Source organism: Paraburkholderia bryophila (assembly GCF_013409255.1).
In the GTDB taxonomy this organism is placed as follows: Bacteria; Pseudomonadota; Gammaproteobacteria; order Burkholderiales; family Burkholderiaceae; genus Paraburkholderia.
Genome location: NZ_JACCAS010000001.1, coordinates 4,308,632 through 4,365,201 on the forward strand (window position 1 = coordinate 4,308,632; position 56,570 = coordinate 4,365,201).

The following is a 56,570-nucleotide window of genomic DNA, read 5'->3' on the forward strand; positions in this document are numbered from 1 at the left end:
TCAGCATCTGATCTCAAACATGTCACCCAGAGGTTCATCATGAGCACGTCACAAAAAGTCGTCGTCGTCACCGGCGCATCCCAAGGCATTGGCGCGGAAATCGTCAAGGCGTTCCGCAAGCTGGATTACCGGGTCGTCGCTACCGCGCGCTCGGTCAGCCCGTCGGACGATCCCAATGTGCTGACCGTCGCCGGCGATATCGCCGATCCGGCCACCGCGCAGCGCGTAATCGCCGCAGCGGTCGAGCGCTTTGGCCGCGTCGACACGCTGGTCAACAACGCCGGCATCTTCATCGCCAAGCCGTTCACGCAGTATTCCGCGGAAGACTATGCGGCCGCCATCGGCGTCAACGTGTCCGGTTTCTTCCACATCACGCAACTGGCGATCGCCGAGATGGAAAAGCACGCGAGCGGCCACGTGGTTACGATCACCACCAGTCTGGTCGACCATGCGATCGACGGCGTGCCGTCGGTGCTGGCGTCGCTGACCAAAGGCGGCCTGAACGCGGCGACCAAGTCGCTCGCCATCGAGTACGCGAAACGGGGTATCCGCGCCAACGCGGTCTCGCCGGGCATCATCAAATCACCGATGCACGCCGAGCAAACGCACGCGGCGCTCGGCGCATTGCATCCGATGGGCCACATGGGTGAAATGAGCGATATCGTGAACGCTGTGCTGTATCTGGACGCCGCGCCGTTCGTGACGGGCGAAATCCTGCACGTGGACGGCGGCCAAAGCGCCGGCCACTGATTGACCCCAGAGGCGCCGCGAGTGGCGCCCTTCGACTCAACCAAAGCAACGCATCACTACGGAGCACGACATGCCCATCGTCACGATCCAGGTGACCCGCGAGGGGTCCAAACCCGGCAACGATTCCGTCACCGCCGACGAAAAAGCCCGGCTCATCGCGGGTGTCAGCCAGGTGCTGCTCGACGTGCTGAACAAGCCGCTCGACTCGACCTTTGTCGTCATTGAAGAGGTGAACCTGGAGAACTGGGGGTGGGGCGGCATGCCGGTCGACGCGTTCCGCAAACAGCGGGCATTGAAGCCGGATTGAACGCCGCAAAGCGCGCGTTGCGTCGAGTGACGCGCGCTGCTTCGAATCGGTTTGCCCGATAGTCCTGATATTCTGTGTGGATCCTTGTTGCGCACCGCAGGCGGCCCCGGTTGTCCGCGATACGCAACCTTCAGCGTTCAGCGTTTAGCGCTCAGCTTGCGGCCGTCCCGGACGCATCCGCTGGGCGACAAAGCCGCCACCGAAGCTCGTCGAGAATCCATGCAGCGTCAATTTGAAGATGTCCTTCTGGGCAGTATCGAACTGTTCTGTCTCGCGGCCGAACTGGAGAGCTTTACGGTGGCCGCGACCGCCGCGGGCGTGACGCCGGCGGCGGTGAGCCGCACGGTTGCGCGTCTGGAGGCGCGTCTCGGTGTGCGGCTGTTCGTGCGCACCACGCGGCAAATCCGGCTCACGGATGCGGGCCGGCGCTACTTCGAACAGTGCCGTCAGGCGCTTGGTCAACTGGCCGACGCCGAGCGCGAAGCCACCGGCCAGCAAACCGCGCCGAGCGGCGTGCTGCGGATCAGCATGCCGACCCCGTACGGCCACTATCGGGTGCTACCGTTACTGGCGGAGTTTCGCGCGCGCTATCCCGGCATCACGGTCGAAACCCATCTCAGCAACCGCAACATCGACTTCGCCGACGAAGGTTTCGATCTCGCGATTCGCGGGCGTGCGCCGAGCGATTCCGGTTTGATCGCGCGCAAGATCGAGGACGCGGAACTGGTGGTCGTCGCGTCGCCGGCGTATCTGCGCAACGCGGGCAAACTCGACACGCCCGACGATCTGCTCATGCACGACTGCATTCAGTTCGCGTTGCCGAGCACCGGCCGTAACATTCCGTGGCTCTTCAAACAGTCGGGCGACGCGGTCGAGATGATGACGCGCGGCGGCAACGTGTCGTCGGGCGACGTGCTGGCCGGTGTGACGTTGGCGCGGCACGGCGCGGGCCTTTTTCAGACCTATCGTTTCATCGTCGACAAAGACATTGCCGATGGCACGCTCAAAGAATTGCTCGTGCCTCATGGCGGATGCTCGCGGCCCTTCGTGCTGCTCTATCCGCATGCCCGGCATCTGTCGTCGCGCGTGCGGAGCTTCGTCGATTTTCTGATGGAAAAGCTTGGGTCGTAGCGGGCGTGATGTTCATCCCTCTGTCTTGACCGCTACGCTAAATCGGCTTCACGCTCTCGCGCAACTCGTCGCCGAGAAAGTCGATAAACGTTCTGAGCTTGGCCGACAAACTGTGCCGCTCCAGGTAAATCGCGTGGATGTCCGCATTCGGCAGCGTCCAGTCGCCCAGCACCGGCACCAACTCACCACGCCGTACGTGTCCGGCGATTTCCCACGCCGAGCGCACGGTAATGCCGCGACCGTCGAGCGCCCACTTCAACACGACGCTGCCGTCGTTGCTGCTCAACGGACCGTCCACCTTCACCGTCTCCGCTTTCTTGCCGCGCGAAAAATGCCACGTGCCATACGCCGATTCGTTTTCGCGTAACACGAGGCACGCATGGCGCGTGAGATCGTGCGGCATTGTCGGCGCGCCATGCCGTTTCAGATAAGCCGGCGACGCGCACGCCAGACGCTGGTTCTTCAGCAGCAAACGCGCATTGATACGCGCGTCGGGCACGTCGCCGAAACGAATGCCGAGATCGAAGCCTTCCTCCTGCAAGCTCAGCGGCCGGTCGGTCAGATGCAGTTGAATCTTCATCGAAGGAAACCGCTCGCTGAAGCGCGAAATGGCCGGCGCAATATGCGCGCGGCCGAAACCGAACGACGCGTTCACGCGCAACAGACCGGCCGGTTCGGCGCGGCTCTGCGTCACCAACTGTTCGAGTTCGGCGAGATCGTCGAGGATCCGCGAGCCGTTCGCCAGATAGATCTCGCCTTCCGCCGTGAGACTGACGCGCCGCGTGGTGCGGTTGACCAGCCGCACGCCAAGCCGCTGTTCGAGTTGCGCCAGGCGCTTGCTGATGGACGGAGGCGTCACCCCAAGTTCGCGCGCGGCGGCGGCCAGATTGCGGTGGCGCGCCACCAGCGCGAACAGATTCAGGTCGGAAAAGCCGTCCATCGATTCGTTCCTAAAAGTTAATTCCGGATTGCCTGGGGAGAAACCACATCGCTGCAGGCATCAATTAGACTGCATTCACACACCGGAGGCAACGATGTTTGCAGACTTCATAGACGCGTCGGCCGAGGTCGACGGGATTCGGATCAACGCGATTCGCTGCGGCAACGGGCCGGCTTTGCTGCTGCTGCATGGCCATCCGCAGACCCACGCGATCTGGCACAAGGTCGCGCCCACGCTGGCGCGGCACTTCACGGTGATCGCCGCGGATTTGCGCGGTTACGGCGACAGCGGCAAACCGCTGGGCGCAGACGATCACAGCAACTATTCGAAACGCCGCATGGCCGCGGATCAGGTCGCGTTGATGCAGGCGCAGGGCTTCAGCGAGTTTGCCGTGATCGGTCACGATCGCGGCGGACGCGTCGCCGCACGCATGGCGCTCGATCATCCGCGAGCCGTGACGAAACTGGTGACGCTCGACGTCGCGCCGACGCTTGCGATGTACGAGCAAACCTCGTTCGCCTTCGCACGCGCTTACTGGCACTGGTTTTTTCTCGTGCGTCCCGCGCCGTTTCCCGAGACGCTGATTCGCGCGGATGCCGATCTGTATCTGAAGCAGACCATCGGCGCGCGCAGCGCCGGGCTCGCGCCGTTCACTCCAGACGCCTACGCGGAGTACCTGCGTTGTCTGAGCGACCCCGCGACCGCGCACGGCATCTGCGAGGACTATCGCGCGAGTATCTCGATCGACCTCGATCACGACCGGGCCTCGCTGGACGAAGGGCGCAAGATCGACTGCGCGTTTCTCGCGTTGTGGGGCGCGCAAGGCGTGATCGAACAGTGCTTCGCACCGCTCGCCGAATGGCGGCAATGGTCCGTGCAGGTGAGCGGCGAAGCGCTGCCGTGCGGTCATTACATTCCCGAGGAAGCGCCCGAGTTGCTGCTCGAACGCGTGCTTCCGTTTTTGCAGGCTTAGGCGCGTGTCCATCATGTCATCTCCCTCTCTTACCCTTTATCAGAAGCTGGTCGATTCGCACGTCGTCAAACGGATCGATGCGCAAAATGTGCTGCTGTATGTCGATCTGCATCTGATGAACGAATACACCAGCCCGCAGGCATTCAGCGCGTTGAAGGACAAAGCGCGCAGTGTGCGTCGTCCGAAGCAGCAGCTTGCAGTGGTCAGCCATATCATCCCGACGCACGCCGAATCGCCGCGTGTGATTCGCGACGCCGCTTCGCTGTTGCAGGCGAATAATCTGGCGCGCAATTGCCAGGCGGCCGGGATTCAACTGCACGACGCCAACGACCCGCTGCAAGGCATCGAACATATCGTCGCACCGGAGCGCGGTCTGATTCGCCCCGGCATGGCCGTGTTGTGCGGCGACAGCCACACCACCACGTATGGCGCGCTCGGTGCGCTCGGCTTCGGCATCGGCACGTCGGAGGTCGAGCACGTGCTCGCCACGCAGACGTTGGTGTACCGCGTCGCGCAGACCATGCGTATCACTATCGACGGCGCGTTGCCGTACGGCACCTCGTCGAAGGACGTGATTCTGTGGATCATCAGCCGGATCGGTGCGCAAGGCGCGCGCGGCTATGCGGTGGAATTCGACGGATCGACGATCGCGTCGCTGTCGGCAGAGGCGCGCATGACCGTGTGCAATATGACCGTCGAAGCCGGCGCGCGCGCCGCGCTGATCGCGCCGGATGCGACGACGTTCGACTATGTCCGCGCGCATGCCACGTCGCTGGATGACGCCGCCTGGAACGCCGCGCTGAACGACTGGCGCGAACTGAAATCGGACCCCGACGCGCGTTTCGATATCGAACATCGTTTTGACGCGCACGACATCGCGCCGTTTGTCACGTGGGGCACGAGTCCCGATCAGGCCATCGCGGTCGACGCGCACATTCCGTCGGCCGCCGCCCAGGCCACGCCGGAAGCCTCCGCGTCGTTGCAACGCGCGCTTGACTATATCGGCCTCGACGCCGGGCAGCCGATTGCCGGCACGCCGATCGATCGCGTGTTTATCGGCTCCTGCACCAACGGACGTATCGAAGATCTGCGCATCGTTGCGTCGATCGTGGCAGGCCGCCATGTCGCGCAAGGCGTACGCGCGATGATCGTGCCGGGCTCGGGCAGCGTGCGCCGCCAGGCGGAAGCCGAAGGCGTGGCCGCGACGCTGCGCGAGGCGGGCTTCGAATGGCGCGAGCCGGGTTGTTCGATGTGTCTCGCGATGAACGACGACTTTCTGACGGCCGGCGAGCGCTGCGCGTCCACCACCAACCGCAATTTCGAAGGACGCCAGGGACGCGGCGGCCGGACTCATCTGATGAGCCCCGCGATGGCCGCGGCGGCGGCATTGACCGGACGCATCACCGACGTCCGCACGCTGGAGACGCAATCATGAGCGCAAGATCCACGAGACTCGTCGACATTCACGGCACGGCCGCGCCGTTGCCGATCGACAACCTCGACACCGATCAGATCATGCCGAAGCAGTTCCTGCGCATTATCGACAAGGCCGGGCTCAGCGAGGGTCTGCTGTACGACCTGCGTTTCGATGCGCAAGGCGCGTTGCGCGACGATTGCGTGCTGAATCAACCCGCGTATCGCGGCGCGCGCATTCTGCTGGGTGGCGCGAATTTCGGTTGCGGGTCGAGCCGTGAACACGCGGTCTGGGGACTTCAGCAAGGCGGTTTCGACGCCATCGTCGCGCCAAGCTTCGCGGAGATTTTCTATTCGAACGCCATGAATAACCGCTTGTTGCTGGTGCAACTGGAACGCGAGCAGATCGACGTGCTGCTGCGCGACGCTATCGCCCATCCCGCCGCGCAACTGCGTATCGACATCGAGCAACAAACCGTGACGTCCGTCGACGGCCTCGTCTTCCCGTTCCCGCTCGGCGCGCGGCATAAACAGATGGTGATCGAAGGCATGGACACGATCGACCTCACGCTCGCTTCGCTGCCCGACATCGAAGCATTCGAGCGGGATCACTTCGCCCGGCACCCTTGGGCCGCCGTGTTGTAACCGCTAGCTAGTCAGCTAGCCAGCCAGGCGGCGCGCCGCACTGCGCCGCCGTTCAACCGCAACGCGTGACCGATTCCCCACAAGAAGGGAAGGGACGCGCTTTGCCAAAAATTTGCCCGAAGCAAACCGGAGGAGACATGAAACGCAAACCGCTTTATAAGGTGCTGTACGTGCAGGTGATCGTCGCGATCGTGATCGGCGTGGCCTTCGGTCATTATTGGCCGACGCACGCGGTCGCGATGAAACCGCTCGGCGACGCCTTTATCAAACTCGTGCGCATGATCATCAGCCCGGTGATTTTCTGCACGGTCGTGACCGGCATTGCGAGCATGCACGACATGCGCAAGGTGGGCCGGGTCGGCGGCAAGGCGTTGCTGTATTTCGAGGTCGTGTCGACGCTGGCGCTGGCGATCGGTTTGCTGGCCGCGCATGTGCTGCAACCCGGCGCGGGCTTCAACGTCGACCCCGCCTCGCTCGACGCGGGCGCGGTGTCGTCCTATACGGCGCAAGCCGCCCATGGCGAAGGGCTCGCGGGCTTCTTCATGCACATCATTCCCGAGACGTTTGCCGGCGCGTTCACGCAGGGCGACATTCTGCCGGTGCTGCTGATCGCCATGCTGTTCGGCACCGCGCTCGCTGTGATGGGCGAGCCCGCGAAACCGCTGATCGGCCTGATCGAACTGCTGTCGAAAACCTTCTTCAGAATCGTGCGGATGATCACCAGCCTCGCGCCGCTTGGCGCATTCGGTGCGATAGCCTTCACGATCGGCAAATACGGCATCGTCTCGCTGCTGCCGATGATGAAACTGATCGGCACGTTCTATCTGACCGCGTTCCTGTTCGTCTCGTGCGGCCTCGGCCTGATTGCGCGAGCGTGTGGATTCAGTCTGTGGCGTTTCGTGGTCTACATCAAGGACGAACTGCTGATCGTACTCGGCACGTCGACCTCCGAAGCCGCGCTGCCGCAATTAATGGAGAAGCTCGAACGGCTCGGCTGCTCGCGCGGGATCGTCGGGCTCGTGGTGCCGACCGGCTATTCGTTCAATCTGGACGGCACCAATATCTACATGACGCTGGCGGTGCTGTTTCTCGCTCAGGCCACCAATACGCATTTGACGCTCACGCAGGAAATCACGTTGCTGGCGGTGACGATGCTGACGTCGAAGGGATCGACGGGGGTGACGGGCGCGGGTTTTATCACGCTGGCCGCGAGTCTTGCCGTGGTGCCGACCGTGCCGGTGACGGCGATGGTGCTGATACTCGGCATCGACCGTTTCATGTCCGAGTGCCGCGCGTTGACCAATACGATGGGCAACGGCGTGGCGTCGATCGTGATTGCGGCGTGGGAGAAGGAACTGGATCGCGACAGGCTGAAGGCGGCGCTGGCGAGGCCGGGGCGTGGGGTGTTGGCGGCGCAGGTGGAAGTGGCGGCCACGGTGAATAGCATGCCGGAGCGTGAAGAGGTGCAACGTTCCGCGTGATTTACGCGTGTGGCTGCGAGCACGCCGCGTTCACGCTTGGGGTTAGCGTTGAGCGTGGCGTGGAACGGCGTGGAGTACCTTGGAGTAGCTTGGAGTAGCTTGGAATAACGCGCGCAGTGAGACGCGCGCTCGTCACTTCGATTCCGCAGCCTCGAATCGCTTTACCGCGCCGACGATATCGTTGCGCAACTGCTTTAACGCCGCCTGCCGCGTATCGGGGGGCACAAGTCCTTGCCACAACAGATCGCTTAACGACGCAGCCGTCGCTTCAATGTCGACAGCCTTCTGTTTGCGCACCGCGTCCCACAACACATGCTCCATCGGACCATAAACGGCCGAACGCAGCAGGCCGAGCGGCATATCGTCCCGCACGTCGCCACTGGCAACACCCTCGGCGAGTACCTGCATCATCGGCGCCGTGTAACGTCGCTGCAGTTCGACGATGACGTCGCCAAACTTGTCGTCCTTCTCGCGCCCCTCGGAAAGAATCAGCGCGCACAAGCCGGTTCCGTCCACCGTTAGCCGGTAAAGATGCGTACGCACCAGGTACGCAAACTTGCTGCGCGTGCCGTCGATCAGCGGTAATTCACCTTCCACCTGCGCGATGATTTCATCGTACCAATTGCCCAGCACTCGCACGCATAAATCCCGCTTGCTGGCGAAGTACGTGAAGATCGTCGCCTCCGATACGCCCACTCGGCGGGCAATCTCCGTCATCGTGGCAGACGCATAGCCGACCTCGGAGAACACGAGCCTGGCTGCCTCGAGAATAGCCTTGAGACGTTGCTCGGAACGCGCCTGCACAGGCACGCGGCGGGATGCGGCGGAGACGTTCATTGTCGGGAGTCAGCGTGTAGGGGTGGTTGAGTTGAGTTGAGTCTAGCTCAAATAAATTTGAAGTGATAGTTTGAGCTAATGCCGCGATGGAAATCTAATTCGACACTGTGCGTTCATATAACTTGAGCTAAACTCAAAAAATAATGTCGAGCAGCTTGTGAAGGAGACACCCGAATGCCCACTGCTTCGCCGAGTACTTCGCCGCCGTTGAGCGGCTACCGTTCCGTCTTCCGCGAGGGTCTGTTCGCGGGCAAGGTCGTCGTCGTCACAGGGGCGGGCAGCGGACTGGGCCGGTGTACGGCGCATGAACTCGCGTCGTTGGGCGCAACGATCGCATTGATTGGCCGTAGCGCGGACAAACTCGAAACCGTGCAAGCCGAACTTGTCGCCGACCATCAAAACGTAAGCGGCCACCGTATCTACTCCTGCGATATCCGCAACGAACAACAGGTGCGCGACACGGTCGCCGCGGTCGTTCAGGACCTCGGTCAGATCGACGGCCTCTTCAATTGCGCCGGCGGCCAATTCCCCGCGAAGCTGGAGGCGATCTCGCTGAACGGCTGGGACGCCGTGGTGCGCAACAACCTGCACGGCACGTTCCTGATGTCCCGCGAGTGCTACACGCAATGGATGCAGCACCACGGCGGCGCAATCGTCAACATGCTGGCCGACATCTGGGGCGGCATGCCCGGCATGGGCCACTCGGGCGCGGCGCGCGCGGGCGTGTGGAACTTCACGGAAACGGCCGCGTGCGAATGGGGTCACTCCGGTGTCAGGGTCAACGCGGTTGCGCCGGGCTGGATTGCTTCCGCCGGTATGGACAGCTATGACGAATCCTACCAGGCGCTGCTGCGCTCGCTGAAACACAAAGTGCCGCTGCAACGCTTCGGCACCGAGTCCGAACTGGCTAGCGCGGCCGTGTTTCTGCTGTCGGAGGCGTCGACGTTTATCAACGGCACGGTGATTCGCGTGGACGGCGGCGTGCCGAACGCGCGCCATTCATGGCCGCTGCCCGCTGCCGAGCGTACGATCGAATACAACGGTTTCCCACGCTATCAACCGCCGACCGGCTTGCAGGAGCAGACACCATGAATCTCGACGGCCAGACCTACGAATCGCTGACGGCCAGCTTCGCGTGGCGTATTCCGCCGCGCTACAACATTGGCGTCGATGTCTGCGACAAATGGGCCGACGGTTCCGGACGTCTCGCGCTGATCTATGAAGATCCCGAAGGCCGGGCCACGCACTATACGTTCGACGAATTGAAGGCGCTGTCGGATCGTTTCGCCAACGCGCTGCTCGCAGCGGGCGCGCAACGCGGCGACCGCATCGGCATCTTTCTGTCGCAGTCCATCGAGACGGCCGTCGCGCATCTCGCCGCGTACAAGGCGGGCATGGTGGCCGTGCCGCTGTTCGCGCTGTTCGGCATCGACGCGATCGAACATCGCCTGGGCGATAGCGGCGCAGTCGCATTGATCACCGACAACGCGGGCGTGCAAAAGATCGCCGAAATTCGCGCGGCCTTGCCGGCGCTACGCAATGTGTTCAGCGTGGATATCGCCGATGAAAGCGCCTACGACGCCGCGCAAGCCAACCCCGTGCGTTCGTTCTGGCACGCGCTGAACCATGCGCCTGCCGTTTTCGCACCGGCCGATACCGGCGCCGACGATCCCGCCGTCATCATCTACACATCCGGCACGACCGGCAAACCGAAGGGCGCGTTGCACGGCCATCGCGTTCTGCTCGGGCATCTGCCGGGCGTCGAGCTGTCGCAACAAGGTTTCCCCGCGCACGCCACGCTCATGTGGACGCCCGCCGACTGGGCGTGGATTGGCGGGCTGTTCGACGTGCTGCTGCCGTCGTGGCATCACGGCGTGGCCGTCTTGGCGCGCCGTTTTGCGAAATTCGACGGCCAGGCTGCGTTCGATCTGATGGCGCGTCACGCGGTGTCCCATACGTTTTTGCCACCCACCGCATTGAAGATGATGCGCGGCGTCGAGCATCCCGAGCGCTGGCCGCTCGCGCTGCGCTCGGTGGCGAGCGGCGGCGAATCGCTCGGCGAGGAGCTGATCGACTGGGGCCGCAAGGCGCTCGGCGTCACGATCAACGAGTTCTATGGGCAAACGGAGTGCAACGTGGTGGTGTCGTCGTGCGCGGCGCTGTTTGAACCGTGCTTCGGCGCGATCGGCCGCGCGGTGCCGGGGCATCATGTTGCGATTGTCGACGCCGACGGCAACGAACTGCCGCAAGGCGCGATCGGCGATATCGCGGTGGCCGCGCCCGATCCGGTGATGTTCCTCGGCTACTGGGGCAACGAAGCGGCCACGCGCGAGAAATACCGCGGCAAGTTTCTGGTGACCGGCGACCTCGGCACGCGCGACGCGGACGGCTTCATCCGCTTCGTCGGTCGCGGCGACGACGTGATCACCAGCGCCGGCTACCGGATCGGCCCGGCTTCGATCGAAGATTCGCTGCTGCGTCATCCTGCGGTGTCGATGGCGGCCGTGATCGGCGCGCCGGATCGCGAACGCACCGAAATCGTCATGGCGTTCGTGGTGCTGAAACCCGGCTTTATCGGCGATGACGCATTGGTGCGCGAGATCCAGCAGCATGTCAAAACGCGTCTCGCCGCGCACGAGTATCCGCGCGAGATCCGCTTTGTCGACAGCCTGCCGTTGACGGCGACCGGCAAGGTGATTCGCCGGGCGCTGCGCGACGGACTCGGGCAAGATGGCGAGCATCCCGCCGCGAAACCTGAATCCCGATGACCGATAACGCCCGTCCACCTTCGAGCCGAACCAGCAAGGCGCTGAAGACGCCCGGCGCGCAACCGGTCGTTGCGGCCGTGCTCGACGACACGGACCGCAAACTGCTGGCCTTGCTCGCGGAAGACGCCACGCGCACTTACGCGGAACTCGGCAAGCTGCTGTTCCTGTCGGCGCCCGCGGTTCACGAGCGCGCGCGGCGTTTGAAGAAAGAAGGCGTGATCAAGGCCACCGTCGCCACGCTCGACGCCGCGCGTCTGAACCGTCCGTTGCTCGCGTTCGTGCACGTCGATACGACGAGCTGGGCGGTCACGCGGCAACTGCTGGCGCTCAAGGAGCTCTCGGACGTCGAGGAGATTCACACGGTAACGGGCGAGAGCGCGATGCTGCTCAAAGTCCGCACACGCGATACGCAGACGCTCGAGCAACTGCTGGCGCGGATTCATGCGATTGAAGGGTTCACTGGCACGCGTAGTTATATCGCGCTGACCACGTATCTGGAGCGTGGGCCGAGTCCGGAGTTGTGACGTGGGTGGCGCGTGTCGCCACGATATCGCGTCACCACGTCCCACGTTGCCGCTCACGCATGCAGCGACAAGCCCTTAACTGCCTTGTCGACCGCCTTCTTCAACCCGCGCACCGCGAGCCCGACGAGATCGGGCGCGTCCGCGGGTTCCGCGCGGAATACATCGCGATTCGCCTGATCGTGGCCGGTGGAGAACATCGCGCGCACATAAACGGCGCGCGTCAACTCCCGCTCTATGCCCTGACGGAACGCGCGCAGCAAGCCGGCGCTGTCCGCCTGATACACCATCATCGGTTGGCCGAGCAGCCGCGCGTGCTGGCGACCGGCGGCGTCTTCATACGGTTCGCCTAGTGCCTCAGGCGCGGCGCCCGCGATACCCGTCGCGAGAAACGCGGTGACATTGAGTTTTTGCCATACAGCCAGATCGTCCAGCACGATGATTGCGACCTTCGTATCGAATTCCATCTTCTACATCGCTCCACAGCGCGTCAGCGCACAGATAAAAAACTGATCTACTGCCGAATGTTAGGGAAAGCACGGCGCTTGTGCACGACCTCGCGGTAAAAACGAATGCGCTTCGCCCAACGTGCTTTGGCGTCGCGTCGCAAGCGGGTTTTGCCGAATGCCATTCGGCGTAAGCATGCTGCGATGCAACCTGACACGGTGCGACACGCGCCCCCGGCACGCGCGCGTAAAAAACCACGCAATCGACGTGCACGCAACATAGGGCAAGTCCCTGGCGCGATTTAGCCGTGCATTACCACTCACGCGAGCGGCCTCCTAAACTTGAATCAAACAGGAGGGGACACCGATGGCCAAACTCATCCACACGATGATTCGCGTGCAGGATCTGCCGCGTTCTCTGCAGTTCTATCAGAAGGCTTTCAATTTCGACGTCTCGCACCGGCTCGACTTTCCGGAGTTCGCGCTGGTCTATTTGCGCAACCACGAAGCCGACGCGGAAATAGAACTGACCTGGAATAAAGGCCGCGCGGAACCGTATTCGCACGGCGACGGTTACGGTCACGTCGCCTTCTGCGTGGACGACGCGAAAAGCGAGCGGCAGCGGCTGATCGAGCTCGGCATGACGCCCAACGATCTACGGGAATTTCACAACGACGGCGGTGAATTGCTGGCGCGCTACTTTTTCATTCAGGACCCTGACGGCTACAAGGTCGAAGTGTTGGAACGCTACGGCCACTATCAATAGAACAGGCAATCCGGCGGCCGCCGCGTGTTGAGCAATACCCCACAGAAATTATCTTGCATGGGACCTGGGTAAGCGCTAACGCGCCGGCTTCGGTCAACAAGGAGACAGACATGAAGACAACGGTCATCCCGATCGTCGCGTCCGATCACGCACACGCCACGCATCATCATCATGAGCCCGGGCACGACCATGAGCCTCATCACGACCACGAGCATCGCGCGGGGCAGGCGGCGGCCGTGGCCATGCGCATTCCGCTAACGCGACGCGCGCTATTACGAGGCACCGGTGTGCTGATGGGCACGCTGGCGTTGTCGTCGGTGCTGTCGACGCTCGCGCCGAGCCGCGTATGGGCGCTCGAACTGCAAGGGCTCGACACGCATCAGGGCGAGGTGATTCTCGCCTTCACGCGACAACTCTATCCGCACGCCACGCTCGACAACGCGGTGTATGCGCTGGTGGTCAAGGATCTCGACACGAAGGCGAAAGCCGATCCGGCGGTGCGTCAGCAACTCGCGGACGGCGTCAAACAACTCGACGCGCAAGCCGGTTCGGACTGGCTCAAGCGGCCGCCCGCCGATCAGGCGCAGGACGTCGCGGCGCTCGCCGGTACGCCGTTCTTCAACACGATCCGCAGCACGGCGGTGGTGTCGCTGTACGCCAACACGATGGCGTATGCGCATTTCGGTTACGGCGCGTCGGAGGGCGACGGCGGTTATCTGACCAAGGGGTTCAACAGTCTGTCGTGGCTGCCGAACCCACCGGCCGGGGCTAGTGGTCCGATCCCGTCGGATAGTTAAACGCCATTGGAGACACGATATGAATCAGGACAACAACAAGGTGCGGTTTTCGCACAACGACGACAAGGTCGTCGTGATCATCGGCTCAGGTGCGGGCGGCGGTACGCTCGCTAACGAACTGGCGCAGAAGGGTATCGACGTCGTCGTGCTGGAAGCGGGCAAACTGCACACGCAAGCCGATTTCACCACCGACGAATGGGGCGCGTTCCAGATGCTGTCATGGCTCGACAAACGCACCACGTCAGGCACCTGGCGCGTCGCCAAAGACTTCCCGAATCTGCCCGCCTGGATCTGCAAAACAGTAGGCGGCACCACCACGCACTGGGCAGGCGCGAGCCTGCGCATCCAGCCGCACGAGTTCAAGGCCAAGACCACCTACGGCGATATCAAGGACGCCAATCTGCTCGACTGGCCGCTCACCCGCGCGGAACTCGATCCCTACTACGACCGCGCGCAGCAAAAGATGGGCGTGACGCGCACCAACGGTCTGCCGGGTTTGCCGGGCAACAACAACTTCAAGGTGATGTCGGCCGGCGCGATGAAGGTCGGCTACAAGGAATGCAACACGGGCCATATGGCGATCAATAGCGTGGTGCGTGACGATCGCGCGCATTGCTTCCAGCGCGGCTTCTGTTTTCAGGGCTGCCGTACCGGCGCGAAATGGTCGACGCTGTACACCGAGTTGCCGCGCGCGCAGGCCACCGGGCATATGGAATTGCGCACTCAGGCGCACGTGGTGCGAATCGAGACCGACGCGCGCGGCAAAGCGAAAGAGGTGCTGTACTACGACGGCAACGGTAAATTGCAGCGGCAGAAAGCACGCATCATCGCCGTGGCCGGCAATTCGATCGAAACGCCGCGCCTGCTGTTGAACTCGCATTCGAGCAAATTCCCGCAAGGGCTCGCGAACGGCTCGGGGCAGGTGGGCCGCAATTACATGCGCCACACCACGGGCTCGGTGTACGCGGTGTTCAACGACAAGGTGGACATGTTCAAGGGCACCACGATGGCCGGCATCATCGAAGACGAGGCGGTGTTCAATCCGCAGCGCGGTTTCGCGGGCGGCTATCACCTGGAGACCGTGTCGCTCGGGCTGCCGTTTTACGCGGCGTTTCTGAACCCCGGTGCGTGGGGCCCGACCTTCGCGCAGGCGATGGATCAGTACGCGTACACGGCGGGCATGTGGATTGTCGGCGAGGACATGCCGCGCGACAGCAATCGCGTGACCTTGAATACCGACGTGAAAGATCAGTACGGCCAGCCGGTCGCGAACGTGCATTTCGACGATCATCCGAACGACGAAGCCATGCGCGAGCACGCGTTCAAGCAGGGCACCGCGGTGTATGAAGCGGCCGGCGCGAAGACGGTGTATCGCGTGCCGCCGTATCCGTCCACGCACAACCTCGGCACCGCGCGCATGAGCGCGCGCGCCGAAGACGGCGTATGCAACAGCTTCGGCCAGACGCACGAAGTGTCGAACCTGTTTATCTCGGACGGCAGCCAGTTCACCACCGGCGCGGCGGAAAATCCGACCATGACGATCGTGACGCTGGCGATCCGCCAGGCCGATCACATTGCGGCGCAGATGGGCAAACGCACGGTGTAGCGGGGTGTGTTGGTTGGTTCGTTGGCTGGTTTGTTAGTTTGTCGGGGCCAGCGCGGCGTTCGGGTTCGACGCAATTGTCGGGCCGCGAACGCCGGCGTATGTTGACCAGAAGCGGCGGAGTGCGGCGGCGTCATGAAGACGCCGCCGCATGCGCTGCGAAACACGGAGCAAACGTCATGTGTGGGATCTACATCAACGCCGATCCGATCCTCTATGAATCGCGCACCCGTTCGTTGCGGATTCACGGAGTGATCACGACAGTCCGGCTGGAAAACCTGTTCTGGGACGTGCTGCACGAAATCGCCGCGCGCGAGAGCATGACGACCAGTCAGTTCGCGGTCAAACTCTACGACGAACTGATCGCGTTGCGCGGCGAAATGCCGACCAACTTCGCATCGTTTTTGCGGGTGTGCTGCCTGCGTTATCTGTCGATGCGTACGGAGAAGGGCGCCACCGTGTCCGAGACGGCGCCTGAAATGACGGCGGCCGTGAGCGAAGCACGGCCGCGAATTCTGAAGACGGTTTGACGTGTAGCGCGCGACGAGGTGAGCGTCAGGCGGTTACGGAAACATATTGCGCTTCGGAAATTCCTGATCGCTTTCCCAGATGCCCGAGTGTTGACGCTGCGCGAGTCGCCATTTGCCGTCGAAAAAGCGGTAGGTTTCGTAGCGGGTCACGAAATCGTCGTCGTCGCCGGTGCTGTCTTTTTTGTCGAAGTCCGGGCTGCACCTGACCTGTTGAATCTCATCGGCGCCGCCTTTGCGCGACGGCGAAATCTTCCAGGCGGCCTTGCCGGTCGCGGCGAGCACCAGCGCGCTGGTTTTGCCGTCGTCCGTGGTGTACTGCACGGGGTCCAGCGACTGCCTGGCCGGCATCAGGATTTGCGTGGCGGGGCCGCTGTAGGAACCCATCGGCGCGGTGGCGTCGACTGTCAGAAACAACACCGGGCCGGGCAGACCGTGCAGCGGCGCGGGCTCGACACGGGCCAGCGGATAGTCCAGTTGTCGCGTGGCCGCAATCGCACCCGACGCCGACACGAGGCGCAACTGCGCTTTCACGAGCGGCTTCGGATCGTTGCCGGGCAGACCTTCTTCCGACGCACCCGTGCCCCATAGCTGCTTTTGCAGCGCGGGGGTGATGCGTTCGTCTTCGAGCAGTTCGATCGAATCGCCATCCAGGCCGGGTGCGCGCTGCGTGACGTGGTAACCGTCGGGGGCCGCGACGGTTGGCGCGGGCGTTGCGGTTTTAGCGGGCGCTGCTGGCGTTGCCGGTGTTACCGCAGGAGCTTGAATCGGCGTCGGCGTCGGCGCTGACGCTGGCGCTTGCGTTTGTGCGGCCGGTTGCGATGCCGCTGCGTCGTCGGTAAATACCGGCGAGAAATCGATGTTCGGCACGACGAATGTCTCGACCGTCGTCGAACCTGGCCGCTGGTAGCTCACCACCGACGTATTCTTACGCGCCGTCAGCACGTTGACAGTAATGCCCGGTTGAATATCGATGCAGCCGCCTGCCTGGGCTTGCGCGAGTTGCTCGGGCGTGGCCGTCGCGCCATGGCTGCGGCTCTCGCCGTTGGGCAGCGTGAGTTGCGCGAGCGCTTGCGCCGATACACACATCACCCCGGGTTTCGTCGCGATCAGATCGGCCGCCATGGCCTGCGTGCTGAACCATCCGGCAGCAGCGAGAAGGAAAGCGATTCGGGTTTGCAACCGCAATGTGAAGCGCTTTTGGAACCGCTTTTGGAACATGTACTGCCTCTAGTGGTCTGGCTTAGCCGCGGATTATAGAAAACCCCCGTAAGCGCAACAAGCACGCGACGAACAAGTGCGAACAAGTAGCGCACAAGCGGCCATGCATCCGCACCAAACCCCACAAAAACGCGGCACATACGCAACAGATCGAAGCTCACTCGCATGCTACGATGCTTCGCTCATCGAGCATAAAAGTCGGAGACCCAGATGCGCCCGGAGAATGCCGCCCGTTTCGACGAACAGTTCGCGCCGCGTATCGCCGAAGCGATCGCCGCCTGTTTCGCCGCCACCGTGCATACCGAAGTGCTGCCTTACGGCGGTCACGGGCAACCTACACGCGTGCGTATCCATGCCGCGCCGCTCGATAATCTCGGGCACTATCCGCATCCGCTGAATCTGTACCTGACGTGGGACAGCGACGAAATCGAACGACTGATGGGCGCGCAAGGGGAGGCGAGATTCGCGGGCTATCTGGCCGCGCTGCCGCGCAAGCTTGCCGCATGGAACCACGCGCGCGAACTGGACTTTCTGTCGCACACGCAGGCTGAGCCGGTGGCCTTGATCGGCGGCCTCGACTTCGAATCGTAAGCGGCACGTAACCTGCGCCGTGTTCCAGAAGCGATAACGCCGCAACTGGTGCGGCGCTTTACAACCGGCCTACGAACACTAGAACTACAACCGCAACTACACCTGCCGCTTTAACCGGCGCCGCCCAACAAACGCGGCGCCGCTCCATCAGGCCGTTGCGCCCAGCCGGAAGAAACTCACACTCTGCACCAGCCCCGACGCCTTGCTCTGCACCGCGTCGGCAGCGGCGGCCGCCTGCTCGACCAGCGCCGCGTTGCTCTGCGTCACCTGATCCATCTGCGTCACCGCGTCATTGACTTCGGCGATACCTGTTGCCTGATCGACGCTGGCCGTCGCGATCGCCTCGACAATGCGCGTCACGCTGCCGGCGCTTTGCACCACGCCTTCCATCGTTGTGCTCGCGTGATTGATCAACTGCGTGCCGGCTTCGATCGTCGCGACCGATTCGCGAATCAGCGTCTTGATCTCGCGCGCGGCGTCGGCGGAACGTTGCGCCAGGCTGCGCACTTCGCTCGCCACCACCGCGAAACCGCGACCTTGCGTACCGGCGCGCGCGGCTTCGACCGCCGCGTTGAGCGCGAGAATATTGGTCTGCGCGGAAATCGCCTCGACCACGGCGATGATGTCGACGATCCGTTTGGACGCTACGTTGATCTGATCCATCGTGCGCACCGCGTCGGTCATCACGACGCCGCCTTCGCGTGCCGCTTGCGCGGCGGTTTGCGCGAGCGAGGTGGCCTCGCGTGCATTTTCCGCGTTGCGTTGAACCGAGTCGGTGAAATGCTGCATCGACGCGGCGGTTTCTTCGAGCGACGCGGCCTGCTGTTCGGTGCGTGCGGAGAGGTCCAGATTACCGGCCGCAATTTCCTGCGTGGCCGACGAAATGGTATGCGCGCCTTCGCGAATCTCGTGGACGATCGTGCGCAAACGATGATTCATGTCGTTCAACGCTACCAGCAACTGGCCGGTTTCATCGCGGCTCACCACGGCCACATCGGCACGCAGATCGCCGGCCGCCACCGCTTGCGCGACGCCGACCGCCTGCTTCACCGGTAGCGTGATGCTGCGGCTCAGGAACCACACCGCGAACGCGCCGAGCCCGAGCGAGCCGATCACCACGCCCAGCAGCAGTGCGCTAGCCAGCGTGTAAGCGCTTTGCGCCGCTTCCGCCGTTTTCACGTTCGACGCCTGCGCCTGCTGCATGACGGAGGCGACGATGTCGTCGATCGCGGCCGTCGGCGCACGATCGATACCTTTGACGAGGCCGTCCACCACGTGCGCGGTATTCGGATCCGCAGCGTCGTAATGCTTGAGCGCGTCGAGGTAGCTGTCCTGCAACGAGGCGTGCGTGGCGAGCGCCTTGTCGACGCCATCCGCATTCGCGCCCAGCGCGCTCAACTGATCCTTCAGGCGCGTCAGCGCGGCGTGGGTCGTGCCACCTTCGTTGTTGAACGCGTCGCGGTATTTGGCGAACGCAGCCGGATCGGCGCCGCGCAGCAGCAGGTCTTTCCATTCCTGCACCTGCTTCTTGAACTCGACCTGCGCGACGCGCGCCGTGTCGGCCGCTTGCGCGTACTGGCTCAAGGTTTGAGCCGACTGGATTTGCAGCGCATGCGTATCGGACAACGCATGCCAGCCTTCCAGTCCGACCACCATGGTGGCGGCGAGCAGCACCGCGCCAAGCAACGCCAACTTGATGGCGATTTTCAGATTGCGATAGAACGTCACTGCGTGTTTCCCTGGCGTAGCGGTAGTGCGATTAATCGAGCTTGAATTGCGTTACTGCACCCGCGAGGCTCACCGCCTGGCTCTGCAATGCGGCGGCGGCCGCGGTCGATTGCTCGACCAGTGCGGCGTTCTGTTGCACCATTTCGTCGAGCTGGCTGACGGCGCGATTCACTTCCTGAATGCCGCGCGTCTGTTCGTTCGCGGCCTGGGTGATTTCGGAAATGATGGTGGTCACGTTGGCGACATTGCTGACGATCTCCGTCATCGTTTCGCCGGCCTGACGCACCTGGCCCGAGCCCGACGTGACGCTCGATACCGTCGATTCGATCAGCGCCTTGATTTCCTTCGCGGCTTGCGCGCTGCGTTGCGCGAGGCTGCGCACCTCGCCGGCCACCACCGCGAAACCGCGGCCCTGTTCGCCGGCGCGCGCGGCTTCGACTGCTGCGTTCAACGCAAGAATGTTGGTCTGGAACGCGATGCCGTCGATCACGCCGATGATATCGGCGATCTTCACCGACGCGTGTTCGATTTCAGCCATCGTCGTAATCACTTCCGCGATCACCACGCCGCCGCGCGAAGCGACTTGCGACGCGGACACGGCGGTGTCGTCGGCCTGCTTCGCGGCGCTTGCCGATTGCGTGACCGTCGAGGTGATTTCTTCCATCGACGCAGCGGTTTGCTGCAAGCTCGCCGCCGCCGATTCGGTGCGGCCCGACAGATCGACGTTACCCGCGGCGATTTCATTCGCGGCCACGCGCACCGATTCGCTGGCGTCGCGAATCTGGCGCATCACGTGGCTGAGTTTGTCGATGAAGGTGTTGAACGAACGCGCGATCTGCGCGACTTCGTCGTTGCCGTCGGCGGGCAGACGTTGGGTCAGATCGCCTTCGCCCGAACCGATTGCGTCCATCGCGTCGCGCACGTTCGAGAGGCGCTTGAACGACACGGCGGTGACGGCGGCCACGACCGCCGCTGCGATACCGGCGATCACGACCAGCGCGATCAGCGAGGCCGTCAGCAACGAACGCATGCCGGCGGTGGCTTCCGCTTTATCCAGCGCGACGACCGCATACCAGTCGGTGCCGGGAATCGCTTCGGTGCGCAGCAGCTTGGCGCTGCCGTTCACGTCGACTTCGAGCGGATGCTCGGCGCTGAGGAGGGCGGCCAGTTTGTCGCTGGTGAGTGCGGGCACGAGGTCCGACACGGGCTTCAACGTCAGCTTCGAATCCGGATGCGCAACGATATGGCCGCTCGCGTCAATCAACATGCCGAAGCTCGCGGGCGTCGGATGAATTGCCTTGACGTTGGCGATCACGCTGTCCATCGCGACATCGCCGGAGACCACCGCTTTCACCACGCCGTCGCGCACCACCGGCGCAGCGAACGCGACCACCAGCTTGCCCGTGCCGACGTCCACGTACGGCGGCGTCACGACCGGCTTGCCGGCCGCGGCGGCCTGCTTGTACCACGGACGTCCGGTGGGATCGTAGTCGGGCGGAATGCCGGTCGGGTCGGAGAACTTCGCGGTCTTGTCCGCGTAGCCGACATAGACGTTGGTGAACTTGCCCCCGGCGGCGATCAGCTTCAGCGCGGCGCTCGGGTCCGGTTGCAACACGGCGTCCTGCAATGAATCGATCATCTGCTTGTGCGTGACGACCCAGTCGTCGATCCCGTCGGCGTGACCGCTTTCGACGGCGTTCAGGCTGTTTTCGATCGCGTCGGCGTTATACGAATTGGCGACGACATAGTTGAGGACCGCGTTGGCGGCGAGCGCAACCACAACGATAGCGACGCACAGGGCGACGATGCGCGCGCGAATGGAAGAGAACATGTCGGGAGTCTTTCGGAGTAAGCAGTGAGCCGTAGTCGGTGAGGCGGGGGCCTCACCAGAGGTATACGGCGTGGGCAGTGTGGACTTGAGCGGGTAATGCTTTCAGTTTATGACAGGGGCCGTGAGACCCGCTTGTGGCGGGTCGCCGCGATGCTACACAATTTTTCGCGCAGCGCGGGCTTTTCAATAAACACCGAAACCCGCATGAACAGGGGCTCTGCGGGGCGCTATATTCATCAGACAATAACGCTATGCCGCGTTGCCGCGAGATCGCTTCACATCACCGGAGAATGCAGATGATGCGGATGCTCGAGTGTCTCCGCCACGATGCGCAACGCCTCGGCGCATTCGTCGCGTGTCTTCGAGCCGCCCAGGCACACACGCATCGCGTTGGGGGGATTGCCGTCGGTGGAAAACGCCGCGCCGGCCACTGCCGCAATGCCCTGGTTGCGCAACTGCAGCGCGAGTTCGGACGCGCTCCAGCCGCTCGCCACCGGTACCGGCAGCCACAGGTGAAAGCCATCAGGATGCGCGTCGAAAGGCCACGCTTCGAGTTGCCGCGCCGCGATCGCCTGACGCGCGCGCGACTCGTTGCGGATCGCGTTGAGCATGTCGAGCGCGGTGCCGTCGACGATCCATTGCGTGGCCAGCGTGACCGTGAACGGACTCGCCATCACCGTGGTCGCACGCAACGCACCGGCGAGACGCTGCGTTTGACGCGGCGTCGGCGCATGCAGATGCGCGACGCGCAGGCCCGCGCCGAGGCTCTTCGATAAACCGGTCACGTAGTAGGTCAACTCGGGCGCGAAGGTGGCGAGCGCATCCGGTGCGCTTTGCGGCAGCATCGCGTAGGCGTCGTCTTCGATGATCGGTACGCTGTAGCGCAACGCGACGTCGGCCAGCGCCTCGCGTCGTTTGTGCGTGAGCGTCAGCGTGCTCGGATTCTGCAGGGTCGGATTGCAATAGAACGCGCTCGGCTTGTCGGTTTTGCAGAGTGCTTCGAAGGCATGTGCGAGCGGGCCATCGTCGTCGCGCGGCAAAGCTTGCAGACGCACGCCGAGTTGCGCGGCGATCGCCTTGATGCCGGGATAGGCGAGCGTGTCGAGGCAGATCGTGCCGCCGGGCCGCGCGAGTTGCGACACCAGCGCCACCAGCGCGCTGTGAATGCCGGGGCAAACCAGCACGTTCTGCGCATCCGCGTGCGGCACGCGGCGTCGGAGCCAGTCGGCGCCCGCGTCCTTGTCGGCGGCCGAGCCGCCGAAGTCCTGATAGCGCAGCAACTGGTACGGATCGCTGTCGGCCATCCGGCGTGCGGCGGAATCGCGCAGACGGTTCGCGTAATCGGGCGGCTCGGGCGGCGTGTTCATCGACATTTCAATGCTGCTGCCGCCGGTGAGCGGCAACGTGGCGGTGCGGCCGCGCACGAACGTGCCGCTGCCGGCGCGCGAATCGAGCAGGCCGCGTTTGCGCGCCTCCGCGTAAGCGCGCGCCACCGTCGTGTAATTCAACGCGAGTTCCTCGGCCAGATCGCGCAGGCCAGGCAAGCGGTCGCGTGGCCGCAACCGCCCGGTGGCGATGTCTTCTTCGATCAGATCGGGAATCGCGAGGTAGGCCGGCTTGCGGAGGTCGGCGAGACGTTTGATCCAGTGATGGGTTGGGCTGTTCATTGTTCGCGCTTCGATTGGGGTGGCAGGGCCGATAAAAATTGATCGGATTTCAATGCGATCAATGATCGGATTGATCGCCCGTGGTGAATGACTGCACCATGCCGACACGTTCGCGCCCGCGAATCGCACCCGGCTGGTGCGGTGACGCGGCGCGGATCGCGCTTGCGCAGCCTGTCCCGGCGGTATGCAAACTTCACACCCGAAAAATTTTTGTGTCGGACTTCGAATCGAGGTGGAATTGATTGCTGATTGATCGCATTCACGCAGCCGATCAATGGCACGGCCGTTGCATTGAGAGAAGCGCGCACAACCTGAACGCGCGCCTTCTTTTACTTAGCAAACCTGATCGGAGAGTGTCATGCCAGCCGTCAATAAACCGCTGCATCAGAAGGGCGATTACCTTGTCGACTACGAGGAGAAAGTCTTTGAGGACGTGAAAGCCGAGCCGGGAGAGAAGGCGCTCGTCACGTTCCATACGGTCGCGTTCGAAGGCTCGATCGGTTTCGTCAATCTGCTGCAGGCCACGCGTTTGCAACGCAAGGGCTTCGAAACTTCGGTGCTGCTGTATGGACCCGGCGTCACGCTCGGTCTGCAACGCGGCTTTCCGACCCTCGGCGACGAAGCGTTCCCTGGCCACCTGAACTTCAACAAACAGTTGATGAAGTTCATGGAAGAGGGCGGCAAGGTCTACGCGTGCCGTTTCGCGCTGCAGGCGCTGTATGGCCACGGAGAGGCTTCGCTGATCGAAGGCATCCGGCCGATCAGTCCGCTCGACGTGCTCGATATCCAGCTGCTACATCGCAAGGACAATGCGCTCGTCATCCACACGTGGACGGTTTGACGGAACACGGGTGACCACTATGTCCGACAAACGCATCGTGCGTGCCGCCGCGGTCCAGATCGCACCCGACTTCGAACGCAGCGGCGGCACCCTCGAGAAAGTGTGCGAGGCGATCGGCAAGGCGGCGCGCGAAGGCGTGCAACTGATCGTCTTTCCTGAAACCTTCGTGCCGTATTACCCGTACTTTTCTTTCGTGAAGCCGCCGGTTGCCTCGGGTGCCGAGCATATGAAGCTGTACGAGGAAGCCGTGCTCGTGCCCGGACCCGTGACGCAGGCGGTGGCCGAGCAGGCGCGTTTGCACCGGATGGTGGTGGTGCTCGGCGTCAACGAGCGCGATCACGGCAGCCTCTACAACACGCAGTTGATCTTCGACGTGGACGGTCAACTGGTGCTCAAGCGCCGCAAGATCACGCCGACGTTTCACGAACGGATGATCTGGGGGCAAGGCGACGCGGCGGGCCTCAAGGTGGCGCACACGGCGGTGGCGCGCGTCGGTGCGCTTGCCTGCTGGGAGCACTACAACCCGCTCGCACGCTATGCGTTGATGACGCAGCACGAAGAGATTCATTGCAGCCAGTTTCCCGGCTCGCTGGTGGGGCCGATTTTCGCCGAGCAGATCGAGGTGACGATTCGCCATCACGCGTTGGAGTCCGGGTGTTTCGTGGTCAACGCAACGGGTTGGCTTACCGATGAACAGATTGCATCGGTGACGCCGGATACGACTCTGCAGAAGGCGCTGCGTGGCGGTTGCAATACCGCGATCGTGTCGCCGGAAGGGCAACATCTCGCGCCTCCGTTGCGGGAAGGCGAAGGCATGGTGATCGCCGATCTCGACATGGCGTTGATCACCAAGCGCAAACGCATGATGGATTCGGTCGGCCATTACGCGCGGCCCGAGTTGCTGAGTCTCGCGATCAACCGGCGTCCGGCGGAAACCGTCGCGCCGATGCCGGGATGGTCCAGTACGGCGCAGGCCGATTTCATTTCAACCGCAGGAGAGTGCGATGAACGCCAGCGAGACGCTGTCGGCCGAGAGCCGGCAATTGATGACTGAATTGCAGTCGGCCGGCTTGCGGCTCGTCTCGCCGGATGCGGGCGCGGCGAGCCGGCGCGGCGGCGCGGGACCGTCGGACCACAAGGCGGTGACGGTGGATGGCGTGACGATCATGGTGCCGGTCCATACCAGCACCGCGTGGCACTCGCCGTTCGTTGCGCAGACACCGGATGCGTCGGGATCGAGCGCGTTGCTGCGCGGCACGATTCCGATTGCGAACATCAGCTTTCCGAAGGCGCCGCGCTTTTACGGCATGCAGACGCTCGACGGCGTGCCGTATTCGAAGATCGCCGCGCTGCATAGTGCGGACGTGCTCGCGACCACGGTGTTGCAGACCTGCATTCGCTACGAGAGCCGCCGCAAGAGTTGCAAGTTCTGCGCGATCGGTCAGTCGCTCGCGGCGGGGCGCACGATCGCGCGCAAGACGCCGGAGCAGTTGGCGGAAGTGGCGCGCGCGGCGGTGTTGCTCGACGGCGTAAAGCATATGGTGCTGACTACTGGCACACCGCCCACGCCGGATCGCGGCGCGCAGATTCTGTGCGAGAGCGCGTTCGCGATCAAGGCCGCGGTCGATCTGCCGATCCAGGCGCAATGCGAACCGCCCGACGACGACAGCTGGTTCGCGCGCATGAAGGCGAGCGGCATCGATACGCTCGGGATGCATCTGGAAGTGGTGACGCCCGCGCTGCGCGAACGCATCATGCCGGGCAAGGCGAGCGTGCCGATGTCGCGATATATGGAGGCCTTCAAGGCGGCGGTCGCGGTGTTCGGACGTGGACAGGTCAGCACGTACCTACTCGCGGGACTCGGCGATAGCGCGGAAGCGATTCTGACGATCTCGCGCGAGTTGATCGAGTTGGGGGTGTATCCGTTCGTGGTGCCGTTCGTGCCGATCAGCGGTACGCCGCTGGAGGATCATCCGGCGCCCACGCCTGAGTTCATGAAGTCGGTGTTGCAGCCGCTCGGCGGCATGCTCAACGCCGCTGCGATGCGCTCCAGCGATATCAAGGCGGGTTGCGGCAAATGCGGCGCGTGTTCGTCGCTTTCATCGTACGAGGCGTGATCATGTTTGGTGAAGCGATTGCAGGCGAGGCGCTGGATTCCGACATTGAGTTAACGCCTTATACGCCGAGCGAATTTCGTATCAAGTGGACTACGCTGGATTGGGAAGCCGATGAAGCGTTCAAGTTGCGGCGCGCGGTGTTCTGCATCGAGCAGGGCATTTTTGTCGGCGACGATCGCGATGAAATCGATCTGCACGCGCAACAACTGGTGGCGGTGAGTTGCGTGGCCGGTATGCCGGAGCACGTGGTTGGCACGGTGCGGATTCATCGCGACCACGACAACGTGTGGTTCGGATCGCGGCTCGCGGTGCATGCGGCGTTCCGCCGGCACGGCAAGATTGGCGCGACGCTGATTCGGCTTGCGGTTAGCAGCGCGCATGCGCTCGGTTGCGAAACGTTTCTCGCGCATGTGCAGAGTCAGAATGTGCCGCTGTTTCGAGCGATGCATTGGGATGTGCTGGCCGAAGAAACCTTGCTCGGCCGTCCGCATCATTTGATGCAGGCGCAACTGGATTGGTACGCGCCGTGTGTGACGCCTTATGGCGGCTTTGTGACGCGTACGCCGGCTGCGTCGCCGAAGCGTGAAGCCGGTTCCGAAGCTGGCTTAGAAGCCGCTGCCGCTTCTGCCCGGAGCGCGGCATGAGCGTCGCTGATCTGGTCGCCGCCTTGCGCGAGAGCCGTGGCTTTCGCCATAAGACCGATATCGTCGATGTGGTCGGCACGTTGGCGCGGCACTTGCCTCGCGGTACGCGCGACCTCGATCAGGCGGTCGCGCTCGGCGACGATTGCGCCGCGATTGCCGATGGCGGTGGCTATCTGCTGTTTGCGATCGAAGGCATGGTCAGCGATTTCGTCAGCGCGATGCCATGGTTCGCCGGCTATAGCAGCGTGATGGTCAACGTCAGCGATATCTACGCGATGGGCGGCCGGCCGCTGGCGGTGGTGGACGCGTTGTGGAGTCAAGGCAGCGACGCGGCGGAACAGGTCCTGGCGGGCATGGCGGCGGCATCCGTGGCCTACGGCGTGCCGATTGTCGGCGGCCATACGAATACGCGCAGTGACGCCGCGCAGTTGGCGGTGTCGATTGTTGGCCGAGCTAACGCGTTGCTGTCGAGTTTCAATGCGAAGCCCGGCGACAGCCTGATGATGGCGGTCGATCTGCGCGGCCGCTTCGAAGAACCCTATCCGTTCTGGAATGCTTCGGTGGATGCGCCGTCGGAGCGGCTGCGTGCGGATCTCGACCTGTTGCCGCGTCTCGCGGAAAGCGGGCTTTGCGATGCCGCGAAGGACATCAGCATGGCCGGCACGCTCGGCACCGCGCTGATGTTGCTCGAATGCTCGCAGGTAGGCGCACGGATCGACCTTGAGCAGATTCCGAAACCTGAGGGTGTGGCGCTATCGCGCTGGGTCACGGCGTTTCCGAGTTTCGGCTATTTGCTGTCGGTGCGGGCGCACCAGGTGGAAGCGGTGCAGGCGCATTTCGACGAGCGATCGCTGGCTTGCGCGGTGATTGGGTCGGTTGATTCGACGCGTCAGGTGGTGCTGCATCAGCAGGATGATGCGGCGATGCTGTGGGACTTCGACCGCGAGCCGTTCATCATGGCCGGTAAAGGCGGTGCGCGATGAGTCCGCTGCGTATTGCGTTGTTCACGCATTCGGTCAATCCGCGCGGCGGTGTCGTGCATACGCTTGAACTGGCGACGGCGCTTACGGCGTTAGGCCACGACGTCACTGTCTTCGTGCCAGCCGTGCAGGGCGAAAAACTCTTCCGCTTGCCGCCGTGTCGCGTGGTGTATGCGCCTATCGTGTTGCCTCAGTCCAGCACGGTCGCGATGGTCGAAGCGCGTATCGATGCGTTCAAACGCGCTTTGATCGAACACGAAGCGTTGTCGTTCGATCTGCTGCATGCGCAGGACAGTATCAGCGGCAATGCGCTCGCCGAGTTGAAAGCGAAAGAGTGCATTCATGGTTTTATCCGCACGGTGCATCACCTCGACCCGTTCGACGATTCGCGGCTGGCGGCTTGGCAGCGTCGCGCGTATGAGGACGCCGATCAGGTGTTGTGCGTGAGCGAGACGTGGGCTACGGAAATGCGATCGGCCTATGGTATCGATGCGATCACCGTACCGAATGGCGTCGATGTCGAGCGTTTTAAGCATGAGCAAGCGCACGACGACGCCACGCTGCGACAGCGCCTCGGCATAAACCGCGATGGCGGTCCCATCGTGCTAGCCGTCGGCGGCATCGAAGCACGGAAAAACACACTGACTCTTTTAGAAGCGTTCGCCGCCGTGCTGCGCGTTCTGCCGCGCGCGCAACTCGTGATCGCCGGCGGCGCGAGCCTGCTCGACCATGACGCTTACACCCGCCGTCTGTTGCAACGGGCGGCCGAGTTACGCCTATCGATCGGCCCACAGGAAAGCGTGGTCGTGACAGGGCCGCTCGACGATGCCGCGATGCCCGCGCTATTTCGCAGCGCCGACGTGCTGGCGATGGTGTCGTTGCGCGAAGGCTTCGGCCTCGTCGTGCTCGAAGCGCTGGCGAGCGGCACGCCGGTGGTGGCGTCGGCGATTGCGCCGTTCACCGAGTATCTCGACGACAGCACGTGCTATTGGGCCAACCCCGCCGATGTCGATTCGATCGCAGCCGCGCTGCTGCGTGCGTTGAGTGCGCCAGGTTCATCAGGTGCAAATGCAACCGATTTCGAGCATGCGGTCCCCGCGTTGCTCGCGCGCTTCAATTGGACGGCTAGCGCACAACGTCACGTCGACATCTACCGTCGCTTCGTCGCGAAGCACGCACCGGTTATCAACTGATCGAGGATTAACCATGCCTGTCATGCATTTTAGGATTCAATGGCCCGACGGCGACGAAGCGAACTGCTATTCGCCGTCGCTTGTGATCGGCGATTTTTTCACGCCTGGCGAAGCTTATCCGCTCGACGACTTCGTCGCGCGTTCGCAGCAGGCGCTCGGTATCGCCTCCGAACGGGTGCGCGAGAAATACGGTTTCGCCTGTTCGGCGGCGCTGGACCAGCTCGCGCAGATCGAGCGCGACGCAGCACGCTTTCGCGACCGGCCCGACGCGACCGTCAAGGTCATCGCCTTCAGCTAGACGCTCATTTTTCAGAGGACGCATCATGTCGAATCGAAACCATCCAGCGCGCGCCGAGGGGCATTACAGCGTGCTCGTCGTCGGCGGCGGGCAGGCGGGCCTGTCGGTCAGCTATTTTCTGAAGCAGGCCGGCATCGATCATCTGGTCGTGGAGAAGAACACGGTCACGCACACGTGGCGCGAGCAGCGCTGGGACGCGTTCTGTCTCGTCACGCCGAACTGGCAATGCGCGTTGCCGGGCTATCCGTATCGCGGCGACGATCCGCACGGTTTCATGAAGAAGGATGAAATCCTCGCGTACCTGGACGGTTTTATCGCGCACGTCGATGCGCCGGTCGTCGAGCGCGCGGAGGTGAAACGCGTGAAGCGGCGCGACGACGGCGTCTATACGGTCGCGACGACGCAAGGCGAGTTCACCGCCGACCAGTTTGTGGTGGCTTCAGGCGGCTATCACACGCCGATCGTGCCGCGTCTCGCCGAGCGCTTGCCCGCGCGGATCGTGCAGATGCAATCGTCCGCGTACCGCAATCCGCAGGCGCTGCCGGACGGCGCGGTGATGGTGGTCGGCACCGGCCAGTCGGGCGCGCAGATCGCCGAAGATTTGCATCTGGCGGGCCGCAAGGTCGTGCTCGCGGTCGGCGAGGCGCCGCGTTGCGCGCGCTTCTATCGGGGCCGCGACGTGGTCGACTGGCTCTCCGACATGCAGTATTACGACATGCCGGTCGAACAGCATCCGCTGCGAGAAGGGGTGCGGGACAACACCAATCACTACGTGACCGGCCGCGACGGCGGACGCGATATCGACCTGCGCAAATTCGCCGCCGAGGGTATGGCGCTGTACGGCCGGCTCGACGACCTGCGCAATGGCCAGCTCCATTTCGCGCCGACATTGGCGGCCAATCTCGATGCAGCCGACGACGTCTATAACCGCATCAACGCGAGCATCGACGGCTTTATCGCGAAGCACGGTATCGATGCGCCGGCGGGCGATCCCTACGAACCCGTCTGGCGTCCGCTCGAAGAGCGCGCCACGCTCGACGTGGAAACTAGCGGCATCGCGGCGATCATCTGGTGCATTGGTTTTACGCCGGACTTCAGTTGGCTCGACGCACCGGTATTCAACGGTCGCGGTTATCCGGCGCACACGCGCGGCATTACGCCGATCGACGGTTTGTATTTCGTCGGTTTGCCGTGGTTGCATACGTGGGGTTCGGGACGCTTTTCCGGCGTCGCGCGCGACGCGGAGTACATCGTGCAGACGATTCGGGAGAAGTTGCGCGAGCGGGAGACGCTGAGCGCGGCGGTGGCGGCATGAAGCAGTAACGCGAGTACGGCCGAGCACGCAGCTGTACCACGGGCCATACCACTTAGCCAGACAGAGCGCGTATAAAAAACGGCCGCTGCGGTGTTACCCGCAGCGGCCGTCGCATTCAATCACCAGCGTGCAGTGTTGTCGCTATCAGCTACCCAGTGCCGGATCGCTCATGCTGCTCTTGCCCGTCTCCACGTGGCCCGCAAAGCGGCGCGCGAACAGCGGGTCGGTATCGACCGTAATCGTCAGGTCGTACCAGCCGTGTGCGTTGCGCAGATCGAGGTAGAGCGGGTCCGTATCGCCGCCGCGCACCGAATGCGTGATGACGTTGCCCGGATCGTACGCGTTGACGATCGTGAACTTGCAACGTGCGCTGCCCACATTTTCCAGGCGCAATTGCAGGTTGCCGTTCGACACGTCGTAGCCTTCCTCGACTTCGGGACGCGCGATATCCGAACCATTCCACCAGCTACGCGCGACCGGCTTGCCCGCATAGCGGCGCAGGAAACCGTTCGGGCCGTAGACGGTGAAATCGTAGGTGCCGTCGGCGTTGCACGGCAACTGATCCTGCAGGCGCTTGCCGGCTTCGACCGTATAGGTGCGTGGCGCGTTGAGGCTCTTCGCGGCGTAGACGAGAAACGCCGCGCCCGCGCGGCCCGAGTTGACGAAGCGCATGGTGAGCATGTTGGCCGAGCCTTCGCCATGCACGCGCACGAACAGTTCATACGGCAACGCACGCGCCGGACGCACGCCGGCTTCCTGCTTCGGCACCGCCTGGACCAGCGGCGGCAGCGGCACGTAATCCGGATGACGGTTCTGATCCGGCGGCACGTAGCCGCTCGTGCTCGGCAGCGCGGGAATCGCGTCGTTCGGGTTGCTGAAATTGAAGGCCGACATCAGATCGCCGCACACCGCGCGACGCCACGGCGTGATGTTCGATTCGCCGAGATTGTGGTCGTGGCCGAAACGCTTTTCGATAAAGCGGATCACCGACGTATGGTCGAACAGTTCCGAGCACACATAGCCGCCTTTCGACCACGGCGAGACCACCAGCATCGGCACGCGCGGTCCGAGACCGTACGGGCCGGCCGGGTAGTTCGTATTGCCCGCGAAGTTTTCGTTGCTGACGTCGACGGTGGACAAACCGTTCGCGCTCGAAGCCGGGGCGAACGGCGGCGCCATATGGTCGAAGAAACCGTCGTTCTCGTCGTAGTTGATCAGCAGCACCGTCTTGCTCCACACCTCCGGATTCGACGTGAGAATCTGCAGGACCTGATCGATGTACCACGCGCCGTAGTTCGACGGCCAGTTCGGATGCTCGGAATACGCTTCCGGCGCGACGATCCACGACACTTGCGGCAGCGCGTTATTCTGCACGTCGCGCTTCAGAATGTCGAAGTAGCCGTCGCCCTGCGAGGCGTTCGTGCCGGTGCGCGCATTGTCATACAGCGGATTGCCCGGCTGCGCATTGCGGTACTGGTTGAAGTACAACAGCGAGTTGTCGCCGTAGTTGCCGATATACGGGTTCGACGTCCAGCCCCACGAACCGTTCGCGTTGAGTCCGGTGCCGACGTCCTGATAGATCTTCCACGTAATGCCCGCGTTCTGCAGCACTTCGGGATACGTGGACCAACCGTAGCCGGCTTCCGCGTTGTCGATCACCGGGCCGCTGCCGCTGCCGTCGTTGCCCACCCAACCGCTCCACATGTAGTAGCGGTTCGGATCGGTCGGGCCCATCAGCGAGCAGTGGTACGCGTCGCAAATCGTGAAGGCGTCGGCGAGTTGATAGTGAAACGGAATGTCGTCGCGCGTCAGGTAGGCCATCGTCGTGGTGCCCTTGGACGGCACCCACTGATCGTAGCGACCGCCGTTCCACGCGGTGTGCGTGCTGGTCCAGTCGTGCGCGAGATCCTGCAGGAATTGCAGGCCGAGATTCGGCGCGCTCGGGCGGAACGGCAGCACGTAGCCGAGATCGGCGGCGAGCGGCTGATACCACACCGGTTGGCCGCTGGGCAGATTGATCGCGCGCGTGTCGCCAAAACCGCGCACGCCTTTCAGCGTGCCGAAGTAGTGGTCGAACGAGCGGTTTTCCTGCATCAGCACGACGATATGTTCGACGTCGCGAATCGTGCCGGTCTTGTTGTTGGCCGGAATGGCGAGTGCGTTGCGAATGCCCAGCGGCAACATGCTCAGCGCGGTGGCGGAACCGGCTGCATGCGCGGCGGAGCGCAGAAAATCACGGCGATTTTTTGAGGTCATGGTATTGGCTTTCGATCTTCGGTAGAGGAACGATGCACACGGCGCGCGAGCGTGAGCCACGCGCCGTACGGAGCGCGGAACTCAGTCCACGGTGTGAATGACGGGTGGGGCGAGCGGCGCCGACGCGGCGGCGGACAAAGCCGGGTCGGTGCTTGAGGCGGGCAGTGCTGGGCTTTGAATCGTGAGTGCTGCGGGTGCGGGTGCTACGGATGCGGGGTTCGCTGACAGCACGGCCGTGCTGTTGTCGGCGCCGTTGTCGTTCGCGGCGGGACCGCTGGCACCGGCGGCGCTGGTCGAGGCCGGGTCCGGCGTTTTGTCTTCGTCGTCACTGCAGGCGCCGGTCAGCGCGCAGAGCGCGACGGCGATCAGCACGCCGGCTAAACGTTTGCGATGCAGAGCTACAGTTGGCTTCGACACACAGGACATGGCAACGTCTCCGGCACGGGGGAAGAGCGCCAGGGCATGCATGCGCCCGGGTCAGCGATGCCGAAGGATAGTCGCTTACCTGTGTAACTTTTGTGAAGAAATGGTGAGATGGGGAAAATTGAGGATTTGACCGGCTGGGCGGTATTTAATCCTCGATCGCGACGATGGCTTCGATCTCGACGGTAATATTGCCCGGCAATGAGCCCACGCCGACGGCGGAGCGCGAGTGACGGCCGGCGTCGCCGAACACGTCGACGAACAGATCGGAGCAGCCGTTGATCACGCGCGGATGCTCGGTGAAATCCGGCGCCGCGTTGACCATGCCGAGCAGTTTGACGACGCGTTTCACGCGGGCGAGATCGCCGAGTTCGTTGTGCAGCACAGCCAGCAGATTGAGGCCGACCAGTTGCGCGTGGCGATACGCTTCGTCGGCGCTGACGGTGACGCCGACCTTGCCGGTCATCAGCGAGCCGCTTTCGTCGAGCGGACCCTGGCCGGACAGAAACAGCAGATTGCCCTCGCGCGTGCAGTGCGTGAAGTTGCCGATCGGCGTCGGCACCTGCGGAAGCTTGAGGCCGCGCGTGTGCAGCCGGTCGTAGCAGTTCATCGATAAGAAAGTGAGGGTGATCGTTTAAGGGGAGGTGGCGCAGCGACGCTTACGCAGCCGGTTCCGAATCGCGATGTCGCCAGCCGAGGCGCGCTTCGATCCGCGCGGCCACCGCTTGCACGGCTTGCGCGAAACGCTCGGTGCCGAGTTCGGCTTTGGCCTCGGGCATCACGATCGAAATCGTGAAGACGCACGCGCCGGTGTTGTCGAGTACGGGCGCCGCGAGACACGCCACCGACGCGTCCGACTCGCCGATCTGAATCGACAGCCGCGCGTCGAGCGCTTCGCGCGCGATCCGCGCGAGAACCTCCGGCCGCGTTTCCGCGCGACCGGTCGGCGAGCTCTGCGCATGCTGCGCGAAGAACGCGATGCGTTCGGCGTCCGGCAGGTGGCCGACCAGCAAGCGGCCCGACGCCGTCCAGTTCAACGGCACGCGACTGCCCACGCGCGACGTCACGCGAAAATGGCCCGGACCTTCGGCCATTTGCTGCACGACCATCATGCCGTCTTCGAGACCGCAGACCTGCACGGTTTCTTCGACTTCCGCCGAGAGCCGCTGCATTTCCTCATTCGCGACCGCGAGGTAGTCGAGCGAACTCGCGTACGTCAGGCCGTAACCGTACAGACGCGAGCCGAGCCAGATCGTGCCGTCCATGCGGCGCGCCAGCAGATTCTTGTCGACCAGATCGTTGATGATCGAATACACCGTGGACAACGGCGCGCCGACGATGCGCGCGACTTCGTACGCGGTGGCGGGACGGTTCGCCTGCTGGAGCGCGTCGAGGATCTGCACGGCGCGGTCGAGCGCGCTGGTGCGGGTGCGCGGCGCGGCCGTGTCAGCGGGTGGGGTTGCGTCGGCTTGTGCCGCAACGGGCTCGGCCGCCGATGCCGCGGACGGGCGCGCGGCGGCGGTTACAGCCGCGGAAGGTCGGGACGTACGGGCCATCGTGCTCCTCTGTCACAGCTTGTTTTTGTCCAGTTGACGCAGGGGGATTGTATGCTAGACTGATCCGCAATTACAACATATATTCCATAATTAAGAAATACGGGTTGGAGGCGCTTCATGGACATTCGCTCTCGTTTTGGCTTACGCCCTGTCATCAATGCTTCGGGCACGATGACAGGCTTGGGCGCGTCCAGCGTCGGCGCACCGGTGATCGACGCGGTGGCGCAGGTGCTGTCGCAATTCGTCGAGATCGACGATCTGCAACGCAAGGCCTCGGCGGTGATCGCTGAAGCGTGCGGCAGCGAAGCCGGTTATGTGACTGCGTCGTGCTCGGCGGCGATCACGCTGACTATCGCCGCCGCGATGACCGGCGACGATCTCGGCCTGATCGAACGTCTGCCGGATACGAGCGGCATGCCCGGCTTGCGCAATGAAGTCGTGATCCAGACCGGCCACCTCGTCAATTATGGCGCACCGGTGGACCAGGCGATCCGTCTGTCCGGCGCGCGCGTCGTGCCGGTCGGCGCGGCCACCGAAGCGCACGGCTATCAGTTGAACACCGCAATCACCGAGCGCACCGTTGCAGCACTGTATGTGGTCTCGCATCATACGGTGCAATTCGGTTTGATTCCGTTCGAAGAGTTCGTCGCCGTTGCGCATGCGAAAGGCGTGCCGGTAATCGTCGACGCCGCTTCCGAATACGACCTCAAACGTTTTATCGCCGCCGGCGCGGATCTCGCGCTGTACTCGGCGCACAAGTTCCTCGGCGGTCTAACGGCCGGACTCGTCGCGGGCAAGAAAGCGCTGGTACGTGCCGCGTATTTCCAGAACGGCGGCATTGGCCGCGGCCTGAAAGTCGGCAAGGAAGGCATTGTCGGCGCGATCGTCGCACTCGAACAGTGGCAGCAACGCGACCACGTCGCGATTCGCGCCCGCGAGCGCGGCTACCTGACGCTGTGGCGCGAAACGCTGAATCGTTGCGAAGGCATCTGGGCGGAAATCGACGCCGATCCGACCGGCAATCCGCTCGACCGTCTGAAGCTGCATGTCGATCCGAAGCTGGCGCGCATCTCCGCCTGGGATCTCGCGGATGCGCTCGCGCGTGCGCCCGAAGGCGAAGCGCCGGTGATCGTGCGCGATCACGAAGCGGAATTGCATTTCTTTTTCCTCGACCCGTGCAACCTGCACGCGGGCGAAGAGCAGATCGTGCTGGCCAGAATACTGGCCGAACTCGAACGGGCACGCCTGGCGTCCGAGCCGATCGTTACGCCGTTTTATCAACGCGACGCGCGCCGTCTGGCCGCGCGCCGCAACTGGCCGGACTGATGTTCTCCGATTGATCTTTTCCGGTTGATTTTCTTCAGTTAACCGCCCCGAAGACTGTTGTTCGACCCGAACACCGGATGCCCACCCGGTGTTGCTTTGACTCGTCTGTTTAGTACTACCAATATCGCCGGCACATTGAAATGTCACCGGCGTTCGTCACTTTTCGACTTGAGGAAACCATGATGCACAAGCAGATCTTTCGTACCGCCATGGCGCTCGCCGCCGCCGGACTCGCCGCCCAGGCCGCTCACGCGCAAAGCAGCGTGACGCTTTACGGTATCGTCGACGCGGGCTTTACCTTCACGAATAACCAGAAGGGCGAGAAGGCTTATCAGGCGACCCAGGGCAATGTGCAGGGTTCGCGCTGGGGTCTGCTCGGCACGGAAGATCTGGGCGGCGGCAACAAGGTGATGTTCAAGCTCGAAAACGGCTTCAGCCTGGAGACCGGCGCGGCAGGTCAGGGCGGACGGATGTTCGGCCGTAGCGCATGGGTGGCGCTGGTCAACGACAAGGCCGGCACGATCACGCTGGGCCGTCAGTACAACAGCGTGCAGGACTATCTGTCGAACCTGCAGATCAACGGCGTCGGCGCGATGAGCCAGTACGGCAACGCGATCTACGACAACGACGATATCAACAACACCTACCGCACCAATAACGCAGTCAAGTACACCACGCCGACCTACGCCGGTTTCACCGCGAACGCCATGTACGCGTTCTCGAACACCGCGGGCGAATTCGCCAACAATCGCGCGTGGAGCGTCGGCGCGGACTACGTGAACGGTCCGCTGCGTCTCGACGCGGCGTACTCGCTCGTGAATCAGCCGGCCACCAGCACGGCGGGCGCGGCGCCGTCGGACAACTACTACAGCGCCAGCTCGTCGATCATTAGCGGTGTGAAGCGCAACCAGGTGTGGGGCGCCGGCGGTGCGTACGTGTTCGGCCCGGCGACGGTCGCGTTGCTGTACACGAACTCGCAGTTCCAGTTGCTCACGGGCGGCAGCCTGCGTTTCGCCAACTACGAGGCGAGCCTGAAGTATCAACTGACGCCGGCCGCGCTGCTCGCGCTCGGCTATATCTACACGACGCAGAACGCGAGCGGCACGACGGCTACCAACGCGCACTACAACCAGGTGAGCGTGGGCGGCGAGTACTTCTTGTCGAAGACGACCGACTTGTACCTGAACGGTATTTACCAGCGTTCGTCCGGTTCGAAGGCATGGGTCGAGGGCATTTCGAATCCGTCGAGCAGCAATGGCCAGTTCGTCACCGTCGCCGGCATTCGCCACAAGTTCTAAGCACGCGGCCCGCGCTGCCGTACACCGATAGAACATTGCACGCGCTTCAGCGCGTGCAAAGCGGCGGCGCGGTTCTTTCTCTTCAGGAGCACCTATGGCGACCGTTCAAGGAAGTCTGTTACTCGTCTATGCATTGATCGCCATCATCGCGCTGGTCGTGCTGATCGCGCGCTTCAAGATGAACCCGTTCATCACGTTGATGATGGTGTCGGTGGCGTTGGCGCTGGCCGTCGGCATGCCGGCGACGTCGATTCTCAAGTCGTTCGAAACCGGCGTGGGCGGCACGCTCGGTCATATCGCGATCGTCGTCGGTCTCGGCACGATGCTCGGCAAGATGATGGCCGAGTCGGGCGGCGCGGAGCGGATCGCGCGCACGCTAATCGGGCTGTTCGGGCCGAAGAACGTGCATTGGGCGATGATGTGTATCGCCTTTCTGGTCGGTTTGCCGGTGTTCTTCGAAGTCGGTTTCGTGCTGCTGATTCCGATCGCGTTCAACGTCGCGCAACGCACCGGCACGTCGATGATTCGCGTCGGCATTCCGATGGTCGCGGGTTTGTCCGTCGTGCATGGTCTGATTCCGCCGCACCCCGCCGCGTTGCTCGCGGTGACCGCGTACAACGCGGATATCGGCCACACGATTTTCTACGCGCTGATCGTCGGCATTCCGACCGCGGCGCTGGCCGGGCCGCTGTTCTCGAAGCTGATCGCGCGGTTCGTCGTGCTCGACGGCATCAATCCGATGGCGCAGCAATTCATCGAGCAGGACGCGAAGCGCTCGCAGCAGGACTTGCCGGGCTTCGGCATCACGCTGTTGACGGTGTTGCTGCCGGTGCTGCTGATGCTGGTGGGCAGTTGGGCGGATGCGATCGTGCCGGCGAAGTCGGCCGCGAACAACGCACTGCGTCTGATCGGTCACCCGGATATGGCGCTGCTGCTGGCCGTGCTGTTGAGCTTTATCACCTTCGGCCGGGCGCGCGGTTTCAACCGTGAGCAGATCCTCAAGTTCACCAACGAATGTCTCGCGCCGACTGCGGGCATCACGCTGGTGGTGGGGGCGGGCGCGGGCTTCGGGCGCATTCTGATCGACAGCGGCGCGTCGAAGGCGATCGTCGACGTCGCCACGGGCGCACACGTGCCGCTGCTGATTCTCGCTTGGCTGGTGGCGGCATTGATTCGCGTGGCAACCGGTTCGGCGACGGTGGCGATGGCGACCGCGGCGGGCATCATCGCGCCGATCGCCGCTGCGGCGGCGGGCACGGTGGGCGGCGTGCGTCCCGAGTTGCTGGTGCTGGCGACCGGCGCGGGTTCGCTGATCCTGTCGCACGTGAACGACGGCGGCTTCTGGCTGGTGAAGGAGTACTTCGGCATGACCGTGCCGCAGACCTTCAAGACGTGGACGGTCTGCGAAACGATTATTTCGGTGACGGCGTTGTTGCTGACGCTGGGGTTGTCGACGGTGATCTGAAGTAGATGAGGATGTGCGCTCGGCGCGTTTGAGAAGACGCGCCGCGCTTTTTTTGCTATGAGCGCTGCGGCGAAATGAACGCGGCAATCGCGTCGTTCAGCGCCTGCGGCGCGTCGCGATGCGGGGAATGTCCGCAAGCGTCGAGTTTAGCGAGTTGCGCATGCGACACGCGCTCGGCGATGGTGTCGATCTGCGCCATCGTGCCGTAGTTGTCGTCATGACCTTGCACGGCGAGCAGCGGCTGGCGGATCGAAGCCAACTCGTCGACGATCGACCACTGCCTGAACGCCGGATTCAACCAGATGTCGTTCCAGCCATAGAACGCCGAATCGACGTCGGCGTGATAGCGGCCGAGTTTGCCGCGCAGGTCGGTGGACTCATAAAGCTGTTTCGTCTGCGCGATGCTTTCCACTGAAACATCTTCGACGAACACATGCGGTGCAATCGCCACCGCACCGGCCAGCGCATCCGGATGCCGCGCCGCATACAGCAACGCAATCGAACCGCCGTCGCTATGGCCCACGAGCCACATGCGCCGACGTTCGCTCGCGTCGATGTCGAGTGCGTCGAGCAACGCGGGCAGAACATCGCGCGCCTGCAACGTCATAAAGTCGACCGGCCATTTCACTTCATGCGCGCGCGGTGTCGACAGTCCATAGCCGGGCCGCGAATAGACCAGACCGCGCATGCCGAGCCGTTCGCACAACGCTTGCGGCCAGTCGCGCCACATCGCGATCGAGCCGAGCCCTTCGTGCAGGAACACGGCGATCGGTGCTTCACGCGCCGCCTCGTTGACCCAGCGATATTCGATGCGCAACGGACCCTGCGACGCACCAGCGGGCAATTCGGCAAAGCGACTTCCCGTGCTACTGGCGGCAGTGCCAACGGCGGGGTTCTGCATGGCTCACCTTATGACTGTTCGCGCAGCTTGAAGCGTTGAATTTTACCGGTGGCGGTTTTCGGCAGATCGTCGACGAATACGATATCGCGCGGATACTTGTGCGGTGCGAGCCGTTCCTTGACGAAGGCCTTCAACTCATCCCCGAGTATCTCAGACGCCGCGAATTCACGCTTCAACACGACGAACGCACGGGTTTTGACGAGGCCGCCATGATCGACCCCGACCACCGCCGCTTCGAGCACCGCGTTGTGTTGCACCAGCACCATTTCCACCTCTACGGGCGACACGTACTGTCCGCTGACTTTCAGCATATCGTCGCTGCGGCCGGCGTATACGTAGCAGCCGTTCGGCAAGCGGCAGTACTTGTCGCCGCTGCGAATCCATTCGCCGAGGAAGGTTGCGCGCGACTTCTCGCGATTGCTCCAGTACATCAGCGCGGCGCTCGGCCCCTTGATATACAGATCGCCGACTTCGCTATCGGCCACAGGGTGCCCGGCCTCGTCGCGCAGTTCGACTTCATAACCGGGCACGGGACGTCCGGTCGTGCCGTATTCGACCGCACCGGCGCGATTCGACAGGAAGATGTGCAGCATTTCGGTCGAACCGATTCCGTCGAGAATCTCACAGCCGAAGTGCGCGGTGAAGCGCTCGCCGATTTCGCGCGGCAACGCCTCGCCCGCCGAGGTACACACGCGCATCGCGACATCGGCGCGGGCGGGCAACGCAGGCGACACCAGCATGCTTGCGTAGAGCGTCGGCACACCGTAGAACACCGTGGGCCGATGCCGCATCAGGCGTGCGAAAATCGCGTCGGCGGTGGGCCGTTCCGCCATCAGCACGGCAGTGGCGCCGACCGACAGCGGAAAAGTCAGCGCGTTGCCTAGACCGTACGCAAAGAAGAGTTTGGCCGCTGAAAACACCACGTCGCTTTCCACAATGCCGAGCACCGGCTTCGCGTACAGCTCGGCGGTCCAGTACAGATTGGCATGCGTGTGGACCGTGCCTTTTGGTTTGCCCGTCGAGCCCGACGAATACAGCCAGAAGGCGATGTCGTCGCAACCGGACTGGGCCGCCTTGACCGAGGGCAGGGCGGCGTCGATCAGGGCGGCGAGCACGGGCACGGATGGCGGATCATCGGCGCGTGGTTGCGAGACGATCAACTGGCAGCCGTCATGTTCCGCCGTATTCATCGCTTCGATAACGTTCGGCAAGAGCGCGCCCGAGGCGATCACGGCGCGCGCGTGGCTATGCGTGAGCATGTACACGTAATCGGCGGCGGTGAGCAGGGTATTCGCGACGACCGGCACGACGCCCGCATATAGCGCGCCGAGAAAGGCGACCGGCAATTCGACCGTGTCTTGCATCACAAGCAGCACGCGTTCTTCCGGATGCACGCCGAGCGTGCGCAGCGCAGTGGCGAAGCGTCGTGCGCGGTCTTCGAGCGTGGCGTATGAGGTCGCGCCGGTGTCGTCGATATACGCCGTTTTAGCGGCGCGGAGTTTGTTCAGTCCGAACAGATACGACGCGAAATTGAACAGCGCGGGCGGCGGCGCGACCGTCGCGGCGGGCTGGCTTGCAGCCGGTTCCAGCAGAGCTTGCATGTGTCTCCTCCATCGGGGTGGGGCGGTCCGGCTGTTGTGCGCTCTTGATCCGCTCGATGTGTGGCTTATTGCGTGTTTCGTGATCTCGTTGCCTGGTTGCCTCGTTCTGCTAGGCCGCGGGCAAATGCGTCGTTTGCGTGAGCGCGTCGATCGCTGCGGCCGGCGCCTGAATGGCCGAGCGCCGGTGATAGAAACCTAGCGCCCGCAAGCCGCCGAGTTCTTCGCCGCCGCCCGCGCGTCCCGGTCCACCGTGCAGCGACATCGGCATCACGTTGCCGTGGCCGGTTTGACTCTGCTGCACGGACGGCGAGATCGCATGCACGCGGCCGTGCGAATCGGCGAGCGCCAGCGCGAGCTGGCCGAGATGTGAGTCGTCGTTCGAATAGATCGACGCAACGAGCGAGCCCTGACCGCGTCGTGCAAGCGCGACGGCGTGCGCTTCTGGCAACGCGTTCGCATCGGTCGAGACACGATACGGCGCTACAGTCGCCACCGGTCCGAACACTTCGACGTCGTGCAGCAGCGTTGCGCTGTCCGGATCGTTGACCACGAACAGATGCGGCGCGACACAAGCCGCCACGCTTGCGTCCGCATCGATCAGCGGCACGGCCGAACCGTCGTACGCGAGCACGGCTTCCTCGCGCAGGGTTGCGATACCTGCAAGCACGTTGTCGTACTGTTCGCGGCTCACGAGCGAGCCCATGCGCACGGCGTCGTTGCGCGGATCGCCAACGCTGATCTTCGCGAGCTTCGCCTTGAGCGCGTCGAGCACCGCTTCCAGCGAAGCTTCCGGCACGAACGCGCGCCGGATCGCCGTGCATTTTTGCCCGGATTTCACGGTCATTTCGCGCACCACCTCCTTGATGAACAACTCGAACGCGGGCGTTTCGGGCGTCGCGTCGGCGCACAGAATTGCGCTGTTCAGGCTGTCCGCTTCGACATTCAGACGAGCGCCGCGCTGAACGAACGCCGGATGTGCACGCAGCGTCGCGGCCGTGTCGGCCGAGCCGGTGAACGACACGACGTCGAACGGCTGAATCTGGTCGAGCAGGCCCGCCGAGCCGCCGCAAATCACCGACAGCGCGCCCGGCGGCAAAATGCCTGCGTCGACCACGTCCGCGACCATGCGCTGAGTGAGCCAGGCCGTCGCCGTCGCGGGTTTGACGATCACCGGCACGCCGGAGAGCAGGGCAGGCGCGGCCTTTTCCCACAAACCCCACGACGGAAAATTGAACGCGTTGATAAAAAGCGCCACGCCGCGCGTGGGTGTCAGCACGTGCTGCACGCTAAACGATTGATCTTTGCTCAACGACACGGCGTTGCCGTCGCGCAGCGCATGCACGTCGCCGAGCGCCGCGCCCAGTTTCGCGTAGTGCGACAGCGTGAAAATGCCGCCGTCGATATCGACCGCCGAATCGTTGCGCGTGGTGCCTGAGTTCGCGGTGGCGATCGCGTAGTAGTCGTCGCGTTTGGTTTGCAGCAGCTTGACGATATCGGCGAGACGGGCGGCACGCTGTGCATAGGTCAGCGCGCGCAAGGCGGTGCCGGCTTCTTCGCGAGCGAAGTTGAACGCTTGCGCGAGATCGAGGCCTTCGCTCGACACACGTACGAGCGCAACACCCGTTACCGGATCGGTGAGCGTCACACCCGCGCCGCCGCCGGCGACCCATTGGCTCGCTACGTAGTTCTTCAAAAGTTCAGTCATGGCATGTCTCTGGCAGTGAGCGGTGAGCAGCAGGCAATCAGGCAGCAGTAAATTCGATCGCGCCTTGCGGCAGCAGATACAGCACCAAGGCGTCGCCGTTCGCCACCGTCGGTCGATGCGCCGAGCCGGGGCCGTACACACACCAGCCGGCCGGGTGGCCGTCGAACGTGGCGCCTTCGGTGAGCGGCATGATCAGATCGATCTCGCCATGCGGATGCACGTGATGCGGGCCGGCAATGTTGTTCATCGCGACCACGTCGACGGAAAAACCGTGGGTGTCGGGCAGCGCCTTGAAGATCCGGCCGTAGCGGATGCCGCCGCCTTCGCGGTTGCACAACCAGCCTTCGGCGACGCCGGTGCGGCACGCCGCGGCGAGTTCGCGGAAGGTCTCGCCATCGGCCGGCCAGGTGTCGTTCAGCCAGACGGCGAGCTGGCCGTCGAGCGGCCGGTCCGCGAGTTGCGTGGTCACGCCCGCAATCAGGCGCTGGAATGCTTGGGGGGACATGTGAGCCTCCAGATCGGCGCGCACGCAACTTAATTCATGCGTGGTGTTGCGCCATCTCCGTGACGCTGCCGATAAATCTCGACAGCGTTTGTTATTGGATCAATATTTGGCGAAAATTAACCGTTCACCCGGTGTGTGTCAAGCACTATAGTACATGTATAGACGTTGAGAGGTAGTAAAACATGAACCAAAATTACTCTCCCGCACCCTTGGACGATGCCGCCGACGAAGACGCCGCCCGCGCCGAACGACCCGAGCGCGGCGCCGAGCGCGAGGAGCGCGATCCGTTCCTGACCGCGATGGGCGAGCGCGTGCGCCTGCTGCGCGCGCGTCGCGGCATGACCCGCAAGACGCTGGCGAGCGAAACCGGTTTGTCCGAGCGGCATCTGGCGAATCTGGAGTCGGGGGTCGGCAATGCTTCGGTGCTGGTGCTGCGGCAGATCGCGGCGACCTTGAACTGTCCGCTCGCTGAAGTAATCGGCGATGAAACCACCGCGTCCGCCGAATGGCTGCTGATTCGGGAACTGTTGCAGGGCCGCGATCAGGCCGTGTTGCAGCGCGCCCGCGTGGCGCTGGCCGAGATGTTCGCGCAGGCGCCGCGCGACCCGCATCGCAAGGACCGGATTGCGTTGATCGGCCTGCGCGGTGCGGGTAAATCGACGTTGGGGCGGATGCTCGCGCAGGAGCGCAAGGTGCCGTTCGTCGAGCTGACGCGCGTGATCGAGCAACTGGCCGGCTGCCCGCCGTCGGAGATTCACTCGCTGTACGGCGCGGCCGCGTACCGGCGTTATGAACACCGCGCGCTCGAGGCCGTGATTCAGGAGCACGAGCGCGCGGTGATCGCGTCGCCGGGCGGGCTGGTGTCGGAGTCGGGCACGTTCAACGCGCTGCTGTCGCACTGCTTCACCGTGTGGTTGCAGGCCACGCCGGAAGAGCACATGCGCCGCGTCGTCGCGCAAGGCGATTTGCGGCCAATGTCCGGTAACAAGGAAGCGATGGACGACCTCAAACGCATCCTCGCCGGCCGCGGCGAGCTTTACGGGCGGGCCGACATGAGCTTCGACACCAGCGAGAAGACCCTCGCCGACGCCTATCTGCAACTGCGCGACCGTCTCGCGGCGCGAGTCGCGGCGGAAGCCCCGGACGATGTGGGCGGCTGAGATGCAGTGAAACGTCAGGGTTTACGCCTTAACATGCATTAAAGTGCTTTACACGGGCGTGACGATGCACTATTGTTCAAAAAACAATGTTGCATCGTCCAGTCAGGAGACGCCCCATGTCCACAGCAGCAATCGCTATCGCGCCGGTCGACTACCGCACCGATCCCTCGCAGTACAAACACTGGAAGCTGAGCTTCAACGGTCCCGTCGCAACGCTCGGCATCGATATCGCCGAAGACGGCGGCATTCGTGACGGCTACAAGCTGAAGCTGAATTCGTACGACCTCGGCGTCGACATCGAATTGCACGATGCGATCCAGCGCATTCGTTTCGAACATCCCGAAGTCAAAACGGTCGTGCTGACGAGCCTGAAGGATCGCGTGTTTTGCTCGGGCGCCAACATCTTCATGCTGGGTTTGTCCACACATGCGTGGAAAGTCAACTTCTGCAAATTCACCAACGAAACGCGTAACGGCCTGGAAGATTCGTCGCGCTATTCCGGTCTGAAGTTTCTCGCGGCGGTGAACGGCGCGTGTGCCGGTGGCGGTTACGAACTCGCGCTCGCTTGCGACGAGATCTATCTGGTGGACGACCGTTCGTCGTCGGTGTCGTTGCCGGAAGTGCCATTGCTCGGCGTATTGCCGGGCACTGGCGGCCTGACGCGCGTGACCGACAAGCGCAAGGTGCGCCACGATCGCGCGGACATTTTCTGCACGGTGGTGGAAGGCATTCGCGGCGAGCGCGCGAAAGCATGGCGCCTCGTGGATGAAGTCGTGAAGCCGAATCAGTTCGATCAGGCGATTCAGGCACGCGCGCTCGAACTCGCCGCGCAGAGCGACCGTCCCGAGAACGCGCAAGGCGTGGCGCTCACGCGTATCGACCGTACCGACCGGGACGACGGCCTGACTTATAAAACGCTCGACGTCACGATCGATCGCGCCAAACGTATCGCCACCTTCACCGCCAAAGCGCCGCAATCCGACCAGCCCACGAGCATCGACGCGATCGTCGCCGCCGGCGTGAACTGGTGGCCGCTGCAATTCGCGCGCGAACTCGACGACGCGATTCTGTCGATGCGCACCAACGAACTCGAAGTCGGCACCTGGGTGTTCAAGACCGAAGGCGACGCCCGCGCGCTGCTCGCCGCGGATGCCACGCTGATGCAGCACAAGGATCACTGGTTCGTGCGCGAGACCATCGGTTTGCTGCGCCGCACGCTTGCGCGCATCGACGTGTCGTCGCGTTCGCTGTTCGCGTTGATCGAACCGGGCTCGTGTTTCGTCGGCACTTTCGCGGAACTGGCTTTCGCGTGCGACCGTAGTTACATGGCTGCGTTGCCGTCGAATGAAGACGAAGAACCGGCGATCACGCTGTCGGAAGTCAACTTCGGTTTGTATCCGATGGTCACGCATCAATCGCGGCTCGCGCGACGCTTCTACGAAGAAGCCGAACCGCTCGATGCCGTGCGCTCGCGAATCGGCCAGCCGATCAAACCCGTCGACGCCGAACGCCTCGGTCTCGTGACCGCTTCGCCCGACGATATCGATTGGGCCGACGAAATCCGCATTGCACTCGAAGAACGCACGGCCATGTCGCCGGACGCGTTGACCGGCCTCGAAGCGAATTTGCGCTTCAACGGTCCGGAGACGATGGAGACGCGTATTTTCGGGCGTCTCACCGCATGGCAGAACTGGATTTTCAACCGGCCGAATGCAGTGGGCGAGAAGGGCGCGCTCAAGGTGTACGGCAAGGGCAGCAAGGCGCAATTCGACGTGTCGCGTGTTTGAGCGCGCGCGAGTCGACTCAGGCGACACACGCCGATAACGCGGCCTGAAACAAAGCCTTTTGTCCGTACGCGCCTCTCATCGCGTCTGCCACCGCGCCTCTCACCGCGATTGTCAGATTAAGCACTGCAGTTTCCGAACAAGGAACCGACCATGTCAACGATCAACTACAGCGAAAAGATTCCGAACAACGTCAACCTCGCCGACGACCGCACGCTGCAACGCGCGCTCGAACAATGGCAGCCGAATTTCCTGGCATGGTGGGGCGATATGGGCCCGGAAGGCTCGCACGGCTACGACGTCTATCTGCGCACGGCGGTCAGCGTCGACGCGGGTGGCTGGGCGCATTTCGATCACGTGAAAATGCCGGACTACCGTTGGGGCATTTTCCTGACGCCCGGCGAGCAGGACCGCAAGATTCACTTCGGCGAGCACAAGGGCGAAGCGGCATGGCAAGACGTGCCCGGCGAACATCGCGCGAATCTGCGCCGGATCATCGTCACGCAAGGCGACACGGAACCGGCTTCGGTCGAGCAGCAACGGCACCTGGGGTTGACCGCGCCGTCCATGTACGACCTGCGCAACCTGTTCCAGGTCAATGTGGAAGAAGGGCGTCATCTGTGGGCGATGGTGTATCTGCTGCATCGCTACTTCGGCCGCGATGGCCGTGAGGAAGCCGAGGCTCTGCTCGGTCGCCGCTCGGGCGACGACGACAATCCGCGCATTCTCGGCGCGTTCAACGAGAAAACGCCGGACTGGCTCGCGTTTTACATGTTCACGTATTTCACCGACCGCGACGGCAAGTTCCAGTTGTCCGCGCTCGCCGAGTCGGGCTTCGATCCGCTCGCGCGCACCACGAAGTTCATGCTGACCGAGGAAGCGCATCACATGTTCGTCGGCGAATCGGGTGTGTCGCGCGTGATTCAGCGCACTGCGCAGGTGATGAACGAACTCGGTACCGACGACGTCGCGAAGATTCGCGCGGCCGGCGTGATCGATCTGCCGACGATTCAGCGCTATCTGAATTTCCATTATTCGGTGACGATCGATCTGTTCGGCGCCGATCATTCGTCGAATGCGGCAACGTTTTATAGCTCGGGTCTGAAAGGCCGCTATGAAGAAAACAAGCGCGACGACGACCATCAACTGAATGGACAGAGCTACAAACTGCTCGACGTGCAGGACGGCAAGCTGACCGAGCGCGAAGTACCGATGCTCAACGCAATGAATGAAGTACTGCGCGACGATTACATCAAGGATTCGGTGGCGGGCGTGGGGCGCTGGAACAAAGTGCTCGAAAAAGCCGGCATCGATTTCCGCATGACGGTGCCGCACAAAGCGTTCAACCGGCAGATCGGCACGTTTGCAGGGACGCGCGTATCGCCCGATGGCCGCGTGATCAGCGAAACCGAATGGGCCGCCAACGAAGCGAAGTGGCTTGCGTCGCCGGAAGACCGAGCCTACGTTGCGTCGCTGATGGGGCGTGTCGCGGAGCCCGGCAAGTTCGCCAACTGGATCGCGCCGCCGGCCATGGGCGTGAATCGTCAGCCGGTCGATTTCGAGTACGTGCGCTTTAACTGAACGCGTGTGTTGCGTTGGCATTACCAGGCGGAGGAAGTCATGAACGGCCCAGTGTCGATCGAAGTTCTCAGGCAGCATCTGATCGATCCGGAAATCTGCATTCGCTGCAATACGTGCGAAGAGACTTGCCCGGTCGATGCGATCACGCACGACGACAACAACTATGTCGTCAATGCCGATCTGTGCAACGGCTGCATGGCGTGCGTGCCGCCGTGCCCGACCGGCGCGATCGACAACTGGCGCACCGTGCTGAAGGCCGACGCTTATCCGATCGGCGAGCAGTTCACGTGGGACGTATTGCCGGAACAGAACACGATGGCCGTGCCGGTTGTTGACGAGTCGTTAGCGGCGGGTGCGTCGGGTGACTCGCCGGAGGGCGCGAGCGGCATCGAAGTGGATACCGTGCGTGGTTCCGTGGTGCCGCCATGGTCGGCCGCGAAGCCGTATGTGAATCTGTACACGCATAAGGCGCCGACCACGGCGACGGTGGTGGGCAACTACCGTCTCACGGATGGCTCGACCGAAAGCGACATTCATCACATCGTGCTCGATTTTGGGTCGATGCCGTTTCCGGTGCTGGAAGGACAATCGATCGGCATTCTGCCGCCCGGCGCAACGGTGGACGGCCGCACGCACCACGCTCGCCAGTATTCGATCGCGAGTCCACGCGACGGCGAACGTCCCGGTTATAACAACGTGTCGCTGACGGTCAAACGCGTGTCGCAGCACCACGGCGACGCGACCGATGGGGTGTGCTCGAACTACCTGTGCGATCTGAAAAAGGGCGACGTGGTCAACGTGATCGGCCCATTCGGCGGCACGTTCCTGATGCCGAACCATCCGAACTCGCATCTGCTGATGATTTGCACAGGCACCGGTTCAGCGCCGATGCGCGCGATGACCGAGTATCGGCGGCGCCGTCGGCTCAAAGGCGCCACCGGCAAACTGATGCTGTTCTTCGGCGCGCGAACCAAAGAGGAGTTGCCGTACTTCGGGCCGCTCACGAATCTGCCGAAGGATTTCATCGATACGAATCTGGCTTTTTCGCGCACGCCGGGGCAGCCGAAGCGTTATGTGCAGGACGTCATGCGTGAACGCGCGGTGGATGTCGCGCAGATGCTGAAGGACGACAACACGCACATTTACGTGTGCGGCTTGAAGGGCATGGAAGATGGTGTGCTGCAAGCGCTCAAGGAGATCGGCGAGCAGGTTCAGCTGGATTGGGAAACGCTGTGGGCGAAGTTGAAGAAGGAAGGGCGGTTGCATCTGGAGACGTATTGAGGGAGCGCTGCGTTGACGAGGCTATTGCGTAGCGCTACAAAAAAGCCCCGCTGCCTGGCAAACGCAGCGGGGCTTTCTTTCTCCTGCCTGGTTTTCTACCGCGCAGGATCCGCCCCTTCCTCCCGCTGCGCCGGCGACACCGCCCCGCACGCCCGAATCACCAACTGCACCACCTCTTCCGTCGTCGCATCGAACGCTTTCTGCGTCAACGCGCGCTTGCCCTTCAGCGCGCGAATCTGCGCATCGAAATCGGCGTAATGCTGCGTAGTCGCCCAGATCATATACATCAGCGTCTGCGCATTCACCGGCGCCAGCAAGCCACGCGCGATCCAGTCGTCGATCACTTTCACGCGGCTGTCGAGCCACGGCTTTACGCGCCCGGTGAGAATGTCTTCCATATGCTCGGCGCCATGAATGATCTCGCTCGCCCACACCTTCGAACCCAGCGGCCGACGTCGCGACAATTCCATTTTCGCGCGCACGTACCCGCCAATCGCCTCGACCGGGTCGTCGCTGCATTCGAACGTATCCGCCGCGCGATGCCAGTCCTCGAACAGATCTTCCAGCACGCGACGATAGAGCGCGAGCTTCGTCGGGAAGTAGTAATGCACGTTGGCTTTCGGTAAGCCTGCACGCTCCGCGATCATCGCGGTGCTGGTGCCGTCGAGTCCACGCTCGGCGAACACCGCCTCCGCGCACGCCAGAAGATGCGCCTCGTTCGACTCGCGAATGTGTGCCTTGCGCCGCCGCAAAGGCGCGCGTGTTTCTGCGTTTTCCGTGATGCCGGCTGTCACGTCGTCGTCTCTCATGTTCGCCTTCGGCGGCATGGGCGCCGCGTCGCGCTTCATTCTAGTCGCTCAACGCGCCGCTCACCTACCCAATCTTCACGGCGGATCACACCGTGCTGCAGTGCAATGGCACGCTTCTCGCTATGTTTGTCACCGTACGAAAAGCATTGATTTGGCGGGCTTAATCGTCTACAACCTGTCCAACTGGACAGGATTGGAAGAGCGGCCGATACCTTAGGGTTTGCCCCCTCTATCGAGCGGCGATCGAGCGTATCGAGTGTGCACCGCCACCGTGCGGACATGCCCCAAAAACCGCCGCCAATGCACCAGTTTCATTGCGGTTCACCGAAAGGAGCGAGACGAATGAACGCGGTATCCGAAGCACTGAGGGGCGCCGAACCCACGACGTCGATCAAGGTCGACGGCAAGCGGTTGTGGGACAGCCTGATGACGATGGCGAAGATCGGCGCGACGCCGAAAGGCGGGGTGTGCCGACTCGCGCTCACCGACCTCGACAAGGAAGGGCGCGATCTGATCGTCAGTTGGGCGAAGGAAGCGGGCTGCACGGTCAGCGTCGATCAGATGGGCAATGTGTTCATGCGCCGCGCCGGACGCGTGGCGGACGCGCTGCCGGTCATGACCGGTTCGCATGCGGACTCGCAGCCGACCGGCGGCCGCTTCGACGGCATCTACGGCGTGCTCGGCGGTCTCGAAGTGATCCGCAGTCTGAACGATCACGGCATTGAGACCGAGCATCCTGTCGAAGTAGTGATCTGGACCAACGAAGAAGGCTCGCGCTTCGCGCCGGCGATGGTGGCCTCCGGTGTGTTCGCTGGCGTGTTCACGCTGGACTATGGCCTCTCGCGCAAAGACGTGGACGGCAAGACCCTCGGCGAGGAACTCGAACGCATCGGCTATGCGGGCGACGTGCCGTGTGGCGGACGTCCTTTGCACGCGGCGTTCGAATTACACATCGAACAAGGGCCGATTCTCGAAGCGGAGCAGAAAACCATCGGCGTCGTGACCGATGCGCAAGGTCAGCGCTGGTATGAAATCACGCTGACGGGTCAGGAAGCGCACGCGGGGCCGACGCCGATGCCGCGTCGCCGCGACGCCTTGCTCGGCGCTGCGCGGGTGGTCGATCTGGTCAACCGCATCGGTCTCGACCATGCGCCATTCGGTTGTGCGACGGTCGGCATGATGCAGGTCTACCCGAACTCACGCAACGTGATTCCGGGCCGCGTGTTTTTCACTGTCGACTTCCGTCATCCGGACGATGCGGTGCTTGCGAAAATGGATGCCGCATTGCGCGAGGGCGTGGAGAAGATCGCGAGCGGTATCGGTCTGGAAACCGAACTCGAACAGATCTTTTACTACGCCCCGGTCGCCTTCAATGAAGCCTGCGTGAAGTCCGTGCGCGCCGCCGCTGAACGCTTCGGCTATCCGCATCGCAACATGGTGTCCGGTGCGGGGCATGACGCCTGTTATCTGTCGCAAGTCGCGCCGACGTCGATGGTGTTCGTGCCGTGCGTCGACGGGATCAGTCACAACGAGATCGAGGACGCCACCTTCGAATGGATCGAGGCGGGCGCCAACGTGCTGCTGCACGCCATGCTCGAGCGTGCGTGCGAGCCGGTTTCATAACGCAATCGCGGACCCGTTGAAGGTCCGCATGATTCGAGCGGTCGTGGTCGCATCACCCGCTTCACCGTCGTGCCCATAAAACATGCCGCCCCGGCTCCGCTTCAGCGCAGCCGGCGGGACCGGCTACGTCCTCACATCGAAGAAGGAACGTGTATGGCTATCAAGCAAACCGGCGACATTGCCGCGCAGCGCCTGTCGCCCGAGCAGCTTTCGTGCGAGTTCTCCGATATCGCACCCTTGCTCGACGCGAGCGCGGCTGCCGCCGCGGCGAGCCGCTGCCACTACTGTTACGACGCGCCGTGTGTGAATGCGTGTCCGACGCAGATCGACATTCCCAGTTTCATTCGCAAGATCGGCAACGGCAATCTGAAAGGCGCGGCGGTGGACATTCTGTCGGCCAATCCGCTGGGCGGCATGTGCGCGCGCGTCTGTCCGACCGAGATTCTTTGCGAAGGCGCTTGCGTGCGCAACCATCAGGACGCGAAGCCGGTGGCGATCGGTGCGCTGCAACGTCACGCGACCGATTGGGCGATGGCGCGCGGCGAAGTGCTGTTCAAGCGGGCGGCGGACACGGGACGGCATGTCGCGGTGGTCGGTGCGGGGCCGGCAGGGCTCGCGTGTGCGCATCGGCTTGCGTTGAGCGGCCACCAGGTGACGATTTACGACGCGCATGAAAAAGCGGGCGGTCTGAATGAATACGGCATTGCCGCGTATAAAACCGTCGACGATTTCGCGCAGCGTGAAGTGGCATGGCTGTGTTCGGTCGGCGGTATCGAGATCAAACATGGCGTGGCGCTGGGGCGCGATATCGATCTCGATACGCTGCGCCAGCAACACGATGCGGTGTTCCTCGCAATCGGCCTGACCGGCGTGCGCGCGCTCGCCATGGAAGGCGAGGACCTGAGCGGCGTGATGAACGCGGTGGACTTTATCGAACAGATTCGCAGCGCGAGCGATGTCGGCACGGTGCCAGTCGGGCGGCGCATTGTCGTGATCGGGGGCGGCAATACGGCGGTCGATGCCGCCGTGCAAAGCCGCAAGCTCGGCGCGACCTCGGTGACGATGGTGTACCGGCGCGGTGTCGAATCGATGAGCGCCACGTGGGCCGAGCGCGACTTTGCGCAAACCAGCGGCGTCACGCTCGTTACGCATGCAGCGCCGACGCGTTTGATCGGCGACGCAGGCGTAGTGATCGGCGTCGAGTTCGAGCGCACGTCGAGTGAAGGCAGCCGGGAGCGTTTCGTGGTCGAAGCCGACATGGTGCTCAAAGCGATCGGTCAAACGTTGGTGCCGGTCGGTATCGAACGCGAGTTGTTGACGCTCGACGGCAACCGTATCGCGGTGGACGAAAACGGCCAGACCTCGTTACCCAGCGTATGGGCGGGCGGAGATTGCGCGGCCACCGGCGGCATCGACCTCACGGTGCAAGCGGTGCAGGACGGCAAGATCGCGGCGGCCGCGATCGATGCGCAGTTCGCCCGCACGGCGGTGAAAGCCGCATAAGCCTTAGCGCAGCGCACGGCTAACGCTAACCACGCCAGCCGCCAGAAACATGCATCCGAAGACCCTGACAAAAAATAGCCGTCCCCAAGGAGCCGAACATGGCCGATCTGCGCTGTACGATTGCCGGCATTACCTCGCCGAATCCCTTCTGGCTCGCGTCCGCGCCGCCCACCGACAAAGCCTATAACGTGAACCGCGCATTCGAAGCGGGCTGGGGCGGCGTGGTGTGGAAGACACTGGGCCTCGACCCGCACGTAGTCAACGTCAGCTCGCGCTACGGCGCGGTGCAATGGAACGGCCAGCGCATCGCGGGCCTGAACAATATCGAACTGATCACCGACCGTCCGCTCGACATCAATTTGCGCGAAATAGCCCAGGTCAAACGCGACTGGCCCGATCGCGCGATGATCGTCTCGCTGATGGTGCCGTGCAACGAACGCGACTGGAAGTGGATTCTGCCGCTCGTCGAAGATACCGGCGCCGACGCGGTCGAACTGAATTTCGGCTGTCCGCACGGCATGAGCGAACGCGGTATGGGCGCGGCGGTCGGGCAAGTGCCCGAGTACATCGAGATGGTCACACGCTGGGTGAAGGAGGGCAGCAAGCTGCCATGCCTCGTCAAGCTCACACCGAATATCAGCGACATCCGCCTCGGTTCGCGCGCGGCTTATAAAGGCGGCGCGGATGGCGTGTCGCTGATCAACACGATCAACTCGATCGTAGCGGTCGATCTCGACGCGATGTCGCCGCTGCCGATGGTCGACGGCAAAGGCACGCACGGCGGCTACTGCGGTCCCGCAGTGAAGCCGATCGCGCTGAACATGGTCGCGGAAATCGCTCGCGACGTCGAAACGCCGAACCTGCCGATCTCCGGTATCGGCGGCATTTCAACGTGGCGCGATGCCGCTGAATTCATGGTGCTCGGCGCGGGCAGCGTGCAGGTTTGCACGGCGGCGATGCACTACGGCTTTCGCATCGTCTCCGATCTCGCCGACGGCCTGTCGAACTGGATGGACGAAAAAGGCTACGCCACGCTCGACGATATTCGCGGCCGCGCAGTGCCGAACGTCACCGACTGGAAGTACCTGAACCTCAAATACGACATCAAGGCGCGCATCGATCAGGACAAGTGCATTCAGTGCGGCCTGTGCCATATCGCCTGCGAGGACACGGCGCACCAGGCGATCATGAAAGAAAAAGATGGCGTCCGGCATTTTGAAGTGATGGACTCCGAATGTGTCGGCTGCAATCTGTGCATGCATGTGTGTCCGGTCGAAGAATGCATCACGATGGAACGCGTGGATCAGGGCGAGTACGCGAACTGGACCACGCATCCGAACAACCCGGCACGTGTGAATGCAGGGGAGCCCGCCGCGACGGAAGCGGCCGACACCGCCGAACCTGCGCACGCGGCCAAGGCAGCCTGAGACGAGCATTCCCCAAAGGCCTCACGCGCCGTCAGAAGCCGCGCGGGCCTCAACGATCCAGTGGAGATCTTTCGATGAAGCAGACAGCGCAACCCGCCGATCCGCAGTTCGCGGCCGGCGTGCAGGGCAGCAGTCTTTACAACGACGACCTTGCGCCGACCGGCGTCGCGCAACGCACGTGGAGGTGGTATCACTTCGCGGCGCTGTGGGTGGGGATGGTGATGAATATCGCCTCGTACATGCTCGCGGCCGGTTTGACGGAAGAGGGCATGTCGCCGTGGCAGGCGGTCGCGACCGTGCTGCTCGGCAATCTGATCGTGCTGGTGCCGATGCTGTTGATCGGCCACGCCGGCGCGAAGCACGGCATTCCGTACGCGGTGCTGGTGCGTTCGTCGTTCGGCACGCAGGGCGCGAAATTGCCGGCCATGTTGCGTGCGATCGTCGCGTGCGGCTGGTATGGCATTCAGACGTGGCTCGGCGGCAGTGCGATCTATACGCTGCTGAACATACTTACCGGTAACGCGCTGCATGGCGCGGCCTTGCCGTTTCTCGACATCTCGCTCGCGCAGCTCGCGTGTTTCCTGGTGTTCTGGGCGTTGCAGATTTACTTCATCGTGCACGGCACCGATTCGATCCGCTGGCTCGAAAGCTGGTCCGCGCCGATCAAGATCGTGATGTGTATCGCACTCGTGTGGTGGGCGACGTCGAAGGCGGGCGGTCTCGGCTCGATGCTGTCGGCGCCGTCGCAATTCGTGCCGGGCGGCAAGAAGGAGGGCATGTTCTGGGTGACGTTCTGGCCGGGTCTCACAGCCATGGTCGGTTTCTGGGCCACACTCGCACTGAATATTCCCGACTTCACACGCTTCGCGAAAACGCAGCGCGACCAGATCGTCGGCCAGTCGATCGGCTTGCCGTTGCCGATGGCATTGCTGTCGGTGATCTCGGTGGTGGTGACTTCGGCAACGGTGGTGATCTACGGCAAGGCGATCTGGGATCCGATCGACCTGACGAGCCGCATGACGGGTATTGGCGTGGGCGTCGCGCTGATCATCCTCACGCTCGACACGATGTGCTGCAATCTCGCCGCCAACCTCGTCGGCCCGGCTTATGACTTTTCGAGCCTGTGGCCGAAGGGGATTTCGTATCGCGTCGGCGGCATGATTACCGCGACCATCGCGATCGTGATGATGCCGTGGAAGATTCTCGCCACCACGCAAGGCTATATCTTCACGTGGCTGGTCGGTTATTCGGCATTGCTTGGACCGGTCGCCGGCATTCTGATGGTCGATTACTTTCTGATTCGCGGCACCCGGCTCGATCCGCGCGAACTGTTCGACGAGCACGGCGAATACAGCTATACGGGCGGCTGGAATATCGGCGCGGTGGTCGCGCTGGTGATCGGCGTGCTGCCGAATCTGCCGGGCTTTTTGCATACCGCGTTTCCGGCTTCGTTTCCGAACGTGCCGGCGATCTTCAATACGCTCTATACGTATGCGTGGTTTGTCGGACTCGCGTTGGCGTCGATCGTGTACAGCGCGTGGATGAAGCTCAGCAAAGGATCGAGCGCGCGGGTAGCGAGCGCGTAGTGCCTGATGCGAGCGTAATGGATAGAGGTAGCACCGAAACCAGCAGTTCATAAGGAGGCGGCAACATGACGACCCTGATTCGCGGCGGCACGATTATCGACGCGGAGAACACGTATCGTGCAGACGTATTGTGTGCGGATCCGCAGGACGGCGGCACGATCCTGCAGATCGGCGTGGACCTCGAAGCGCCGGCCGGCGCCACGATTGTCGATGCCGGCGGCCAGTACGTGATGCCCGGCGGTATCGATCCGCACACGCATATGGAACTGCCGTTCATGGGCACCACGGCGAGCGACGACTTCTATACCGGCACGGCGGCGGGCTTGTCGGGCGGCACGACCAGCATTATCGATTTCGTGATTCCGAGCCCGAAGCAATCGCTAATGGAAGCGTTCAACGCATGGCGTGGTTGGGCCGAGAAAGCCTCGGCGGATTACGGCTTTCACGTT

51 protein-coding genes (1 of these 51 cut by a window edge) are annotated in these 56,570 nt (G+C 63.2%); 35 read left to right on the top strand and 16 right to left on the bottom strand.

Annotated features, from left to right (window positions below):
• The first annotated feature begins 39 nt into the window (after window positions 1-39).
• From GGD40_RS19375 to GGD40_RS19385, 3 genes are all read left to right on the top strand, one after another.
• Window positions 40-750 carry an SDR family NAD(P)-dependent oxidoreductase gene (locus GGD40_RS19375; RefSeq protein WP_035546868.1) on the top strand — a complete coding sequence of 237 codons (711 nt, stop codon included), beginning with the start codon at window positions 40-42 and terminating at the stop codon, window positions 748-750.
• Window positions 751-820: 70 nt separating this feature from the next.
• Window positions 821-1,057 (top strand): tautomerase family protein, encoded by a 237-nt coding sequence (locus GGD40_RS19380; RefSeq protein WP_179703663.1) that lies wholly within the window; start codon window positions 821-823, stop codon window positions 1,055-1,057.
• Between the two features lie 219 nt (window positions 1,058-1,276).
• On the top strand, window positions 1,277-2,188 hold the full coding sequence (locus tag GGD40_RS19385) for a LysR family transcriptional regulator (protein ID WP_179744580.1): 912 nt from the start codon (window positions 1,277-1,279) through the stop codon (window positions 2,186-2,188).
• Between the two features lie 37 nt (window positions 2,189-2,225).
• Here the strand turns inward: GGD40_RS19385 and GGD40_RS19390 are convergent, their stop codons facing one another.
• Window positions 2,226-3,128 carry a LysR family transcriptional regulator gene (locus GGD40_RS19390; RefSeq protein ID WP_179744581.1) on the bottom strand — a complete coding sequence of 301 codons (903 nt, stop codon included), beginning with the start codon at window positions 3,126-3,128 and terminating at the stop codon, window positions 2,226-2,228.
• Window positions 3,129-3,222: 94 nt separating this feature from the next.
• Between GGD40_RS19390 and GGD40_RS19395 the strand changes: the two genes are divergently transcribed.
• The 4 genes from GGD40_RS19395 (at window position 3,223) to GGD40_RS19410 (ending at window position 7,640) form a co-directional block, all read left to right on the top strand.
• Window positions 3,223-4,101 carry an alpha/beta fold hydrolase gene (locus GGD40_RS19395; RefSeq protein ID WP_179744582.1) on the top strand — a complete coding sequence of 293 codons (879 nt, stop codon included), beginning with the start codon at window positions 3,223-3,225 and terminating at the stop codon, window positions 4,099-4,101.
• 13 nt (window positions 4,102-4,114) lie between these two features.
• On the top strand, window positions 4,115-5,536 hold the full coding sequence (gene leuC / locus GGD40_RS19400) for a 3-isopropylmalate dehydratase large subunit (protein ID WP_179744583.1): 1,422 nt from the start codon (window positions 4,115-4,117) through the stop codon (window positions 5,534-5,536).
• Window positions 5,533-6,159 carry a 3-isopropylmalate dehydratase small subunit gene (gene leuD / locus GGD40_RS19405; RefSeq protein WP_179703668.1) on the top strand — a complete coding sequence of 209 codons (627 nt, stop codon included), beginning with the start codon at window positions 5,533-5,535 and terminating at the stop codon, window positions 6,157-6,159. Before leuC ends, leuD begins: the two co-directional genes overlap by 4 nt.
• Window positions 6,160-6,296: 137 nt before the next feature.
• Window positions 6,297-7,640 carry a dicarboxylate/amino acid:cation symporter gene (locus GGD40_RS19410; RefSeq protein ID WP_257030437.1) on the top strand — a complete coding sequence of 448 codons (1,344 nt, stop codon included), beginning with the start codon at window positions 6,297-6,299 and terminating at the stop codon, window positions 7,638-7,640.
• Window positions 7,641-7,772: 132 nt separating this feature from the next.
• Here the strand turns inward: GGD40_RS19410 and GGD40_RS19415 are convergent, their stop codons facing one another.
• On the bottom strand, window positions 7,773-8,477 hold the full coding sequence (locus GGD40_RS19415; protein ID WP_179703669.1) for a TetR/AcrR family transcriptional regulator: 705 nt from the start codon (window positions 8,475-8,477) through the stop codon (window positions 7,773-7,775).
• Window positions 8,478-8,651: 174 nt separating this feature from the next.
• Here GGD40_RS19415 and GGD40_RS19420 point away from each other — a divergent pair, with 174 nt between their 5' ends.
• The 3 genes from GGD40_RS19420 to GGD40_RS19430 are packed head-to-tail and all read left to right on the top strand — an operon-like array spanning window position 8,652 to window position 11,769.
• Window positions 8,652-9,569 (top strand): SDR family oxidoreductase, encoded by a 918-nt coding sequence (locus tag GGD40_RS19420; protein WP_179744584.1) that lies wholly within the window; start codon window positions 8,652-8,654, stop codon window positions 9,567-9,569.
• Window positions 9,566-11,245, top strand: coding sequence for an acyl-CoA synthetase (locus GGD40_RS19425; RefSeq protein ID WP_179744585.1), 1,680 nt, complete (start codon window positions 9,566-9,568; stop codon window positions 11,243-11,245). The genes GGD40_RS19420 and GGD40_RS19425 overlap by 4 nt, the downstream gene beginning before the upstream one ends.
• Complete coding sequence (locus tag GGD40_RS19430; protein WP_179703672.1) at window positions 11,242-11,769, top strand: Lrp/AsnC family transcriptional regulator; 528 nt, start codon at window positions 11,242-11,244, stop codon at window positions 11,767-11,769. The genes GGD40_RS19425 and GGD40_RS19430 overlap by 4 nt, the downstream gene beginning before the upstream one ends.
• 53 nt (window positions 11,770-11,822) lie before the next feature.
• Here the strand turns inward: GGD40_RS19430 and GGD40_RS19435 are convergent, their stop codons facing one another.
• Window positions 11,823-12,233, bottom strand: coding sequence for a DUF2000 domain-containing protein (locus tag GGD40_RS19435; protein WP_179703673.1), 411 nt, complete (start codon window positions 12,231-12,233; stop codon window positions 11,823-11,825).
• A 346-nt stretch (window positions 12,234-12,579) separates the two neighbouring features.
• On the opposite strand from GGD40_RS19435, the gene GGD40_RS19440 reads away from it, so the two are divergent.
• From GGD40_RS19440 to GGD40_RS19455, 4 genes are all read left to right on the top strand, one after another.
• Window positions 12,580-12,978, top strand: a complete 399-nt coding sequence (locus tag GGD40_RS19440; RefSeq protein WP_179703674.1) for a VOC family protein — start codon at window positions 12,580-12,582, stop codon at window positions 12,976-12,978.
• A 110-nt stretch (window positions 12,979-13,088) separates the two neighbouring features.
• Window positions 13,089-13,775, top strand: coding sequence for a tat (twin-arginine translocation) pathway signal sequence (locus tag GGD40_RS19445; protein WP_179744586.1), 687 nt, complete (start codon window positions 13,089-13,091; stop codon window positions 13,773-13,775).
• A gap of 19 nt (window positions 13,776-13,794) precedes the next feature.
• A complete protein-coding gene (locus tag GGD40_RS19450) occupies window positions 13,795-15,381 on the top strand; it encodes a GMC family oxidoreductase (protein ID WP_179744587.1) in 1,587 nt (528 codons plus the stop codon).
• 176 nt (window positions 15,382-15,557) lie between these two features.
• Window positions 15,558-15,908 carry a ribbon-helix-helix domain-containing protein gene (locus tag GGD40_RS19455; protein WP_179703676.1) on the top strand — a complete coding sequence of 117 codons (351 nt, stop codon included), beginning with the start codon at window positions 15,558-15,560 and terminating at the stop codon, window positions 15,906-15,908.
• Between the two features lie 33 nt (window positions 15,909-15,941).
• Here the strand turns inward: GGD40_RS19455 and GGD40_RS19460 are convergent, their stop codons facing one another.
• The gene (locus GGD40_RS19460; protein WP_218900937.1) at window positions 15,942-17,030 is read right to left on the bottom strand and encodes a hypothetical protein; all 1,089 of its coding nucleotides are present in this window, start codon (window positions 17,028-17,030) and stop codon (window positions 15,942-15,944) included.
• Window positions 17,031-17,336: 306 nt separating this feature from the next.
• Between GGD40_RS19460 and GGD40_RS19465 the strand changes: the two genes are divergently transcribed.
• The gene (locus GGD40_RS19465; protein WP_179703678.1) at window positions 17,337-17,717 is read left to right on the top strand and encodes a DUF5594 family protein; all 381 of its coding nucleotides are present in this window, start codon (window positions 17,337-17,339) and stop codon (window positions 17,715-17,717) included.
• Window positions 17,718-17,864: 147 nt separating this feature from the next.
• Here GGD40_RS19465 and GGD40_RS19470 read toward each other — a convergent pair whose 3' ends face one another.
• From GGD40_RS19470 to GGD40_RS19480, 3 genes are all read right to left on the bottom strand, one after another.
• Window positions 17,865-19,445, bottom strand: coding sequence for a methyl-accepting chemotaxis protein (locus GGD40_RS19470; protein WP_179744588.1), 1,581 nt, complete (start codon window positions 19,443-19,445; stop codon window positions 17,865-17,867).
• 31 nt (window positions 19,446-19,476) lie between these two features.
• A complete protein-coding gene (locus tag GGD40_RS19475; protein ID WP_179744589.1) occupies window positions 19,477-21,276 on the bottom strand; it encodes a methyl-accepting chemotaxis protein in 1,800 nt (599 codons plus the stop codon).
• 275 nt (window positions 21,277-21,551) lie between these two features.
• On the bottom strand, window positions 21,552-22,943 hold the full coding sequence (locus tag GGD40_RS19480) for an aminotransferase-like domain-containing protein (RefSeq protein WP_179703681.1): 1,392 nt from the start codon (window positions 22,941-22,943) through the stop codon (window positions 21,552-21,554).
• A gap of 358 nt (window positions 22,944-23,301) precedes the next feature.
• On the opposite strand from GGD40_RS19480, the gene GGD40_RS19485 reads away from it, so the two are divergent.
• The 8 genes from GGD40_RS19485 to GGD40_RS19520 are packed head-to-tail and all read left to right on the top strand — an operon-like array spanning window position 23,302 to window position 30,331.
• Window positions 23,302-23,784 carry an MSMEG_0572/Sll0783 family nitrogen starvation response protein gene (locus GGD40_RS19485; RefSeq protein ID WP_035546812.1) on the top strand — a complete coding sequence of 161 codons (483 nt, stop codon included), beginning with the start codon at window positions 23,302-23,304 and terminating at the stop codon, window positions 23,782-23,784.
• A gap of 19 nt (window positions 23,785-23,803) precedes the next feature.
• Complete coding sequence (locus tag GGD40_RS19490) at window positions 23,804-24,838, top strand: Nit6803 family nitrilase (RefSeq protein ID WP_179744590.1); 1,035 nt, start codon at window positions 23,804-23,806, stop codon at window positions 24,836-24,838.
• Window positions 24,789-25,901 (top strand): MSMEG_0568 family radical SAM protein, encoded by a 1,113-nt coding sequence (locus tag GGD40_RS19495; RefSeq protein ID WP_179744591.1) that lies wholly within the window; start codon window positions 24,789-24,791, stop codon window positions 25,899-25,901. Before GGD40_RS19490 ends, GGD40_RS19495 begins: the two co-directional genes overlap by 50 nt.
• Before the next feature lie 2 nt (window positions 25,902-25,903).
• Window positions 25,904-26,545 (top strand): MSMEG_0567/Sll0786 family nitrogen starvation N-acetyltransferase, encoded by a 642-nt coding sequence (locus GGD40_RS19500; RefSeq protein WP_257030438.1) that lies wholly within the window; start codon window positions 25,904-25,906, stop codon window positions 26,543-26,545.
• A complete protein-coding gene (locus GGD40_RS19505) occupies window positions 26,542-27,528 on the top strand; it encodes a sll0787 family AIR synthase-like protein (RefSeq protein WP_179744592.1) in 987 nt (328 codons plus the stop codon). The genes GGD40_RS19500 and GGD40_RS19505 overlap by 4 nt, the downstream gene beginning before the upstream one ends.
• Window positions 27,525-28,718: an MSMEG_0565 family glycosyltransferase gene (locus GGD40_RS19510; RefSeq protein WP_179744593.1), complete on the top strand. Its 1,194-nt coding sequence runs from the start codon at window positions 27,525-27,527 to the stop codon at window positions 28,716-28,718. Before GGD40_RS19505 ends, GGD40_RS19510 begins: the two co-directional genes overlap by 4 nt.
• Window positions 28,719-28,731: 13 nt before the next feature.
• A complete protein-coding gene (locus GGD40_RS19515; RefSeq protein ID WP_035546803.1) occupies window positions 28,732-29,016 on the top strand; it encodes an MSMEG_0570 family nitrogen starvation response protein in 285 nt (94 codons plus the stop codon).
• A 25-nt stretch (window positions 29,017-29,041) separates the two neighbouring features.
• Window positions 29,042-30,331, top strand: coding sequence for an MSMEG_0569 family flavin-dependent oxidoreductase (locus GGD40_RS19520; RefSeq protein ID WP_179744594.1), 1,290 nt, complete (start codon window positions 29,042-29,044; stop codon window positions 30,329-30,331).
• Between the two features lie 144 nt (window positions 30,332-30,475).
• On the opposite strand, the gene GGD40_RS19525 is transcribed toward GGD40_RS19520, so the two are convergent.
• The 4 genes from GGD40_RS19525 to GGD40_RS19540 form a co-directional block, all read right to left on the bottom strand.
• Window positions 30,476-32,587, bottom strand: a complete 2,112-nt coding sequence (locus GGD40_RS19525) for a phosphocholine-specific phospholipase C (RefSeq protein WP_179703686.1) — start codon at window positions 32,585-32,587, stop codon at window positions 30,476-30,478.
• Between the two features lie 81 nt (window positions 32,588-32,668).
• Entirely contained in the window at window positions 32,669-33,013 is a 345-nt protein-coding gene (locus GGD40_RS19530) for a hypothetical protein (protein ID WP_179744595.1), read from the bottom strand.
• Window positions 33,014-33,158: 145 nt separating this feature from the next.
• The gene (locus GGD40_RS19535; protein WP_179703688.1) at window positions 33,159-33,620 is read right to left on the bottom strand and encodes a RidA family protein; all 462 of its coding nucleotides are present in this window, start codon (window positions 33,618-33,620) and stop codon (window positions 33,159-33,161) included.
• A gap of 49 nt (window positions 33,621-33,669) precedes the next feature.
• Window positions 33,670-34,566: an IclR family transcriptional regulator gene (locus tag GGD40_RS19540; protein ID WP_179744596.1), complete on the bottom strand. Its 897-nt coding sequence runs from the start codon at window positions 34,564-34,566 to the stop codon at window positions 33,670-33,672.
• Between the two features lie 117 nt (window positions 34,567-34,683).
• Here GGD40_RS19540 and GGD40_RS19545 point away from each other — a divergent pair, with 117 nt between their 5' ends.
• From GGD40_RS19545 to GGD40_RS19555, 3 genes are all read left to right on the top strand, one after another.
• Window positions 34,684-35,892 carry an aminotransferase class V-fold PLP-dependent enzyme gene (locus tag GGD40_RS19545; protein ID WP_179744597.1) on the top strand — a complete coding sequence of 403 codons (1,209 nt, stop codon included), beginning with the start codon at window positions 34,684-34,686 and terminating at the stop codon, window positions 35,890-35,892.
• A gap of 179 nt (window positions 35,893-36,071) precedes the next feature.
• Window positions 36,072-37,190, top strand: a complete 1,119-nt coding sequence (locus GGD40_RS19550; RefSeq protein WP_179744598.1) for a porin — start codon at window positions 36,072-36,074, stop codon at window positions 37,188-37,190.
• A gap of 94 nt (window positions 37,191-37,284) precedes the next feature.
• The gene (locus tag GGD40_RS19555; RefSeq protein ID WP_035546774.1) at window positions 37,285-38,655 is read left to right on the top strand and encodes a GntT/GntP/DsdX family permease; all 1,371 of its coding nucleotides are present in this window, start codon (window positions 37,285-37,287) and stop codon (window positions 38,653-38,655) included.
• Between the two features lie 55 nt (window positions 38,656-38,710).
• Here GGD40_RS19555 and GGD40_RS19560 read toward each other — a convergent pair whose 3' ends face one another.
• The 4 genes from GGD40_RS19560 to GGD40_RS19575 all read right to left on the bottom strand — a co-directional run bounded on the left by GGD40_RS19560 (window position 38,711) and on the right by GGD40_RS19575 (window position 43,367).
• Window positions 38,711-39,556, bottom strand: coding sequence for an alpha/beta fold hydrolase (locus GGD40_RS19560; protein WP_179744599.1), 846 nt, complete (start codon window positions 39,554-39,556; stop codon window positions 38,711-38,713).
• An 8-nt stretch (window positions 39,557-39,564) separates the two neighbouring features.
• On the bottom strand, window positions 39,565-41,157 hold the full coding sequence (locus GGD40_RS19565; RefSeq protein ID WP_179744600.1) for a benzoate-CoA ligase family protein: 1,593 nt from the start codon (window positions 41,155-41,157) through the stop codon (window positions 39,565-39,567).
• Window positions 41,158-41,266: 109 nt separating this feature from the next.
• Window positions 41,267-42,862, bottom strand: coding sequence for a 3,4-dehydroadipyl-CoA semialdehyde dehydrogenase (locus GGD40_RS19570; RefSeq protein WP_179744601.1), 1,596 nt, complete (start codon window positions 42,860-42,862; stop codon window positions 41,267-41,269).
• Window positions 42,863-42,899: 37 nt separating this feature from the next.
• Window positions 42,900-43,367, bottom strand: coding sequence for a DUF4863 family protein (locus tag GGD40_RS19575; protein WP_179703696.1), 468 nt, complete (start codon window positions 43,365-43,367; stop codon window positions 42,900-42,902).
• A 182-nt stretch (window positions 43,368-43,549) separates the two neighbouring features.
• Here GGD40_RS19575 and GGD40_RS19580 point away from each other — a divergent pair, with 182 nt between their 5' ends.
• The 4 genes from GGD40_RS19580 to boxA all read left to right on the top strand — a co-directional run bounded on the left by GGD40_RS19580 (window position 43,550) and on the right by boxA (window position 49,173).
• A complete protein-coding gene (locus tag GGD40_RS19580) occupies window positions 43,550-44,527 on the top strand; it encodes a helix-turn-helix transcriptional regulator (protein ID WP_179744602.1) in 978 nt (325 codons plus the stop codon).
• A gap of 116 nt (window positions 44,528-44,643) precedes the next feature.
• Complete coding sequence (gene boxC, locus GGD40_RS19585) at window positions 44,644-46,314, top strand: 2,3-epoxybenzoyl-CoA dihydrolase (protein WP_179744603.1); 1,671 nt, start codon at window positions 44,644-44,646, stop codon at window positions 46,312-46,314.
• Between the two features lie 150 nt (window positions 46,315-46,464).
• Window positions 46,465-47,892, top strand: coding sequence for a benzoyl-CoA 2,3-epoxidase subunit BoxB (boxB, locus tag GGD40_RS19590; protein ID WP_035546756.1), 1,428 nt, complete (start codon window positions 46,465-46,467; stop codon window positions 47,890-47,892).
• 39 nt (window positions 47,893-47,931) lie between these two features.
• Entirely contained in the window at window positions 47,932-49,173 is a 1,242-nt protein-coding gene (boxA, locus tag GGD40_RS19595) for a benzoyl-CoA 2,3-epoxidase subunit BoxA (protein ID WP_179744604.1), read from the top strand.
• A 95-nt stretch (window positions 49,174-49,268) separates the two neighbouring features.
• Here the strand turns inward: boxA and GGD40_RS19600 are convergent, their stop codons facing one another.
• Complete coding sequence (locus GGD40_RS19600; protein WP_257030439.1) at window positions 49,269-49,982, bottom strand: TetR/AcrR family transcriptional regulator; 714 nt, start codon at window positions 49,980-49,982, stop codon at window positions 49,269-49,271.
• Window positions 49,983-50,324: 342 nt separating this feature from the next.
• Here GGD40_RS19600 and GGD40_RS19605 point away from each other — a divergent pair, with 342 nt between their 5' ends.
• From GGD40_RS19605 to hydA, 5 genes are all read left to right on the top strand, one after another.
• Complete coding sequence (locus GGD40_RS19605) at window positions 50,325-51,605, top strand: Zn-dependent hydrolase (protein ID WP_179744606.1); 1,281 nt, start codon at window positions 50,325-50,327, stop codon at window positions 51,603-51,605.
• A gap of 153 nt (window positions 51,606-51,758) precedes the next feature.
• Window positions 51,759-53,108 (top strand): NAD(P)-dependent oxidoreductase, encoded by a 1,350-nt coding sequence (locus GGD40_RS19610; RefSeq protein WP_179744607.1) that lies wholly within the window; start codon window positions 51,759-51,761, stop codon window positions 53,106-53,108.
• A 98-nt stretch (window positions 53,109-53,206) separates the two neighbouring features.
• The gene (preA, locus tag GGD40_RS19615) at window positions 53,207-54,535 is read left to right on the top strand and encodes an NAD-dependent dihydropyrimidine dehydrogenase subunit PreA (protein WP_179744608.1); all 1,329 of its coding nucleotides are present in this window, start codon (window positions 53,207-53,209) and stop codon (window positions 54,533-54,535) included.
• A 74-nt stretch (window positions 54,536-54,609) separates the two neighbouring features.
• Entirely contained in the window at window positions 54,610-56,121 is a 1,512-nt protein-coding gene (locus GGD40_RS19620) for an NCS1 family nucleobase:cation symporter-1 (RefSeq protein WP_179744609.1), read from the top strand.
• A gap of 65 nt (window positions 56,122-56,186) precedes the next feature.
• Window positions 56,187-56,570 carry the start of a dihydropyrimidinase gene (hydA, locus tag GGD40_RS19625; RefSeq protein ID WP_035546744.1) on the top strand. It continues 1,068 nt past the right edge of the window, so only the first 384 of its 1,452 coding nucleotides appear in the window; the start codon lies at window positions 56,187-56,189; its stop codon lies off the right edge, out of view.

What these genes read in the sequence shown, in the direction of transcription:
- GGD40_RS19375 (WP_035546868.1), top strand. Translation starts at nt 40, where the DNA reads ATGAGCACGTCACAAAAAGTCGTCGTCGTCACCGGCGCATCCCAAGGC.
- GGD40_RS19380 (WP_179703663.1), top strand. Translation starts at nt 821, where the DNA reads ATGCCCATCGTCACGATCCAGGTGACCCGCGAGGGGTCCAAACCCGGC.
- GGD40_RS19385 (WP_179744580.1), top strand. Translation starts at nt 1,277, where the DNA reads ATGCAGCGTCAATTTGAAGATGTCCTTCTGGGCAGTATCGAACTGTTC.
- GGD40_RS19390 (WP_179744581.1), bottom strand. Translation starts at nt 3,128, where the DNA reads ATGGACGGCTTTTCCGACCTGAATCTGTTCGCGCTGGTGGCGCGCCAC.
- GGD40_RS19395 (WP_179744582.1), top strand. Translation starts at nt 3,223, where the DNA reads ATGTTTGCAGACTTCATAGACGCGTCGGCCGAGGTCGACGGGATTCGG.
- leuC (WP_179744583.1), top strand. Translation starts at nt 4,115, where the DNA reads ATGTCATCTCCCTCTCTTACCCTTTATCAGAAGCTGGTCGATTCGCAC.
- leuD (WP_179703668.1), top strand. Translation starts at nt 5,533, where the DNA reads ATGAGCGCAAGATCCACGAGACTCGTCGACATTCACGGCACGGCCGCG.
- GGD40_RS19410 (WP_257030437.1), top strand. Translation starts at nt 6,297, where the DNA reads ATGAAACGCAAACCGCTTTATAAGGTGCTGTACGTGCAGGTGATCGTC.
- GGD40_RS19415 (WP_179703669.1), bottom strand. Translation starts at nt 8,477, where the DNA reads ATGAACGTCTCCGCCGCATCCCGCCGCGTGCCTGTGCAGGCGCGTTCC.
- GGD40_RS19420 (WP_179744584.1), top strand. Translation starts at nt 8,652, where the DNA reads ATGCCCACTGCTTCGCCGAGTACTTCGCCGCCGTTGAGCGGCTACCGT.
- GGD40_RS19425 (WP_179744585.1), top strand. Translation starts at nt 9,566, where the DNA reads ATGAATCTCGACGGCCAGACCTACGAATCGCTGACGGCCAGCTTCGCG.
- GGD40_RS19430 (WP_179703672.1), top strand. Translation starts at nt 11,242, where the DNA reads ATGACCGATAACGCCCGTCCACCTTCGAGCCGAACCAGCAAGGCGCTG.
- GGD40_RS19435 (WP_179703673.1), bottom strand. Translation starts at nt 12,233, where the DNA reads ATGGAATTCGATACGAAGGTCGCAATCATCGTGCTGGACGATCTGGCT.
- GGD40_RS19440 (WP_179703674.1), top strand. Translation starts at nt 12,580, where the DNA reads ATGGCCAAACTCATCCACACGATGATTCGCGTGCAGGATCTGCCGCGT.
- GGD40_RS19445 (WP_179744586.1), top strand. Translation starts at nt 13,089, where the DNA reads ATGAAGACAACGGTCATCCCGATCGTCGCGTCCGATCACGCACACGCC.
- GGD40_RS19450 (WP_179744587.1), top strand. Translation starts at nt 13,795, where the DNA reads ATGAATCAGGACAACAACAAGGTGCGGTTTTCGCACAACGACGACAAG.
- GGD40_RS19455 (WP_179703676.1), top strand. Translation starts at nt 15,558, where the DNA reads ATGTGTGGGATCTACATCAACGCCGATCCGATCCTCTATGAATCGCGC.
- GGD40_RS19460 (WP_218900937.1), bottom strand. Translation starts at nt 17,030, where the DNA reads ATGGCGGCCGATCTGATCGCGACGAAACCCGGGGTGATGTGTGTATCG.
- GGD40_RS19465 (WP_179703678.1), top strand. Translation starts at nt 17,337, where the DNA reads ATGCGCCCGGAGAATGCCGCCCGTTTCGACGAACAGTTCGCGCCGCGT.
- GGD40_RS19475 (WP_179744589.1), bottom strand. Translation starts at nt 21,276, where the DNA reads ATGTTCTCTTCCATTCGCGCGCGCATCGTCGCCCTGTGCGTCGCTATC.
- GGD40_RS19480 (WP_179703681.1), bottom strand. Translation starts at nt 22,943, where the DNA reads ATGAACAGCCCAACCCATCACTGGATCAAACGTCTCGCCGACCTCCGC.
- GGD40_RS19485 (WP_035546812.1), top strand. Translation starts at nt 23,302, where the DNA reads ATGCCAGCCGTCAATAAACCGCTGCATCAGAAGGGCGATTACCTTGTC.
- GGD40_RS19490 (WP_179744590.1), top strand. Translation starts at nt 23,804, where the DNA reads ATGTCCGACAAACGCATCGTGCGTGCCGCCGCGGTCCAGATCGCACCC.
- GGD40_RS19495 (WP_179744591.1), top strand. Translation starts at nt 24,789, where the DNA reads ATGAACGCCAGCGAGACGCTGTCGGCCGAGAGCCGGCAATTGATGACT.
- GGD40_RS19500 (WP_257030438.1), top strand. Translation starts at nt 25,904, where the DNA reads ATGTTTGGTGAAGCGATTGCAGGCGAGGCGCTGGATTCCGACATTGAG.
- GGD40_RS19505 (WP_179744592.1), top strand. Translation starts at nt 26,542, where the DNA reads ATGAGCGTCGCTGATCTGGTCGCCGCCTTGCGCGAGAGCCGTGGCTTT.
- GGD40_RS19510 (WP_179744593.1), top strand. Translation starts at nt 27,525, where the DNA reads ATGAGTCCGCTGCGTATTGCGTTGTTCACGCATTCGGTCAATCCGCGC.
- GGD40_RS19515 (WP_035546803.1), top strand. Translation starts at nt 28,732, where the DNA reads ATGCCTGTCATGCATTTTAGGATTCAATGGCCCGACGGCGACGAAGCG.
- GGD40_RS19520 (WP_179744594.1), top strand. Translation starts at nt 29,042, where the DNA reads ATGTCGAATCGAAACCATCCAGCGCGCGCCGAGGGGCATTACAGCGTG.
- GGD40_RS19525 (WP_179703686.1), bottom strand. Translation starts at nt 32,587, where the DNA reads ATGACCTCAAAAAATCGCCGTGATTTTCTGCGCTCCGCCGCGCATGCA.
- GGD40_RS19530 (WP_179744595.1), bottom strand. Translation starts at nt 33,013, where the DNA reads ATGTCCTGTGTGTCGAAGCCAACTGTAGCTCTGCATCGCAAACGTTTA.
- GGD40_RS19535 (WP_179703688.1), bottom strand. Translation starts at nt 33,620, where the DNA reads ATGAACTGCTACGACCGGCTGCACACGCGCGGCCTCAAGCTTCCGCAG.
- GGD40_RS19540 (WP_179744596.1), bottom strand. Translation starts at nt 34,566, where the DNA reads ATGGCCCGTACGTCCCGACCTTCCGCGGCTGTAACCGCCGCCGCGCGC.
- GGD40_RS19545 (WP_179744597.1), top strand. Translation starts at nt 34,684, where the DNA reads ATGGACATTCGCTCTCGTTTTGGCTTACGCCCTGTCATCAATGCTTCG.
- GGD40_RS19550 (WP_179744598.1), top strand. Translation starts at nt 36,072, where the DNA reads ATGATGCACAAGCAGATCTTTCGTACCGCCATGGCGCTCGCCGCCGCC.
- GGD40_RS19555 (WP_035546774.1), top strand. Translation starts at nt 37,285, where the DNA reads ATGGCGACCGTTCAAGGAAGTCTGTTACTCGTCTATGCATTGATCGCC.
- GGD40_RS19560 (WP_179744599.1), bottom strand. Translation starts at nt 39,556, where the DNA reads ATGCAGAACCCCGCCGTTGGCACTGCCGCCAGTAGCACGGGAAGTCGC.
- GGD40_RS19565 (WP_179744600.1), bottom strand. Translation starts at nt 41,157, where the DNA reads ATGCAAGCTCTGCTGGAACCGGCTGCAAGCCAGCCCGCCGCGACGGTC.
- GGD40_RS19570 (WP_179744601.1), bottom strand. Translation starts at nt 42,862, where the DNA reads ATGACTGAACTTTTGAAGAACTACGTAGCGAGCCAATGGGTCGCCGGC.
- GGD40_RS19575 (WP_179703696.1), bottom strand. Translation starts at nt 43,367, where the DNA reads ATGTCCCCCCAAGCATTCCAGCGCCTGATTGCGGGCGTGACCACGCAA.
- GGD40_RS19580 (WP_179744602.1), top strand. Translation starts at nt 43,550, where the DNA reads ATGAACCAAAATTACTCTCCCGCACCCTTGGACGATGCCGCCGACGAA.
- boxC (WP_179744603.1), top strand. Translation starts at nt 44,644, where the DNA reads ATGTCCACAGCAGCAATCGCTATCGCGCCGGTCGACTACCGCACCGAT.
- boxB (WP_035546756.1), top strand. Translation starts at nt 46,465, where the DNA reads ATGTCAACGATCAACTACAGCGAAAAGATTCCGAACAACGTCAACCTC.
- boxA (WP_179744604.1), top strand. Translation starts at nt 47,932, where the DNA reads ATGAACGGCCCAGTGTCGATCGAAGTTCTCAGGCAGCATCTGATCGAT.
- GGD40_RS19600 (WP_257030439.1), bottom strand. Translation starts at nt 49,982, where the DNA reads ATGAGAGACGACGACGTGACAGCCGGCATCACGGAAAACGCAGAAACA.
- GGD40_RS19605 (WP_179744606.1), top strand. Translation starts at nt 50,325, where the DNA reads ATGAACGCGGTATCCGAAGCACTGAGGGGCGCCGAACCCACGACGTCG.
- GGD40_RS19610 (WP_179744607.1), top strand. Translation starts at nt 51,759, where the DNA reads ATGGCTATCAAGCAAACCGGCGACATTGCCGCGCAGCGCCTGTCGCCC.
- preA (WP_179744608.1), top strand. Translation starts at nt 53,207, where the DNA reads ATGGCCGATCTGCGCTGTACGATTGCCGGCATTACCTCGCCGAATCCC.
- GGD40_RS19620 (WP_179744609.1), top strand. Translation starts at nt 54,610, where the DNA reads ATGAAGCAGACAGCGCAACCCGCCGATCCGCAGTTCGCGGCCGGCGTG.